Raw genomic sequence first — 57671 nt, forward strand, 5'->3', positions numbered from 1 at the left:
TTCTGCGCATCCTCGGCATTGCGCATGGCCGTGCTCACGGTGTTGTTCATGTTCTGCCGCGTCTGCATCAGCGAGGTACCGATCTCCAGCAGGCTGCGCCCAGTGGAAATCAGGCTGGCGGTCGCGTCGGGCGTGCAAGGCGAATTGGCGCCGGCCAGTTGCGTCGTGGCGTTGCCCTGCAAGCCCTGGGTCTGGGTGTTCTGCGGCAGGCAGCCCGCAGTGGCGGCGAGCAGCGTGATAAGGGCAGACGTGGAGAAAACTCCTTTGGCGTTCATCGTGGGATCCTTTGCTGTTCGTTGCACGCTTCCCGCTGTTCGGAAAGGGCTTGTAAGGGGCACTGGGGGGAGCACCTGGGCAGGGAGTGTAGGAAGCGCAAACCGCCTTCGAAATAGTACGGCTGTACTAGCCAGGGCCCGAATCCGGCCAAACACGAGAACTGCTTCGCAGAACGCGACGATGCCCGGCCAGGCATTCGACCGGACATGAAAAAGCCGCGCAGTGCGCGGCTTTGAAGGTGGTGGGCCCACACGGACTCGAACCGTGGAGCAAAGGATTATGGGGTGCCGTTGCCAAGAACAGATTTATTTTCTACACGGAAGTTCTGTGATCGTGTCATTGCCGTGCCTTTCAAAGGCTCTGCATGGTTCTGCATTTGGGAAACGTCGAACAGCCCCAGAATTGCTGCCCTGTCTTGGCACCTGACTTTATCGTACGAATCACCAAGGCGTTGCCGCATTTCGGGCACTGCCGTTCGGCTGTCGGATCGCTACGGCGTTTAAGGTTTTGCACATGCTCGCGGTGAGTGGCGAGGGTCGGCGCGCGGCGGCCGGTTTGCAGAGCTTGCAGCATGGCGTCGACTTCAGCCTCGCTGAATACCGGCTGCTGGAATGACTTGATATAGCGGATAAAGCCGATGCCCTGGGTCACGTTGGCTGGCACCTCAGTTTTGAAGCTACTGCCGCCGACAAAGGTGATGACTGAGTGCAGGCGTTCGGGGTTAACGCCAAGGGTGGCTTCCAGTGCTTTGAGGTGCTTGTAGTTCTGGCGTAGTGGGTTCTGGAATTTGAAGGTGCGTTTGTAGAGCTTCTGCGTCCACTGCGCCTGCTTCTCGCTGCCGAATATCCAGCCGCTCATGTTCTTCGTTTCCAGCACGAAGATGCCGTAAGGTGAGAGGAATACGTGGTCGATCTGCGTGGTGCCGTCCGGCGTGTTCAGCGTGACATTGTGCAGGCGGCGGTAGGTCTGTTTATCCAGCTGCCAATGGGCGAATAGCCGCACCAGGAGTTCGCCGATATGGCCCTTGCCCCAAGGTGACTTGAGCAGGCCGACCAGCAGCATCAGAGGGATAAGCCAGACCAGCATGCCCCAGACCTGCGCGATGATGGGTGTGAAGTCCATTTCCTGACCTTCGGTAATCCTGAGTTACCCGAATATTACCGAAACTTGGCGTAATGGCACGATAGTATTGCAGTGATTGGGCATACGCCGATGCCGGCCATGGTTTTCAGATTGCGGCGTTGCCAGGACTATTAACTTGATAACGGGTGCTACGCCCACCACCAGGCAGTCGAACGATGCAGCCTTTTTCCAGAAGGTCGCCCAGGTGACGGGTTGCGGTAGCTTTGGATACCTTGGCCACGGCCTGATATTGGGCGGCGCTGATACCGTTCTCGAAGCCGTGTTCGCCGCCATCGAGCAAGCGGTTGAGCACTTTGATTTGTTCGGCTGACAGGGCATGCCCACGGTGCGCCTGCCAGAAGCGCGCCTTGGCCAGCACCCGGTCGATGCGGGCGAGGGCCTGCTCCAAGCTCTTGAGTAGTGTGCCGAGAAACCACTGCAGCCAGGCAGTGATATCCACTGTGCCTTTCTGGCTGGCTTCGAGGATGCGGTAATAGCCGGCGCGGTCGTCGAGGATGCTCGCCGACATGGCGTAAAAGCGGATGGCCTGCTGATCACCCTGAGCCAATGCCAGGTCGGTGATAGCGCGAGTCAAGCGACCGTTACCGTCATCGAAGGGGTGCAGAGTGACGAACCAGAAATGGGCGATGCCGGCGCGCAGCAACGGATCGAGACTGGTATCGCTGCGGCTATTCTCGAACCAGGCGAGGAAGTCGGCCAGTTGTTCTTCCAGTCCGGTTCGTGGCGGGGCTTCGAAGTGCACGGTAGGGCGTTCGAGGCGGCCGGAAACGACCTGCATCGGCTCGTCGCCACGCAGTGTGCCAATGCGTAGTGGGCGGGCCAGCAGGTTGTCGCCGCTGGGGAACAGCCAGCCGTGCCAGCCATATAGTCGCTGTAGATCAAGTGGTTGCTGGTGTGTGCTGGTGGCATCGAGCAGCAATTCTGCCAGGCCTTCGGAGCGGGCCGTGGTTCGGCCTTCCTCACCAAGCCCCAAACGCCGCGCTAAGGATGAGCGCACCGAGCTGACATCCAACTGCTCGCCCTCGATGGCTGATGAGGTGATGATGTTCTGCAGCAGGGCATCCAGGCTGCTCTGCGCTTCGTTATCGCTACCGACGGCACTTAGCATGCCGAGCAAGCGCCCCTGAGACTGAGTACAGGCGCGTAGCAGCGGGGCAAGTGGTTCGGCTTGCCAGTTGAAGTGCGGCCAATTGGGCTGCTGCCAGATCCAGAGGGGTTCGCTCATGGGTTTTGCTCATTTGTGAGCCGATTAGCGAGTCTATTCGGCTCATTGCGTGAGCTGATTGTGCGGGCTATTTGGCTCACTGTCTAATCAGTCATGAGAAATCTTATCCATCCTGCTTTAGGCGTGAAGCTTGCCAGGTAGGTAGGAGGCTATTGGTTCTGGCTGTAGTTGTGCTTGCTTCAGGGGCCTTCCAGATACCGGCTTCCGCTTTGACGGTGATGGTCATCTCCAGTGCACCTAGAGGCGTACCGACACTGTGCCGATTGTGTCCGGCTGGTTTAGCGGTTTTTCGGCAGGCATGAAAAAGCCGCGCAGTGCGCGGCTTTGAAGGTGGTGGGCCCACACGGACTCGAACCGTGGACCAAAGGATTATGAGTCCTCTGCTCTAACCAACTGAGCTATAGGCCCCCAGAAGGCCGGCGGATTATACCGATGCGGTTGGTTCTGCGCCAACGCAATGCACGGCAGGTTCCATGCCGGCGTCCGGCGCAGGGAAAAAGCGCCGCGGTTTCTCTTCTGTGGGGCTGGTGGACGTTCTATCGCAGGCAAAAAGAAGCCCGGCTTTTGCCTAATGCCAGTCAGTTAAGCGTTTGGCCCGCAAAACGGCGGCTTGCCCTGGTCCTGTAGGAGCCGTGACCCCGCGGCGATTGCTGGCCATGACACGCTTTGTGCAATGGCCACCATCGCATCGCGCCGAGGTCGACGCTCCTACACGGGCGGCGGTTCGCCGCTCTTCTGTAGACGCCCCCTGCTCCTACAAAACCTTATCTGATCGGCATTGGGCTTTTGCCGGGCTTCTCGCTTGCAGCGCTGCGCTTACTGGCCGTAAACCGGCAGTTTGGCGCAGATGGCCTTGACCTTTTCACGTACGGCGGCGATGACCGCTTCGTTGTTCAGGTCGGCGAGGATGTCGCAGATCCAGCCGGCCAGTTCCTTGCACTCGGCTTCCTTGAAGCCGCGGGTGGTCACCGCCGGGGTGCCGAAGCGCAGGCCGGAGGTGACGAACGGGGAGCGTGGGTCGTTCGGTACCGAGTTCTTGTTCACGGTGATATAGGCCTTGCCCAGGGCGGCGTCGGCGTCTTTGCCGGAGATGTCCTGTTTGATCAGCGAGAGCAGGAACAGGTGGTTTTCGGTACCGCCGGATACCACGTCGAAGCCGCGCTCGATGAACACGCTGGCCATGGCCTGGGCGTTCTTCACCACTTGCTGCTGGTAGGTCTTGAACTCGGGTTGCAGGGCTTCCTTGAAGCACACCGCCTTGGCGGCGATGACGTGCTCCAGCGGACCGCCCTGGGCGCCCGGGAACACCGCCGAGTTGAGCTTCTTCTCGATGTCGGCGTTGGCCCTGGCCAGGATCAGGCCGCCACGCGGGCCGCGCAGGGTCTTGTGGGTGGTGGTGGTGACCACGTCGGCGAACGGTACCGGGTTGGGGTACACGCCCGCGGCGACCAGGCCGGCGACGTGGGCCATGTCGACGAACAGGTAGGCGCCGACCTTGTCGGCGATGGCGCGGAAGCGGGCGAAGTCCAGCACTTGCGAGTAGGCGGAGAAGCCGGCGACGACCATCTTCGGCTTGTGCTCCACGGCCAGGCGCTCGACTTCGTCGTAGTCGATCAGGCCATTGGCATCGATACCGTACTGCACGGCGTTGTACAGCTTGCCGGAGGAGGACACGCTGGCGCCGTGGGTCAGGTGACCGCCGTGGGCCAGGCTCATGCCGAGGATGGTGTCGCCGGCCGACAGCAGGGCCAGGTAGACCGCCGCGTTGGCCTGGGAGCCGGCGTGTGGCTGGACGTTGGCGTAGTCGGCGCCGAACAGCTGCTTGGCGCGGTCGATGGCCAGTTGCTCGACCACGTCGACGTACTCGCAACCACCGTAGTAACGCTTGCCCGGATAGCCTTCGGCATACTTGTTGGTCAGTACCGAACCCTGGGCTTCCATCACCGCCGGGCTGGTGTAGTTTTCCGAAGCGATCAGCTCGATGTGCTCTTCCTGGCGCTGGGCTTCTTGCTGCATCGCCGCGAACAGGTCGGCATCGTAGGTGGCGAGAGTCAAATCACGGCTGAACATGGCAATCCCCTGAGAGAAATCAGTTGGGCGGTTGAAAGAGGGGGCGAATTCTAACGCATCCGGTGTGGCCAGGCATATGAAGCGTGATCATGCGCAGGATAAGCGGCGCTCACGAGCCTGGCCGGCGCCGTGGTCGGCCCGGGAGAGGCAGGGCAAACGGGAGGCGCGGCTAGTCGAGCATGAACAGGCTCAGGCCGCAGAACTGCGCTTCGAACTGGTGGGCGGGCATCGGCCGGCCGAGCAGGTAGCCCTGCACTTCATCGCAGTCGTGGCCGCGCAGGAAGTCGAGTTGAGCCTGGGTTTCCACGCCCTCGGCGATCACCGTCAGGTTGAGGCTGTGCGCCATGGCGATGATCGCCCGGGCGATCTGGCCGTCCTGTTCGCCCTGGGGCAGGCCGTCGACGAAGCTGCGGTCGATTTTCAGCACGTCGATGGGGAACTGCTTGAGGTAGTTGAGCGAGGAATAGCCGGTGCCGAAGTCGTCGATGGCGATGCACAGGCCCAGGTTCTTCAGGTCGTTGAGCGTCTGCATGGCGCTGGCCACGTCCTGCATCAGGATGCTCTCGGTCAGTTCCAGCTCCAGGCAGGCCGGGTGGATGCCACTGTCGTTGAGGATGCGTGCGATGCGCCGATTCAGGTCGCCCTCGGCGAACTGGCGGGCCGACAGGTTCACCGAGACCTTCGGCACGCGTACCTTGTTGCCGTGCCAGCGGCTCAACTGGCGGCAGGCTTCGGCGAGCACCCATTCGCCGACCTGTACCACCAGGCCGAGTTCTTCGAGCACCGGGATGAAGGCGTCCGGCGCCACCAGGCCGCGCTTGGGGTGCTGCCAGCGCAACAGGGCCTCGACCCCGGTGAGGCGCTTGCCGTTGCCGGAGAACTGCGGCTGGTAATAGAGCACGAATTCGCCCTGTTCCAGGGCGTGGCGCAGGTCGCTTTCCAGCTCCAGGCGCTCCAGGGCGCTGGCGTTCATGTCCGCCTGGTAGAACTGGAAGTTGTTCTTGCCACGCTCCTTGGCGTGGTACATGGCGGTATCGGCGTTCTTCATCAGCTGGCTCAGCTCCTTGCCATCCTGCGGGCTCAGGGCGATGCCGATGCTGGCGGTGACGAAGAATTCACGCCCCTCGAGGACGAACGGCCGGGCCAGGCTGGCGAGGATCTGCTCGGCGACATGGATCGCCCGGTGCAGGGCGCCGTCACGCTGGGCGTTGGACTGCAGCAGCAGGGTGAATTCGTCGCCACCCATGCGCGCCACGGTGTCGTCATCGGCGACACAGGCGGCCAGGCGCACCGCCACGTCCTTGAGCATGCGGTCGCCGGCGGCGTGGCCGAGGGAGTCGTTGATCGGCTTGAAACGGTCGAGGTCGAGGAACATCAGTACCACCCACCCCTGATGCCGTTCGGCATGCTGCAGGGCGGTGTGCAGGCGATCCTGGAACAGGGTGCGGTTGGGCAACTGGGTCAGGGCGTCGTAGTAGGCCAGGCGGTGGATGCGCTGTTCGCTGGCCTTGCGTTCGCTGATGTCGCTGAAGAAGCACACATAGCTGACCAGGTCGCCTTCCTCGTCATGCACGGCAGTGATGCCGACCCAGGACGGGAAGTGCTCGCCGGTGCGGCGCTTGAGCCAGATCTCGCCTTCCCAGCTACCGCGCTGGTTGAGCTGCGTGAGTACGTAGTTGAAGTGGCTGCTTTGCTGGCTGTCGGCGGTGAGCATGCCCGGCAACTGGTCGAGCACCTGCTCCGAGCTGTAGCCGGTGACGCGGCTGAAGGCCTTGTTGACCTGGACGATGTAGCCGGCCGGGTCGGTCACCAGAATCGCCGCCGTGGAGTGTTCGAAAACGGTCGCGGCCATGCGCAGGTCCTTTTCCGCGCGGCGCTGCTGGGAAATGTCGCGGCCGACGCCGAGCAGGCCTTCGAAGCGGCCGTTCTCGTCCCACATTGGCACCAGGCGCAGTTCCACCGGGATCTTGCGCCCGTCGGCGCGCAGGCAGTCGAACACGAACAGCTTGGGCTTGAGCTGGCCGCGCAGTTCGGTCAGTTGCTGCGGGCTACCCAGGGCGGCGCCGATGCGATCGAGCAGGCCATAAAGACCGGCCAACTGCTGCGGATTGGTCGCCATGCCCTGGAAGCCGTTGTCCTGTACCCATTGTGCGCTGTAACCGAGTACCGGCTCCACCGAGGGGCTGACGTAGTTGAGTGCCAGGGCGCTGTCGGTGGAGAAGATCACGTCGCTGATGCTTTCGGCCAGCAGGCGGTAACGTCGCTCGCTGTCTCTCAGCGATTCGCTGCGCTCGATCTGTTCGGTGATGTCCTTGGCCACGCCGATCATGCGGCCGACACGTCCGTTGGCTTCGCGGGAGAGGGCCTGTTCACGGATGCTGAACCAGCGCCAGGTGCCGTCCCGGTGGCGTCCGCGGAACTGGGATTCGAGCTGTATGCCGTTGCCGATCACCGTCTGCAGGTTACGGATACGCCAGTAAAAGTCGCTGTCATCGGGGTGGATGATGCGCTCCCAGAAGTGCTCGCCCATGGCTTTTATCTGGGCGTTGTCGTAGCCCAGTTTGGAACCGATGTCGTGGTTGCTGAAGAGCAGCCTCCGGCTGGGGATATCGTTCACGTAAAGCGTGTCCGGCACCGCGCGCACCACGTCCGCCCAGAAGCGTTCGCGCTCGACCAGGGACAGCTCGATGCGTTTGCGGCTGGTGATGTCGCTGATGCTCAGGGTGACCGCATGCAGGTCCTGTGCGCTTTCCGGCAGGCGCATGACCAGCCACAGGTGGCGGTCGAGACCGTTGGGCGCGCTGATCTGGCTTTCCAGTTCGAGCTGGCCGCCACCGTCGAGCAGGGCGGCGATCAGTTGCACGCGGAAGCCCTCGGGGTTCAGCGCGCCGCGGTCGATCAGCAGTTGCCAGGCCTGTTTGGCGGAGTTCACCCCGAGCAGGCGCAGGGCGACCTGGTTGGTCTCGGTGAAACGCATGCGCTTGAGCAGTTCGCCATGTTGCTGCGGGTGCTCCTGCAGCCAGGGCAGCAGTTGGGCGCCGCAGTTGAGGCCCTCGGCCTTGAGGTAATGGTAGAGCTCGGCGAGGTCGAGCACGCAGAGCGCGGTGCCGGTGCCGTCGAAGATGTCCTGGTAGCGGCGCCGGGTTTCCTGCAGCACCTGGGTGGCGTGCTGCTCTTCGGTGACGTCGCGCAGTACCCAGACGAAGCCCAGGTGGCGGGCTTCGTCGCCTAGGTCGCTGCGGGTGATGTTGAACAGCCGGGTTTCGCCATTCTGCCTGACCTTGACCAGATCGGGCCCCAGGCCGCTGTGGAAGGCGGTGGCATGCAGCAGGAGCGGGTCGAGGCGCGGCAGCAGTTCGAGCAGGTGCCAGTCACGGGCGTGCTGATTGGCCAGGCCGAACAAGGCTTCGGCCTGGGGGTTGAGGTAGGTCAGGCGGCCGTCGCTGTCGGTGACCAGGACGCGTTCTTCGATCGCCCCCAGCGCGCTGGCGGCCTGGCGCAGGGAGCGTTTGGAGGCGATGTTGAGGGCATGCAGATGGCTTTGCTCGCGTAGCAGGCGGTACAGGGCGAACAGCGTGAGCAGGGTGCACAGGGTGAACAGCAGGAACTTGCCCGCCATCTCGGGCAGGATCTGGGCCCGTAGCTTGCGGGCGTCCATGGTGGCGCGCAGTTGCCAGTCGGAGCCTGGCAGCGGCTGCAGCAGGATGGTCTGCGCCTGGTTGGCCGCCGTCACCAGTGGATAGCTGGGGCCATGCGGCGCCGAATGATCGCGAAAGTCGGCGATCACCCGTTCGCTGATGCTGTCCTCCAGCAACCAGGGATATTCGCTCTGGCGGTTGTCCAGCAACCAGGCGTGCAGGGCGGTGGTGGGCAGGCGCAGCAGCCAGTAGTCGTTCTGTGCGGGGGTATGCAGCAGCAGGTAGATACGGCCACTGCCCATGGCGCTGAAGGCATAGTGATAGGGCTGATCGCTGCTGCGCTGCAGCAGTTGGGCGAGGGCGTTCCGGTCGTTGGCCAGCGGGTCGCTGTCATCCAGCAGCATGCCCGCTGCGTTCAGGCGCGCCAGGCTCTGCAGAGAAGGGAACACTGCCCGCAGGTTGTCGAGATGGTCGGCGTAGGGGGGAGTGGAGGTTGTCTGGTCGGGAGCCGCATTCAGTACCGCCAGCCCCGCTTTGGCGGCGGATTCCAGGCTCAGCCCCAGGTGGTTGGCCAACTGCGCGCTGACGGCCTGGTTGAGCTGGCGCTGATTGTCCTGCAGCTGCCGCGACTCGAGCTGCAATTGCCACAGCAGCAGCACCAGCATGCCGAGAACCAGTGTCACCAGCGCACCCTTGACCGAGCGGCGCATGGGAGGTGGCGAATTATCGCGTAAGGGACGCATGGGTTTTGCTGCTGACACGTGTTGAAAATCCTGCTGCGGCGAGGGAGGGCAGGTGATGCTGCTGAGATTCCGGACCGGGCTGGCGAAGTTCCGGGGCGGCTAGCATGCCACAACCGTGGCGAAGTGCCAGCGCAGGCGACGAGTGCCGTTTGCCCTGTGCAGCGCATTCCGGTAGCTTTACCGGCTCGCGCGCGAGGGTTTGCGCGCCTTGCGGCGGCGTGCCGTTGCAGCCGCCTGCCCAGCGCCTTCGACCGCGCCTCGCACCCCATGTGCGACTGCCTGCGGCGACTTTTTCCGTTACCTGTCCAGAACCAAGGTTATCCATGGCTCAATACGTCTACACCATGCATCGGCTGAGCAAAGTCGTGCCGCCGAAGCGGGAAATCCTCAAGAACATCTCCCTGTCGTTCTTCCCGGGCGCCAAGATCGGCGTGCTCGGTCTCAACGGTTCGGGCAAGTCCACCCTGCTGAAGATCATGGCCGGGGTCGACACCGAGTTCGACGGCGAAGCCCGCCCGATGCCCGAGCTCAACGTCGGTTACCTGCCGCAGGAGCCGCAGCTCGATCCGAGCAAGACCGTGCGCGAAGTGGTGGAAGAAGCGGTCAGCGCGATCAAGGACGCCCAGGCCCGCCTGGACGAGGTCTACGCCGCCTACGCCGAGCCCGACGCCGATTTCGACAAGCTGGCCGCCGAGCAGGCCAAGCTCGAAGCCATCCTCCAGGCCAGCGATGGCCACAACCTGGAGCGCCAACTGGAAGTCGCCGCCGATGCCCTGCGCCTGCCGGCCTGGGACGCCAGGGTCGAGCACCTGTCCGGCGGCGAGAAGCGCCGTGTGGCCCTGTGCCGCCTGCTGCTGTCGGCTCCCGACATGCTGCTGCTGGACGAACCGACCAACCACCTGGATGCCGATTCGGTGGCCTGGCTGGAGCACTTCCTCCACGATTTCCCGGGCACCGTGGTGGCGATCACCCACGATCGCTACTTCCTGGACAATGTCGCCGGCTGGATCCTCGAACTCGACCGTGGCGCGGGCATTCCGTACGAGGGCAACTACTCCGGCTGGCTGGAGGCCAAGTCGGCGCGCCTGGCCCAGGAGTCGAAGCAGCAGTCGGCCCACGAGAAGGCCATGAAGGAAGAGCTGGAATGGGTGCGCAAAGGCGCCAAGGCCCGCCAGTCCAAGTCCAAGGCGCGCCTGCAGCGCTTCGAGGAGATGCAGTCCCAGGAATTCCAGAAGCGCAGCGAAACCAACGAGATCTACATCCCGGCCGGCCCGCGCCTGGGCGACAAGGTCATCGAGTTCAAGAACGTCAGCAAGGGCTATGGCGATCGCCTGCTGATCGACAACCTGTCGTTCGCCATGCCCAAGGGCGCCATCGTCGGGGTCATCGGCGGCAACGGTGCCGGTAAATCCACGCTGTTCCGCATGATCATGGGCAAGGAGCAGCCGGACTCGGGCAGCATCGAGATCGGCGAAACCGTGCAGCTGGCCTGCGTGGATCAGAGCCGCGACGACCTGGACGGCAGCAAGTCGGTGTTCCAGGCCATCTCCGACGGTTCCGACCAGATCCGGATCGGCAACTACGAAATCCCTTCGCGCACCTACGTGGGCCGTTTCAACTTCAAGGGCGGCGACCAGCAGAAGTTCGTCAAGGATCTCTCCGGCGGTGAGCGTGGCCGTCTGCACCTGGCCCTGACCCTGAAGGAAGGCGCCAACGTCCTGCTGCTCGACGAACCGTCCAACGACCTCGACGTGGAAACCCTGCGCTCCCTGGAGGAAGCCCTGCTCGACTTCCCCGGCGCCGCCATCGTGATTTCTCACGATCGCTGGTTCCTGGACCGCGTGGCGACCCACATCCTGGCCTACGAGGACGACTCGCAGGCGGTGTTCTTCGAAGGCAACTACACCGAGTACGAAGCCGACCGCAAGAAGCGCCTCGGCGAGGCCGCCGCCCAGCCGCACCGGGTCCGGCACAAGAAACTGGCGCAGTAAGCGCGGCAATGAAAGAACGGGGCCACTGGCTGGTGCCTGTCAGATGAGGTTTTCGCAGGAGCAGGAAGGCCTGTGTAAGTGCGGAAAACCGCAGTCCGGGTAGGAGCGTCGCCCTCGGCGCGATGCCAGGGTGGCCATCTCACGAGCGTGTGATGGCCACCATTCGCCGCGGGGGCGCGGCTCCTACAGGACTAGCGCCGTTTGCGGACCAAGCGCTTCACTGACTTGCATTCGCCCCTGGCTCCGTTTTCTATTCCTCGGTTCTGCTGCTGACTTCGACCCGCAGCGCCTTGCCCCGTGGTGTGCAGCGTATCGTCGTCGGGCCGAACGCTTCGATCACCTGAATGTTGCTCCGCAGGTGTTCGCTCAGGTGCGTGGTGGTGAAGCTGCCCGCACCCGCCAACGCCATGGGCAACAGAAGCTGATCGGCCAGGTGCTCGGCTACCGCGGCCTCGCTGGCAAGCCACTGACGCAGCGGTTCGATAGCCCGGTCGGCGACCGTTTCGGCCCGCACACCGGACTGCCCGAAGGCGCAGAACTGTTCCGTCAGATGCTCGCAGGCCACCGTCAGCATGAGGATGTTGCCGGGGCCATGACTCTGATCCAGCCAGGTGCAGTGCAGGTCCTCATCCGGCCACTTCAGGCGCTTGCCGACACGCTCCAGTTCGCGCTCGCCGACATGGCCGGCAATTCCTGCCAGCAGCACCTGCGCGTGCTGGCCCGTTATCGCGCCGCGCTCGGGCAGATCCATCGGCAGCAGCCGTGAAGGCTGGATGAACGCCTCCAGTGCGCCACCGCCGGCCGGCATGAAACCATGGCGGTGCAGTTGCAGTTCGACCCGCGCGCCCATGCGCCGCAACAGCGGCAGCCACGCCAGTTCGAGAAAGTCGAAAGGCGGTGCCGCCGGGTTGTGGGTGCCACCGCTGATGCGTACCCGGCTCGGCTCGGCGGCATGCAGCAGGGCGGGCAGAATGCTCTGCAGCACCAGGGTGCAGCTGCCGGCCGAGCCGATGGCGAAGCGGTAGTCGCCACCCCGGAGTACCTGCGGGCGGAAGGTCAGGGTGGTGGCGTGCATCTCGGCGCCCTCCAGCTCCGCGCCGCTGACCTGCGCGGCAGCCAGCACGGCGGTCAGGTGCTGACGCAGCAGGCCCGGCCGGCTGCGTTTGGCGCGGATATTGTGGATACGCAAGGGTCTGCCGGTGATCATCGACAGGCTCAGCGCCGTGCGCAGCACCTGTCCGCCACCGATGGCGCCATCCAGTTCGAGAATGTCCTTGTCCATCTGTGAATCCTTGTCGTTTCGCCGAGCGTTCCCACGCTCGCTGGTACGCTCAGTACGTAGCCCGGGTTGAGCTTGCGATACCCGGGTGTCACTTCGCTCGACCCGGGCTACGTCGGTTCAGGCGTAGCGCTTCACCATCTCGCGCAGGTAGTCGTCGAGTACGGCGCTGTCCGCCCGGGTGCGTGGCAGGACCGGCACCGGGCGTTCCAGTTGTGCCTCGATAAAGGTGTGCAGCGCCGGGCGGCGCGGGCCGTAGGCCGACTCATCGGCGTTGCGCTTGAGCGCCAGCAACTCGTCCACTTCGGCCAGCAGCGCGTTATCGTTCACCGTCTGCAGCAACTCGGCGAAGGTCATCGGCGGCCGCCCGCGACCCTGGTCGATCCAACGCACGGCCAGTAGCGGGCGCAGGACGTAGAAGTACTTCTTGAAGCGCACCGAGTCGCCCTGCAAATAGCCGCGGAAGTTCTTCCTGGCCATAGACAGGTAGTGATTGCGTGCCGCCGGTGGGCTGTAGAAGGTTTCCGCCAGTTCGCGCAGGCGTGCCGTTGCTTCGTCCTCCTGGCGATACACCAGTGGCGAGTCGAGCCACTCCAGCAGGGTGGGGTTGGATTTGCGCAGCAGACCGAGGGTCTTGCGCAGCTCCCAGCCGCTGACGTCCAGTTCGTCGTCCAGCGGGCGCTCGATCACATCGCGCGGCGTGTCCACCTGGACGAACCAGTCCGGCTTCTCCACGTAGACGAAGCGTACGTCGTAGTCACTGTCGGGCGAAGCGAAGCCCCAGGCGCGGCTGCCCGATTCGCAGGCGTAGAGCACCTTGACGTTGCGCTCGTGCTCGACGCGTTGCAGTTCTTCCAGCACCCGTGCGCGCATGCTGTCGCTGAGTGGGTGGTGTTGTTGCATGTCCATGTTCCCGATCCTTGTTCTTGATCAGTCCGCCGCGCTGGCGGCCAGCGCGGACAATGTTCGTCGTCGCGGGTTGTACAGCGTGAGGCACCAGATGCCCCACCATTCCTTACCGTCGTCGAAGTAGCTGCTCCAGGTGCTGCGCTGCGGTTCGGCGTGTCCATCTCCGACCCAGTCGAACACCTGCAGCCCTTCGTCGGGATACAGCTTCAGCACCTGCAACCATTCGCGGAAGTCCGTCACCTGCAGACCGGTGCCGTAGGGCGGATCGCGGAAGCTCCGGCACAACAGGCCGTCCTCGCTGATCAGTTCACGCACTGCGTCGACTGTGAGTGCCTGCGGGCGGGCTTGAGCCAAGCCCGGTTTCAGGTCGGGCCAGCACTGCTTGGCATAGCGGGGGTCGCGTGCAATCAGCTCCAGCCGCCAAATCCGTGCGCGTTCCTGTATGGTCTCGAACAGCATCTGCAACGCCAGGCGATGTTCCGCTTCGCCTGGCGTGGCGGTCGGATCGAGCGTTGCCACCGTGAAGTCAAAGACGCAGCCCGCCTGTTCCAGGCGAGTGCGCAGTCCGTCGAGTCGCTGGTTTTGTACGGGTTGCAGCATGTCCTCACCTTATCCTTTCACGCACACCACCTGACGCAGGGTGTGCACGACTTCCACCAGTTCGCGCTGGGCATCCATGACCTGGTCGATGTCCTTGTAGGCCATCGGGATTTCGTCGATCACGTCGGCGTCCTTGCGGCATTCGACGTGGGCCGTGGCCTTGATCTGGTCGGCCACGCTGAACAGTTTCTTGGCCTTGGTTCGGCTCATGGTGCGGCCGGCGCCGTGGCTGCAGGAGCAGAACGCTTCTTCGTTACCCAGGCCGCGGACGATGAAGCTCTTCGCCCCCATCGAGCCGGGGATGATCCCCAGTTCGCCTTTCTTCGCCGACACCGCGCCTTTGCGCGTGACCAGTACCTCTTCGCCGAAGTGACGTTCCTTCTGCACGTAGTTGTGGTGGCAGTTCACCGCTTCCAGCGCGACCTCGAACGGCTTGGCGATAACGCCACGCGCCGCCGCGATCACCGCGTGCATCATCAAGGCACGGTTCTGCCTGGCGAAGTCCTGGGCCCAGCCCACCGCTTCCACGTAGTCGGCGAAGTGCTGGCTGCCTTCCTCGAAGTAGGCCAGGTCGCGGTCCGGCAGGTTGGCGATGTGCTGGCGCATATCGGCCTGGGCCAGTTCGATGAACAGGTTGCCGATGGCGTTACCCACACCGCGCGATCCGCTGTGCAGCATGAACCAGACACGGTTGGCTTCGTCCAGGCAGACCTCGACGAAGTGGTTGCCGGTTCCCAGCGTGCCCAGGTGCTTGCGGTTGTTGGTCTTCTCCAGTTTCGGGTACTTGTCGGTGATCGCCTTGAAACGGTCGCTCAGGGCCGACCAGGCATGGTCGGCCAGTTCCGGCACGTTTTCCCAGGCACCCCGGTCTCGACCGGCGCGGGTGTTGCTGCGGCCATGGGGAACGGCTTTCTCGATGGCGGCGCGCAGCCCGGCCAGGTTGTCCGGCAGGTCGCAGGCCATCAGCGAGGTACGTGCGGCGATCATCCCGCAACCGATATCCACCCCGACCGCGGCCGGGATGATGGCGCCGATGGTGGGAATCACGCTGCCGATGGTCGAGCCCTTGCCCAGGTGCACGTCCGGCATCACGGCCAGGTGCCTGAAGATGAAGGGCATCTTCGCGGTGTTCATCAACTGCTGGCGGGCCTCTTCCTCGACCGGGACGCCTTGCGTCCACAGTTTGATCGGCTTGCCGTTGGCGACTTCCAGCAGGTTGTAGGTCTTGGTTTGCATCGTTATTCACTCGTATTCGGGCTGGCTGTGCCAGCGTGTTCTCGGTGCGGCGACAAAAGTTGGTGAAACATGCACGATGCTCTATCCGTTGGCTGAGCTACAGCCTTGCGGCTGGCGGGATTCGAACCCGCGACCCTCGTGTCCCTGTAGTTCCACCGGCATTCGCCGGGCCAAAAATGGTGGAGGCTCCAGCCTCCTTGCAGCGACAAGATGACGGGCACATTTGCTCTACCGACTGAGCTACCCGTTACCGGGGCGGGGTTCGAACCCGCGACACAATGTAGTACCCATGGCATTCGCTGCCGACCCACCGTGGCGGGCCTTGAAAAGATGCGACGACAAAAGTGGTGAAACGTATTTTCGTGTTCTGCCATTGAACTACGGCCCCCCAGTGATGGAGCCGACGGGACTCGAACCCGCATCTCGACCGTGGAAGGGTGTAGTTCCACCGGCATTCGTCGCAAAACTCTGAATCAGGTGGCACGACAAGAGAAGTGACTGTTCCGTGTTGCCACGGGCCGGTATCGAAACCGGCATAACCCTGTACAGCCACTGGCATTCGTGCCTTCGCGCGTAGTCGACAAGGGGACGATGAGACATTCTGGAGGTAGTCCCGTCGGCATTCGAATACGTTCGAATCGTCAATCTTGTGCGCCCAGCCCCCATTGGCCGGACGCGTTCTCATATCTCCATCTGCTCGATGGCATCGACCCAGTGGCCGGCGCCAAACTTACCGCTGGCGAACTGTGCCAGCACGTCGAACACCGCGTCGCTGAAACCGCCGACATTCAGGATGTCCGCTCGGTCCGCCGCCTGCGTGGTGCCGTAGGGCTGCAGGTCGATGCAGATCAGCCGCGCCTGCGGGTTGAACTGCTTGATTCGCTCCCACTGGCGCAGGGTTTCCGTGGCGCCATGGCGGCGGGCGTCGATCCAGGATTCGTTGTCGGAAACCAGGATCAGCGTATCCACCTTGGCCTTGGCGTCCGCCAACTGCTTCAGCGGTGCGGAGCAGCTGGTTCCGCCGCCACCGATTGCCGCCAGCTTCTGGGCGTTGCTCATCACGCTGTCGCGAGGGTTGAGCGTCACCTTCACCACCTTGTTCTCGAACGGCAGTACCTGAGCGCGAGGTTGCTTGCGCAGGATCGCCGCCGCCACCAGTGCCGCCACGTCGATGCAGCGCACCGCCGTCGTCGCACCCTGGCGATAGCCGGTGACCGGGCTCGCCATCGAGCCGGATACGTCCGGGCACACCACCACGTTGCCACTCAGCGCCGGCACGTTGGCCAGCGACAGCTCCAGGGCGTCCTGCAGCGCTTCGCGCACCACCAGCGGCACATCGTTGCCGGTCATGCGGTAGGCCGCCAGCAACTGGTACGGGTAGACCCGCGCCTTGGCCACCACCTCGGCATCGGCCAGGCGCTGCGCCAACGCGGTGGCGCAGCCCTCGACCGCGAATGCGCCGTGGCGCAGCAGCGTGTTGAGGTTCATGCGCAGCGCCTGCCAGCCCATGCGGCCAGCCAGTTCGGCCCATTGCGTCGCGCTCAACGTTTCGTTGCCGAGCAACTGGAACGGTACGTCAGGCAGTTCGCTGCTGGTCCCGCTGCGAAACGCCAGCAGCGAGCGGGTCAGCACTGGCAGGGCCTCGGCATCCGCCGGCTTGCCGATCAGCCAGGCGAAGAACGCTTCGCGCCAGGCTTCGGCCGGCTTGGGGTGAACCATCTTCACCACGTCCGCCAGCGATGGCTGGTTGCCGATCGCCGCCTGCAGCAACTGGCGTTCGCTGGCGCTGTTCAACCAGGCCTGCACCAGGCGCTTGGGCTGCGAACCGAGGGATTTGCGTCCGGTCACGCCGCTGCGCAGGATCTGCACGAAGGTGCGCAGCATCTTGCCGTTATCCACTACCTGTTCGAACAGTGCGGGCACCAGGCTCGACCGTTGCGCGGCCAGGGCCGCCAGCAACAGGGCCGGCATGTCCTTCATATGGCCTTTCTTGCGGGCATACAGGGCGGCCTTGGCCACGTAGCGGGCGTCCAGTTCGGCGACCAGTTTCAGTACCTCGGCCAATTGGGTCTCGGCATCGGCGTAGAAGGTCTGGTTCAAGCAGCCGGTTACCGCCAGTTGCGCCAGTTTGTGCTTGGGCTGGTAGGCATAGGCCGGCGCCTGCTGGTGGTTCAGCGCATCGCTGGCAGGCAACTGGGCTTCGCGGCTGTTGAACAATTTGAAGTTGGCCATCATGGCGTCTCACTCTGTGTTTCCGTGTTGTCAGAGCTATTGCAGCGGATGTGCCAGGTTTTCTATTTTTCTATTAAAAAATAATTAACTATATGATTTTAAAGGTTTAAAAATATTTATTAGGAGTCTTTTGGGCATGAGGGTATTGAAGGGGTTTTTAGTTTTATTAGACTGTTGGATAGCTATTTATATTTTTAGATAATATTCACTCATCTTCTCGTTTCCCAAGACCAAGGGGCTACTGACATGGCACGCAAGCGAACCGTCGCCATCGGCTTTATCGGCGCCACCCTGGATCGGGTAGGCAAGGGCGCCAATCGCTGGAACAGGTGGCGGCCCAGCATCGGCCTGTGTCAGCAGCCGGACCTGCTGATCGACCGCCTGGAGTTGATCCACGGAACCGATGCCCGCGATATCGGCCTGGCCGAACGCATCCGGGTGGATATTCAGCAGATCTCCCCGGAAACCGAAGTGCGGCTGCAGCCGATGCACCTGCGCAACCCCTGGGATTTCGAGGAGGTCTACGGCGCGCTGCACGACTTCACCAGTGCCTATGCCTTCGATACCGAGCACGAGGATTACCTGGTGCACATCACCACCGGCACTCACGTGGCGCAAATCTGCTGGTTCCTCCTGACCGAGGCACGCTATCTGCCGGCGCGCCTGGTGCAGACCTCGCCGGCGCGCAAGCGCGACGAAACGGCGCAGGTCACCGGCACCTACGCGCTGATCGATCTCGACCTGTCGCGTTACGACCGCATCGCCACGCGTTTTCGGCACGAGCGCCTGGAGGGGCTGGCTTTTCTCAAGTCCGGCATCGCCACGCGCAATGCCGCCTTCAACCGCTCCATCGAGCAGATCGAGCGAGTGGCGGTGCGTTCCAGGGCACCGATGCTGCTGATCGGCCCGACCGGCGCCGGCAAGTCCTTTCTCGCCCGGCGCATCTATGAGCTCAAGCGCAGCCGGCATCAGGTCGAGGGGCGCTTCGTCGAGGTCAACTGTGCGACCTTGCGTGGCGACGGTGCCATGTCGGCCTTGTTCGGCCATATCAAGGGGGCCTTCACCGGGGCGCAGAATGCCCGCGACGGCCTGTTGCGGGCCGCTGACGGCGGCATGCTGTTCCTCGACGAGATTGGCGAACTGGGCCTGGACGAACAGGCCATGTTGCTCAAGGCCATCGAGGAGAAGCGCTTCTTCCCGCTCGGCTCGGACAAGGAGGTGGCCAGCGATTTCCTGTTGATCGCCGGTACCCACCGCGACCTGCGAGCGCGTGTCGGCGAAGGCCTGTTCCGCGAGGACCTGTTCGCGCGTATCAACCTGTGGACCTTCGAGTTGCCGGGTCTGGCCGGGCGCCGCGAGGACATCGAGCCGAACATCGATTTCGAGCTGCAGCGTCATGCCCGCGAGCAGGGGCGCCTGGTGCGTTTCAATCTGGAAGCGCGGCGCCACTATCTGGCTTTCGCCAGCTCCAGCGAAGCGGCCTGGCAAGGCAACTTTCGCGAACTGTCCGCCTCCATCACGCGAATGGCGACCCTGGCCGACAGTGGGCGGATCGACGAAGCCCAGGTGCAGGAGGAAATCGATCGGCTGCGCCGCGCCTGGGGCGTGGCCGATCCGCATGACGGGCTGGATGCGCTACTGGGTGACGCGGCCGATGGTCTCGATCTGTTCGACCGCCTGCAGCTGTGCGCGGTGATCGCGGTCTGTCGTCAAGCCGACAGCCTGTCCGATGCTGGGCGCCGCTTGTTCGACGTGTCGCGTCAGGCCAAGGCTCAGCCCAACGATGCCGATCGCCTGCGCAAATACCTGACGCGCTTCGGCCTCGACTGGAAAGCCGTCCGCCAATCTGGCTGACGGGGGAGACCCGTCAGTCGAGCGTCCGTTCCCGGGATATCGCTCCTTGCTGGCGCGGCGTGGCGCCTGGGAGCGCTGCAACGGGGCTCCTGCAAAAGCGTGCCGCAATGTGCGTGGGTAGGCGGCCGCCTCAAGCGTTTTTGATCGAAGGCCGAAGGCCGCTATCGCTTTCTTGCCGCCATTTTTTCTGCTGGATGTGGGTCGCAAGATCATCTGCGGCTTTTGATGCGCAGCTGCTCGGGGCGGCGTACAGCGGGTCGCTCACCTGACCGTTTGTACCGCTCGACGTGGGTGCCTTGCCAGGCGGGAGCGGGGGGCGCCAGAATGCAGGCAATTCTCCGCGGTATTTAAGGACTCCCGATGCCCGATCCCGTTGCAGCCGGCTTGCGGCTGGCGCCCGATGCACTGACCCGTCCCTTCGCCCCCGAACAGTTCGCCTTCACCACCACCGATGATCTGGAACCCTTCCGCGGCGTGCTCGGTCAGGAGCGGGCGGTGGAAGCCCTGCAATTCGGCGTGGCCATGCCGCGTCCCGGCTACAACGTGTTCGTCATGGGCGAGCCGGGTACCGGTCGTTTCTCCTTCGTCAAACGTTACCTGCAGGCCGAAGGCAAGCGCCTGGAAACGCCCTCCGACCAGGTCTACGTCAATCACTTCGACGAGCCGCGCGAGCCGCGCGCCATCGAGCTGCCGGCCGGCACGGCGAGTGCGTTCATCGCCGATATCAACGTGCTGATCGACAACCTGCTGGCGACCTTCCCGGCGGTGTTCGAGCATCCCTCGTTCCAGCAGAAGAAGAGCGCCATCGACCGCGCCTTCAACAAACGCTACGACCAGGCCCTGGACGTGATCGAGCGCCTGGCGCTGGAGCGCGGCATCGCCCTGTATCGCGACAGCAGCAACATCGCCTTCACCCCCATGCTCGAGGGCAAGGCGCTGGACGAGGCCGAGTTCGCCCAGTTGCCGGAAGCCGACCGTGAGCGCTTTCATGCCGATATCGCCGCCCTGGAGGAGCGTCTCAACGAGGAGCTTGCCAGCTTGCCGCAATGGAAGCGCGAGTCGAGCAACCAGTTGCGTCAGTTGAACGAGGAAACCATCACCGTCGCCCTGCAGCCGCTGCTGGCGCCGCTGTCGGAGAAGTATGCCGAGAACGCCGGGGTCTGCGCCTACCTGCAGGCCGTGCAGGTGAACCTGCTGAAGACCGTGGTCGATCAACTGGTCGAGGTGGAGAAGGCCGACGCCCAGACGCGCAAGATGCTCGAGGAACAGTACAGCCCGAGCCTGGTGGTGGGGCATCACATCGACGGCGGTGCGCCGGTGGTGTTCGAACCGCACCCGACCTACGACAATCTGTTCGGCCGTATCGAGTACAACACCGATCAGGGCGCGCTCTACACCAGCTATCGGCAGCTGCGCCCCGGCGCCCTGCACCGCGCCAACGGCGGCTTCCTGATCCTCGAAGCGGAGAAGATGCTCGGCGAGCCGTTCGTCTGGGACGCGCTCAAGCGTGCCCTGCATTCGCGCCAGCTGAAAATGGAGTCGCCCCTGGGCGACCTCGGCCGTATCGCCACCGTGACCCTCAATCCGCAGGTGATCGCCCTGCAGGTCAAGGTGATCATCATTGGCGCCCGCCAGCTCTATTACGCCCTGCAGGATCACGATCCGGACTTCCAGGAGATGTTCCGGGTGCTGGTCGACTTCGACGAGGACATCCCCCTGGCCGACGAAAGCCTGGAGCAGTTCGCCCAGTTGCTGAAGACCCGCACCTCGGAGGAGGGCATGGCGCCGCTGAGCGCCGCCGCCGTGGCCCGCCTGGCGACCTACAGCGCGCGCCTGGCCGAGCACCAGGGGCGCCTGTCGGCGCGTATCGGCGACCTGTTCCAGTTGCTCAGCGAGGCGGATTTCATCCGTAATCTGGCCAGCGAGAGCGTCACCGATGCCGATCACATCGAGCGCGCCCTCAAGGCCAAGGCCACGCGCACCGGACGCGTCTCGGCGCGGATCATCGACGACATGCTCGCCGGCATCATCCTGATCGATACCGCCGGCGCCGCCGTGGGCAAGTGCAATGGCCTGACCGTGCTGGAAGTCGGCGATTCGGCCTTCGGCGTGCCGGCGCGGATTTCCGCCACGGTCTACCCCGGCGGTTCCGGCATCGTCGACATCGAGCGCGAGGTCAACCTCGGCCAGCCGATCCACTCCAAGGGCGTGATGATCCTCACCGGCTTCCTCGGCAGCCGCTACGCCCAGGAATTCCCGCTGGAGATCTCGGCGAGCATCGCCCTGGAGCAGTCCTATGGCTATGTGGACGGTGACAGCGCCTCCCTGGGCGAGGTCTGCACGCTGATTTCGGCCTTGTCGCGGATTGCGCTCAAGCAGTGTTTCGCCATCACCGGTTCGATCAACCAGTTCGGCGAGGTGCAGGCGGTCGGTGGCGTCAACGAGAAGATCGAAGGCTTCTTCCGCCTCTGCGAGGCCCGCGGCCTGACCGGCGAGCAGGGGGCGATCATTCCCCATTCCAACGTCGCCACCCTGATGCTCGACGAACGCGTGCTGCAGGCCGTGCGTGCCGGTCAGTTCCACGTCTACGCGGTGCGCCATGTCGACGAAGCGCTGAGCCTGCTGGTCGGCGAAGATGCCGGCACGCCGGACGACAAGGGGCGCTTCCCGGATGGCAGCGTGAATGCGCGGGTGGTCGAACGGCTGCGCGAAATCGCCGAGATCGGTATGGGCGAGGAGGACAAGCCGGAAGCGGCGAAGGAGGCCTTGGCCGCTGCGCTGCCCGCCGGCGAGAAGAAACCGCGGACGAAGAGGCCGGCAGCCGACTGAGGGGCGCGCGGACGAGCTGAAACGGGAGCAGCTCCTGGCATGCCGCCTGGACCTGCTTGCCCACGCTTCGTCCACACGGTTATCCACAGGTCGCGTGGATAACTGCAGGCTTTTCCGATCCGGCCATGCGGGTGTAGGCTGAACGCCTGTTCCCGTGAGGGCCGCCGCCATGCCGCGTAGCCTCTGCCTGACTCGCCAATGCCTGGGCGTGACCACCCGTATCGAATGCGTGCTGCTGCCGCTGGCGGGCGGTCAGGGGCTCTGGACATTGATCTGTACCGCCGGCATGTCCGGCGCCCAGCCTTCGGCAATCAAGGCGCAAGGCCCGTTCTGCGGCCCTTTCGTGGCTGAAGAGGTGCTCGATGACATCGCCGAAAGCCTGGCTGTGCAGGGCTATGGCGAATGCCAGGAGCTGCCGATCTGGCGCCTGCACGCCCAGGCCGAACTGCGCCGCCTGAATGGTGAGCGCTACCACTCTGCCGGGGATTGTGCGCGCCGTCCGGAAACCTGATTCGTACCGCTGGGTCCTGGCCGCCCGTGCTGCGCCGTCATCCGCTCCGGAAGTGCGGGGCGGCAGGGTTATCCACAGTGCGGCATTTGGCCGCGCATGGCTCGTGTAGGCGGCGTTTGCCTGTCACTTGGCGCTGGGTATACTCGCCCGCTGTTCAATCGCCCGTGAGAGTCCATGGAACGCTTTATCGAAAACGCGATGTACGCATCGCGCTGGTTGCTGGCGCCGATCTACTTCGGCTTGTCGCTTGGCCTATTGGCGCTGGCGCTGAAGTTTTTCCAGGAAGTTTTCCATATCCTGCCGAATGTATTCGCCCTCGCCGAGGCTGACCTGATCCTGGTGCTGCTGTCGTTGATCGACATGGCCCTGGTCGGCGGCCTGCTGGTGATGGTGATGATTTCCGGCTACGAGAACTTCGTTTCGCAGCTCGACATCGATGACAGCAAGGAAAAGCTCACCTGGCTGGGCAAGATGGATTCCAGCTCGCTGAAGATGAAGGTGGCGGCGTCGATCGTGGCGATCTCCTCGATCCACTTGCTGCGGGTGTTCATGGATGCGCGCAGTTACGACACCAGCCACCTGATGTGGTACGTGATCATTCACATGACCTTCGTCGCTTCGGCCTTCGCCATGGGCTATCTGGACAGGCTCACCAAGCACGACTGATCGGCGGGAGCCTGCAGTTTTCCGGGATGGCACGATTAAATGGTATGCCGGGGCCCGGGACGCCCTGCAGGAGCCCGCGACCCCGCGGCGATTGATGGCCCATGACACGCTTTGTGGGGATGGCCACCGGCGCATCGCGCCGAGGCCGACGCTCCTGTACCGGCGGCGGTTTGCCGCTTTTCTGTAGGCGCCGCAGAATCGCCGACGGCCCTCAACGACTGTGCTAGTCTGGCCGGCCTTTTTTCCAGCCTGCGGAGCCGCGCCATGTCCGAACTCAATCTCTCCACTGACGAAACCCGCGTCAGCTACGGTATCGGCCGCCAGCTCGGCAGCCAACTGCGTGACAATCCACCGCCCGGCGTCAGCCTGGATGCGGTGCTGGCCGGCCTGGCCGATGCCTTCACCGGCCTGGAAAGTCGTGTCAGCGAGGCCGAGCTGTCGGCCAGCTTCAAGGTGATCCGCGATGTCATGCAGGCCGAAGCCAAGGCCAAGGCCGAAGCGGCCGCGGGCGCCGGTCTGGCCTTCCTGGCCGAGAACGCCAAGCGCGAAGGCATCACCGTGCTGGCGTCCGGGCTGCAGTACGAAGTGCTGACTGCTGGCGCGGGCGCCAAGCCATCGCGTGAAGACAGCGTGCGCACCCATTACCACGGCACCCTGATCGACGGCAGTGTGTTCGACAGCTCCTACGAGCGTGGTCAGCCGGCCGAGTTTCCGGTCGGTGGGGTGATCGCCGGTTGGACCGAAGCCCTGCAGCTCATGGGTACCGGCAGCAAATGGCGCCTGTATGTGCCGAGCGAACTGGCCTACGGCGCCCAGGGCGTGGGCAGCATCCCGCCGCACAGCGTGCTGGTGTTCGACGTCGAGTTGCTGGATATCCTCTAAGCGCTCTCGGCGTGGCGTCTTTGTTGGGGCGCTGCGCCACCTCGCTCCCGGGAGCGAGGCAGTGGCCAGGTGTCACGGGCGCAAGGCCCGGGCATAGCAGTAGAGGAACAGGCTGCGTACCAGTTCCTTGAGCACCAGTGGCTCGCTCGAGCTGAGTTCGTGCAGATCCAGGTCGCCCTGGTTGCGCAGTTCGTCCAGTGCTTCTTCCTCCAGCACCGCGCAGACTTCTCCGGTTTCGCGGTGCAGGATGCGCAGATAGGGGTGCGGTCGATCCAGCCAGGCGTCTATTAGGTAAGTCATGCTCATCATCTCCCTGTTGGTGATGTGATGAGAATAATTCTTATTACGTTAATAGCAAGGCTTAATCGTGCCCTTTCGTCGATCCATGAAAAATCGCCGGTAGCAATTTTCGGCGTCGCTGGCGACGGTTCGTGGGCTGGCGGGCTATAAACAGGCTATGCCCCGCCCTGCAGGATTCAGCAACAAGCGCGCAGAACTGCCGCATTTGCGTAGGAGCCGCGACCTCGCGGCGAATCGTGGCCATAGCGCAATTTATGCAGCATGGCCGCCATCGCATCGCGCCGGGGGCGACGCTCCTACTGTGCGAACGGGCCAAGGAGCAAGACGGTATCTACGCTTCCTGCAACATATCGCCATAAAAAAGCCCGTCACTGGGACGGGCTCTCTGGCGCGGCTGTTGCTCAGTGGGTGCGGGCCACGGCGAAGCGGCTCAGTTCCACCAGAGCATCCCGGTATTCACCGGCAGGCAGCTTCTCCAGGCAGACAATGGCGCGTTCGGCGTAATCGCGGGCCAGTTGCGCGGTGTAGTCCAGGGCGCCAGCGGCTTCCACGGCGTTGCGGATGCTTTCCAGATCCTCCAGGCCGCCTTTCTGGATGGCCTGGCGCACCAGGGCGGCCTGTTCGGGCTGGCCTTCGCGCATGGTGTAGATCAGCGGCAGGGTCGGTTTGCCTTCGGCCAGGTCGTCGCCGACGTTCTTGCCCAGTGTGGTGGCATCGCCGCGGTAGTCGAGCAGGTCGTCGACCAGTTGAAAGGCCACGCCGAGATGGTCGCCGAAGGTGCGCAACGCTTCGGTCTGCTCGGGCGTCGCCCCGGCCAGGGCCGCGGCGCTGTGGGTCGAGGCCTCGAAGAGCATGGCGGTCTTGCCGCGGATGACTTCCATGTAGGTTTCTTCGCTGGTGCTGGCGTCGCGGATCTTCGACAGCTGCAGCACTTCGCCCTCGGCGATCACCCGGGTGGCCTTGGAGAGGATCTTCATGACCGGCATGGAGCCCAGCTCGACCATCATTTCGAAGGAGCGCGAATAGAGGAAGTCGCCGACCAGCACGCTCGGGGCGTTGCCCCATTGGGCGTTGGCGGTGCTGCGGCCACGGCGCATGTCGGACATGTCGACCACGTCGTCGTGCAGCAGGGTGGCGGTGTGCAGGAACTCGATGGTGGCAGCCAGCAGGCGCAGTTTGTCGTCGTGCAGGCCCAGCGCTTTGCCGCTGAGCAGGACGAGCAGGGGGCGCAGGCGTTTGCCGCCCGCGGAAATGATGTAGTCGCCGATCTTCTCGACCAGCGGGACGCGGGATACCAGCTGCTGACGGATAATGCCGTCGACAGCGGTAAAGTCATCCGCCACCACACTGTAGAAAGCCTGGGGTTGCATCGGCTGCAGGTGCTCCTTCTGGGTTGCGCGGCATGTTAGGTGCTGTTGATGTTTCAGCGCAAGCCGAAGGGCGGCGCGCGGGGCCTGAAAAGGCAGCGACCCTATTGGGCAGGGGTGGGCTATCAAGGCGAGTGCCTGCGGCGCTTGCGCCGGGCCAATGGCTTGCGTACAATCGCGCACCCTGAACTTCCCCCTGGGTATTTCCCTGCCTTACGCAATTGCACGGGTGTCCATCCGGCCCCGAGCAGCCATGCCAGTCGACACTTATTCCTATAAAGCGCTGGGTGAGCAGGATTAACGGAGATTTACCATGTACGCAGTAATTGTTACTGGTGGCAAGCAATACAAGGTCACCGAAGGCGAATACCTCAAGGTCGAGAAACTGGAAATCGCCACTGGCGAAGCCGTGACTTTCGACCGCGTGTTGCTGATCGGCAACGGTGATGACGTGACCATCGGCGCTCCGGTCGTCGAAGGCGCCAAGGTGTCGGCTGAAGTCGTTGCGCAAGGTCGCCACGATAAAGTCACCATCATCAAGTTCCGTCGCCGTAAGCACCACATGAAGCGTCAGGGCCACCGTCAGTGGTTCACCGAGATCAAAATCACCGGTATTCAGGCCTGATTCGTTTCGCCTGAACCCTTTATAGGAGTATTGAACTCATGGCACACAAAAAAGCTGGCGGTAGTACCCGCAACGGTCGCGACTCAGAAGCCAAACGCCTTGGCGTGAAGATGTATGGCGGCCAGAAAATCGTTCCTGGCAACATCATCGTGCGTCAGCGCGGCACCCAGTTCCACGCCGGTTACGGCGTCGGCATGGGTAAGGATCACACCCTCTTCGCGAAAATCGAAGGCGTGATCAAGTTCGAAGTGAAAGGCGCCTTCGGTCGTCGTTACGTGAGCGTCGTCGCGGCCTGATCGCGCGGTTGCTGGAAAAGCCCCGTCTGCGACGGGGCTTTTTTGTTTCTGTATCCTATGGCGTGGTGATCGAGTCTCCCGGTGTGTGGGGAGGTGACGAGTCGCGCAGTGCGTGGGTTCTTGCCAAACTGTCCTGGGTTCAAGCGGGCGGTTTCAGGACAATTTTGCAAGCACCCGGTGTTCCTTGTTTCAGTGACCCGCGTTTATGGCGGGAGGCGTACCCATGAAATTCGTCGATGAAGTATCGATTTTTGTAAAGGCCGGTGACGGCGGCAACGGTTGCATGAGCTTCCGCCGGGAGAAGTTCATCGAGAACGGTGGGCCGAACGGTGGTGATGGCGGTGATGGTGGCTCCGTTTACATGGAGGCCGACGAAAACCTCAATACCCTGGTCGACTACCGTTACACCCGCCGCTTCGATGCCGAGCGTGGCTCCAATGGCGGCAGCACCGATTGCACCGGGCGCAAGGGCGAGGATCTGATCCTGCGCGTGCCGGTCGGCACCACGGTGATCGACGCCGGCACCCAGGAAGTCATCGGCGACCTGACCAAGGCCGGCCAGCGCCTGCTCGTCGCCCAGGGCGGCTGGCACGGTCTGGGTAACACGCGCTTCAAGTCCAGCACCAACCGGGCGCCACGCCAGACCACGCCGGGCAAGCCGGGCGATGCCCGGGATCTCAAGCTGGAGCTCAAGGTATTGGCGGATATCGGCCTGCTCGGCCTGCCCAATGCCGGCAAGAGCACCTTCATTCGTTCGGTGTCCGCGGCCAAGCCGAAAGTGGCGGATTACCCCTTCACCACCCTGGTGCCGAACCTGGGGGTGGTCAGCGTCGACCGCTACAAGAGCTTCGTCATCGCCGATATTCCCGGGCTGATCGAGGGCGCCTCGGAGGGCGCGGGTCTCGGCATTCGCTTCCTCAAGCACTTGGCGCGCACCCGTCTGTTGCTGCACCTGGTGGACATGGCGCCGCTGGATCTGACCGACCCGGCCGAGTCGGCGGCAACCATCGTCGACGAGCTGACCAAGTTCAGCCCGGCATTGGCCGAGCGTGATCGCTGGCTGGTGCTGAACAAGGCTGATCAACTGCTCGAGGAAGAGCATGAGGCGCGCGTGGCCGAGGTGGTGGCGCGGCTCGACTGGAAAGGTCCGGTCTACGTGATTTCCGCGTTGGCGCGCGAAGGCACCGATCAGCTGTGCTACGACATCATGAATTACCTGGAGGCGCGCGCCGAGCGTATCCAGGAAAACCCGGATTTCGCCGCCGAGGTGGCCGAGCTCGATCAGCGCATCGAGGACGAGGCTCGTGCCCAGCTGCAGGCGCTGGACGACCAGCGCGCGCTGCGCCGCTCGGGCGTCAAGGCCGTGGGCTCGGTCGAGGATGACGATGGCTTCTGGGATGAAGAGGATGATGAGGATGGCCCGGAGATCATTTACGTCCGGGATTGAATGGACGACCGACGCCGCTTGATTGCGGCGTTTTTGTCAGTGTCCGGGGTGGTCTGTCGTAACGCATTCTGTTTGAGGTTGGAATCATGCGTGACAAGGTGAGCGGCGCGCGGCGCTGGGTGGTGAAGATCGGCAGTGCGTTGTTGACGGCCGATGGGCGTGGCCTGGATCGTGCGGCAATGGCGGTCTGGGTCGAGCAGATGGTGGCGCTGCGCGCGCAGGGCGTGGAGCTGGTGCTGGTGTCCTCGGGGGCGGTGGCGGCCGGTATGAGTCGCCTCGGCTGGACGGCGCGACCCAGTGCCATCCATGAGCTGCAGGCGGCGGCGGCCATTGGCCAGATGGGGCTGGTGCAGGCCTGGGAGTCGAGTTTCGGCGAGCACGGCCGGCGCACCGCGCAGATCCTGCTGACCCATGACGACCTGTCGGATCGCAAGCGCTACCTGAATGCGCGCAGCACCCTGCGCACCCTGGTCGAGCTGGATGTGGTGCCGGTCATCAACGAGAACGACACGGTGGTCACCGACGGTATCCGTTTCGGCGACAACGACACCCTGGCGGCGCTGGTGGCCAACCTGGTGGAGGCGGATCTGCTGGTGATCCTCACCGATCGCGATGGCATGTACGATGCCGACCCGCGCCATAACCCCGATGCCCAGCTGATCCACGAGGCGCGTGCCGACGACCCGGCGCTCGATGCGGTGGCGGGGGCGGTCGGCGGTGCGCTGGGGCGTGGCGGCATGCAGACCAAGCTGCGCGCGGCGCGCCTGGCGGCGCGCTCGGGGGCGCACACGGTGATCGTCGGCGGCGGTATCGAGCAGGTATTGGCGCGCCTCAAGGCCGGCGAGTTGCTCGGTACCCTGCTGGTGCCGGAGCGCGGCATGCTGGCGGCGCGCAAGCAGTGGCTGGCCGGGCATCTGCAGACCCGCGGCACCCTGGTGCTGGATGCCGGCGCGGTGAAGGCGCTGGTGTCCGATCGCAAGAGCCTGCTGCCGGTCGGGGTCAAGGCGGTGCAGGGCAGTTTCCGCCGCGGCGAGATGGTGGTGTGCGTGGCGCCGGACGGCCGTGAAGTCGCCCGGGGCCTGGCCAACTACAGTGCGCTCGAGGCGCAGAAGATCATTGGCCGGCCCTCGGATGATATCGAGCAACTGCTCGGCTATGTCGATGAGCCCGAGCTGGTGCATCGCGATAACCTGATTCTGGTCTAAAGGCAGCTTCAAGCTTCAAGCTTCAAGCGAAGAGGGGCGGCTTGGCTGTGTCCATCGAGGAGGTCGTATGAAGGCAGGATGGCTTGGCGTGTTGTGTGCGTTGCCGCTGTGGGTGTCCGCCGAGCAGATCGGCGAGGTGTCCACGGTGTTCAAGTGGATGGGGCCCAACGACAAGATCGTGGTCGAGGCGTTCGACGATCCCAGGGTGGCGGGCGTGACCTGCTACCTGTCGCGGGCCAAGACCGGTGGCGTGAAGGGCGGCCTGGGGCTTGCCGAGGATCGCGCCGAAGCGTCCATCGCCTGCCGTCAGGTCGGGCCGATTCGTTTCGAGGGCGAATTGAAGGCGGGGGAGGAGGTCTTCCGCGAGCGCACCTCGCTGATCTTCAAGACCATGCAGGTGGTGCGCTTCTTCGACGAGAAGCGCAACGCCCTGGTGTACCTGGTCTATAGCGACCGCGTCATCGAGGGCAGTCCGCAGAATGCGGTCACGGCGATCCCGATCATGCCTTGGCCTGACGCTCGTTAGAGTCGGGTTTCACGTCCTGTGGTTCGACAAGAGGCGCTTGAGGCTGGAGGCTGAACGATTCGTACGGCGTTCAGCCTCTAGCGCTTTTTCCGGCTTATCTGTATTCGAAGGCAATAAAAAACCGACCCTGGGGTCGGTTTTTCAAGAAACGTGCAGCTTAGGCAGCGGCGGCTTCGCCGAGTGCCTTGATGTGCCCGTTCAGGCGGCTCTTGTGGCGAGCGGCCTTGTTCTTGTGGATGATGCCCTTGTCGGCCATGCGGTCGATTACAGGCACCGCCAGAACGTAAGCGGCTTGTGCTTTCTCGTGGTCTTTGGCGTCGATGGCCTTGACCACGTTCTTGATGTAGGTACGAACCATGGAGCGCAGGCTGGCGTTATGGCTACGACGCTTCTCAGCCTGTTTTGCGCGTTTTTTGGCAGAAGGTGTATTGGCCACCGTCAAGCTCCTCGAAAACTAAGGGGTTACAGACAAATAAGGCCGCGAATCATGCCGGTGAGCGCTGCGCTTGTCAAGGCGGATCGCTGGTCGGTCGTCAGCCGGGTGGGAAATGCCTGTCAGTTGAGCATCGGGCCCGCAAAACGGCGGTTTGCCCTGGCCCTGTGGGAGCCGCGCCTCCGCGGCGATTGGTGGCCGTGACACGCTTTTGTGCGATGGCCACCCTCGCATCGCGCCGAGGTCGATGCGCCTCACGGGCGGTGGTTTGCCGCTCTCCTGTAGGCGCCCCTGCTTCTACAAAAACCTTATCCGATCGGCATTACCCGGGAGGGTGCTTTCTCGGCGCGGGGATTCTACACTCGCCGCCCGTGCAGGTGAATGCCGCACGCATGCGCCGTTTTGTGGTCTGTGTCTGGCGCGATGCGGTGATTGCCGCTGAACGAAGCTCACTCCCTGAACCAGAGCACCTCTGCTGAATGAACCTACTCAAGTCGCTGGCCGCCGTCAGCTCGATCACCATGCTCTCGCGGGTTCTCGGTTTTGTCCGCGATACCATCATGGCGCGTATCTTCGGCGCGGGCATCGCCTCGGACGCCTTCGTGGTGGCCTTCAAGCTGCCCAACCTGTTGCGGCGCATTTTCGCCGAGGGGGCGTTTTCCCAGGCCTTCGTGCCGATCCTGGCCGAATACAAGGCGCAGAAGGGCGAGGAGGCGACCCGAACCTTCGTCGCCTATGTCGCCGGGCAACTGACCCTGGTGCTGGCGCTGGTGACGCTGCTCGGCGTGCTGGCCGCACCGTGGATCGTCTGGGCCTCGGCGCCGGGTTTCAGTGACAACCCGGAGCGCTTCGAGCTGACCAGCGACCTGCTGCGGGTGACCTTTCCTTATATTCTGCTGATCTCGCTCTCGTCCTTCGTCGGAGCGCTGCTCAATACCTGGAACCGGTTCGCCGTGCCGGCTTTCGTGCCGACCCTGCTGAACGTCAGCATGATCGTCTTCGCCCTGTTCCTGACCCCGTATTTCGATCCGCCGATCATGGCCATGGGCTGGGCCGTGCTGGTCGGCGGCCTGCTGCAGTTGCTCTATCAGTTGCCCCATCTGCGCAAGATCGGCCTGTTGGTGCTGCCGCGCATCAATATGCGCGACAGCGGCGTCTGGCGTGTGTTGCGGCAGATGGGGCCGGCGATTCTCGGGGTCTCGGTGGCGCAGATATCGCTGATCATCAATACCGTGTTCGCCTCCTTTCTGGTCGCCGGTTCGGTGTCGTGGATGTACTACGCCGACCGTCTGATGGAGCTTCCGGCGGGGGTGCTGGGCGTGGCGCTGGGGACGATCCTGTTGCCGTCGCTGTCGAAGAGCCATGCCTCTGCCGATCCTGCGGCCTATTCGAAGCTGCTCGACTGGGGGCTGCGCCTGTGCCTGCTGCTGGCGCTACCCTGCGCCCTGGCGCTGGCGGTACTGGCCGAGCCGCTGGTGGTGGCGCTGTTCCAGTACGGCAAGTTCACCGCGGCCGACGCCGACATGACCCAGCGTGCCCTGCTCGCCTACTCGGTAGGGTTGCTGGGGATGCTGCTGGTCAAGGTGCTCGCCCCGGGCTTCTATGCCCGCCAGGACATCCGCACGCCGGTGCGCATCGCCATGTTCACCCTGCTGATGACCCAGGTGATGAACCTGCTGTTCATCTTCGTCATCCCGCTGGCCCATGCCGGCCTGGCCTTGTCCATCGGTCTGGCGGCCTGCCTGAATGCCGGCCTGCTCTACTGGAAGCTGCGCGCGCGTAACTTCTATCAGCCGCAACCGGGATGGTTGCCCTTCATCGTCAAGCTGGTGATCGCGGTGCTGGTCATGGTCGCGGTCTTGCTGGGGGCGCTATGGCTGATGCCGGCCTGGGATCAGGGTGTGATGCTGGAGCGCTTGCTGCGCCTCGGCGTGCTGGTGATCGTGGGGGCGCTCAGCTATTTCGCCGTGCTGGCGATACTGGGTTTTCGTCTGCGTGATTTCGCCCGGCGCTCGGTCAACTGAGCCCTGACAGCCATCATTGCGCCGGCAGCGAGCTATTGTGGTGCGCGCGGCGCCTCTCATGAACAATTGTAGTCAATTGATTTATATATGAATGAATACCCGTAGGATGGGGCGGGCCGCGTAGGTGCAACCCATCGACAATTGATGGGGTGCACCCATCCTGCCGCCTGCATCCTCCTGTTTGCTGCGCGATAACGCAGCGGCGAAGGCGGCCAGCCTACCCGGCGCCTGCCGCTGTGCGTATAATTGGCCACTTTGTGAGCAAGAAGCGCGTTATGCAGCTGGTTCGAGGCCTTCATAATCTGCGGCCCCAGCATCGGGGCTGTGTCGCCACCATCGGTAACTTCGACGGCGTGCATCGTGGTCATCAGGCCATCCTGGCGCGTTTGCGCGAGCGTGCTCGGGAATTGTCGGTGCCCAGCTGCGTGGTGATCTTCGAGCCGCAGCCGCGCGAGTTCTTCGTCCCGCACGATGCACCCGCCCGGCTGAGCCGCTTGCGCGACAAGCTCGCCTTGCTGGCTGCCGAGGGCGTCGACCTCGTCCTGTGCCTGGCTTTCAATCCGCGTCTGCGCGAATTGAGCGCCGCCGAGTTCGTCCAGCGGGTATTGCTCGACGGCCTGGGTGTCGAGCACCTGGAGGTCGGCGACGATTTCCGCTTCGGCTGCGACCGGGCCGGCGATTTCGCCTTTCTCGCCGAGGCGGCCAGCCGCGAAGGCTTTACCGTCGAGGCGGCGAAGACCGTCGAGATAGATGGCATGCGTGTCAGCAGTACGCGCATACGCGAAGCGCTGGGCACGGGTGATTTCGGCCTGGCCGAACGCATGCTCGGGCGGCCGTTCCAGATCGCCGGGCGGGTGTTGCACGGGCAGAAGCTGGGCCGTCAGCTGAATGCGCCGACCGCCAATGTGCAGCTCAAGCGCAAGCGCGTACCGCTGAGCGGGGTCTACCTGGTCAGCGCCGAGATAGACGGCCGATCGTGGCCCGGGGTGGCCAATATCGGCGTGCGCCCCAGTGTCGACGGTGATGGCAGCGCCCACCTCGAGGTGCACCTGCTGGACTTTGCCGGCGACCTGTATGGCCGGCGTTTGACGGTGGCATTCCACCACAAGCTGCGCGATGAGCAGCGTTTCGCCTCACTCGAGGCACTGAAGACGGCAATTGCTGCCGATATTGCCGCCGCCCGCGCCCATTGGCAGGGCCAACCGCTTAAGTGAAGAGCCGAGATGACCGACTATAAAGCCACGCTGAATCTTCCCGATACCCCGTTCCCGATGAAGGCCGGCCTGCCGCAGCGCGAGCCGCAGATGCTGCAGCGCTGGGACGAGATTGGTCTGTATCGGAAGCTGCGTGAGATTGGCGAAGGACGGCCGAAGTTCGTCCTGCACGATGGCCCGCCCTATGCCAACGGCAGCATTCACATCGGTCATGCGCTGAACAAGATCCTCAAGGACATCATCACCCGTTCCAAGACCCTGGCCGGCTATGACGCGCCCTACGTACCAGGCTGGGACTGCCATGGCCTGCCGATCGAGCACAAGGTGGAAACCACCTTCGGCAAGAACCAGCCCGCCGACCTCACCCGCGAGCGCTGCCGCGCCTATGCCGCCGAGCAGGTGCAAGAGCAGAAGGCCGGCTTCATCCGCCTGGGTGTGCTCGGCGAGTGGGACAACCCTTACCTGACCATGAATTTCGTCAACGAGGCCGGCGAGATCCGCGCCCTGGCGGAAATGGTCAAGAACGGCTTCGTGTTCAAGGGCCTCAAGCCGGTCAACTTCTGCTTCGATTGCGGCTCGGCGCTGGCCGAGGCCGAAGTCGAATACCAGGACAAGAAGTCCGATGCCATCGACGTGGCCTTTCCCGTCGAGGACGCTGACAAGCTGGCCGCCGCCTTCGGTCTGGCCAGCCTGGGCAAGCCCACCGGCATCGTGATCTGGACCACCACGCCCTGGACCATCCCGGCCAACCAGGCGCTGAACGTGCACCCCGAGTTCAACTACGCCCTGGTGGATGTCGGCGACCGCCTGCTGCTGCTCGCCGAGGAACTGGTCGAGAGCAGCCTGCAGCGCTACGGCCTGCAGGGCGAGGTGATCGCCACCGCGCCGGGCAGCGCCCTGGAGCTGATCCGCTTCCGTCATCCGTTCTACGAGCGCTTCTCGCCGGTCTACCTGGCCGAGTACGTCGAGCTGGGCGCCGGCACCGGCGTCGTCCACTCCGCGCCGGCCTATGGCGAGGACGACTTCCGTATCTGCAAGCAGTACGGCATGAGCAACGACGACATCCTCAACCCGGTGCAGAGCAATGGCGTCTACGCCGAGTCCCTGCCGTTCTTCGGCGGCCAGTTCATCTGGAAGGCCAACCCCAATATCGTCGCCAAGCTCGACGAAGTGGGCGCGCTGCTCAGGCACGAGGTGATCAACCACAGCTACATGCACTGCTGGCGGCACAAGACCCCGCTGATCTACCGCGCCACCGCGCAGTGGTTCGTGGGCATGGATACCGAGCCCAATGAAGGCGCGACCCTGCGCGAGCGTTCGCTGGCCGCCATCGAGCAGACCCGGTTCGTACCGGCCTGGGGCCAGGCGCGCCTGCACAGCATGATCGCCGGTCGTCCCGACTGGTGCATCTCGCGCCAGCGCAACTGGGGCGTGCCGATTCCGTTCTTCACCCACAAGGAAAGCGGCGAACTGCATCCGCGCACCGTCGAGTTGATGGAAGAGGTCGCCCAGCGCGTCGAGCGGGAAGGCATCGAGGCCTGGTTCAAGCTCGACGCCGCCGAGCTGCTCGGCGACGAGGCCAGCCAGTACGACAAGAGCCGAGACACCCTGGACGTCTGGTTCGACTCGGGCACCACCCACTGGCACGTGCTGCGCGGTTCGCACGCCGAGTTGGCCCATGCCAGTGGCCCGGCAGCCGACCTGTATCTGGAAGGTTCCGACCAGCACCGCGGCTGGTTCCATTCCTCGCTGCTCACCGGCTGCGCCATCGACGGCCACGCGCCGTACAAGGAGCTGCTGACCCACGGCTTCACCGTCGACGAGCAGGGCCGCAAGCAGTCCAAGTCCCTGGGCAACGTGGTCGCGCCGCAGAAGGTCATCGACAGCCTCGGCGCCGACATCCTGCGCCTGTGGGTCGCCTCCACCGATTACTCGGGGGAGATGGCCGTCTCCGAGCAGATCCTGCAGCGCAGCGCCGACGCTTACCGGCGTATCCGTAACACCGCGCGCTTCCTGCTTTCCAATCTCAGCGGTTTCGACCCGGCGCAGCACCTGCTGGCGGCCGACGACATGCTCGCCCTGGACCGCTGGGCGGTGGACCGTGCCCTGCTGCTGCAGCGCGAGATCGAAGAGGCCTACGGCAGCTACCGCTTCTGGAACGTGTACCAGAAGGTGCACAACTTCTGCGTGCAGGAACTGGGCGGCTTCTACCTCGACATCATCAAGGATCGCCAGTACACCACCGCGCCCGACAGCGTGGCGCGCCGCTCCTGCCAGACCGCCATGTACCACATCGTCGAGGCCCTGGTGCGCTGGATCGCCCCGGTGCTCTCGTTCACCGCCGACGAGATCTGGCAGTACCTGCCGGGCGAGCGCAACGAGTCGGTGATGCTCAATACCTGGTACCAGGGCCTGAGCGAGCTGCCAGCAGGCTTCGAGCTGGATCGCGCCTTCTGGGAACGGCTCATGGCGGTCAAGACCGCCGTCAACAAGGAGCTGGAGAACCAGCGCAGCGCCAAGCTGATCGGCGGCAACCTGCAGGCCGAGGTGACCCTCTTCGCCGAAGAGGCGCTGGTCGCCGACCTGACCCGCCTGGGCGACGAACTGCGCTTCGTGCTGATCACCTCCGGGGCCAGTCTGGCGCCTCTGGCGGCTGCGCCGACCGATGCGGTGCAGACCGAAGTCGGCGGGTTGAAGCTGAAAATCGTCAAATCCGGGCTGACCAAGTGCGCCCGCTGCTGGCACTTCTGCGCCGATGTCGGTAGCCATGCGGCCCACCCGGATATCTGCGGCCGTTGCGTGGCCAATATCGATGGCCAGGGCGAGGTGCGTCACTATGCGTGATGCCCAGGGCGCCGTTGTGTCTTGTCAGGCCGTAGGATGGGTGCCAACCCATCAATTGCCGATGGGTTGGCACCCATCCTACGGTTATTTCAACGCCTATGAATCAACGGCTTATTCGATATCTTACGAGAGCCGGCCTGCTGGCGATCCGCATTTGCTACCGACCGCGAGCACACTCGCTTCTACGCAAAGGCCGGGAGGGTATTCATGACCTCTCGCTTCGGCAAACTGTCCTGGGTATGGCTGAGCGCCCTGGTATTCGTGATCGATCAGGTCACCAAGTTCTGGTTCGACAACAACCTGTCGATGTACGAGCGGATCGAGGTCATCCCCGACTACTTCAGCTGGACGCTGGCCTACAACACCGGTGCGGCCTTCAGCTTCCTGGCCGGCGCCTCGGGCTGGCAGCGCTGGTTGTTCGCCCTGATCGCCATCGTCGTCAGCGCGGTGCTGGTGGTCTGGCTCAAACGCCTGAAGGCCGACGAGACCTGGCTGGCCGTCGGCCTGGCCCTGGTGCTCGGCGGCGCGCTGGGCAACCTGGTGGATCGCGTGGTGTTCGGCCATGTGGTCGACTTCATCCTGGTGCACTGGCAGAACCGCTGGTATTTCCCGGCCTTCAACATTGCCGACAGCGCCATCACCGTCGGTGCCGTGCTGCTGGCGCTGGACATGTTCAAGAGCAAGAAGCCTGGAGACGCGGGCAATGACTGATGTGCGTATCGGCCCCGACAAGCAGGTGACCCTGCACTTTGCCCTCAAGCTGGACAACGGCGATGTGGTCGACAGCACCTTCGACAAGCAGCCGGCTACCTTCACGGTGGGCGACGGCAACCTGCTGCCCGGTTTCGAATCGGCGTTGTTCGGCTTCAAGGCCGGCGACAAGCGCACCCTGCAGGTGCTGCCCGAGCAGGGGTTCGGCCAGCCCAACCCGCAGAACGTGCAGGTCATGCCGCGTTCGCAGTTCCAGGACATGGACCTGTCGGAGGGGCTGCTGGTGATCTTCAACGATGCGGCCAATGCCGAGCTGCCGGGCGTGGTCAAGGCCTTCGACGACAACCAGGTGACCATCGATTTCAACCACCCGCTGGCCGGCAAGACGCTGAGCTTCGAGGTGGAGATCATCGACGTTCGAGCCCTCTGAGCCCAGGCCGGGTCGTTATGGCCCGGCTCTCGAGGGCGAGACGAGGAGCGATAGATACTCGGCGCAGGGAGATTCCCGGCGCTATCGGGGTCTACAGGAGTTGCCGCTCGCGAGCGGCTTGCGCGTTACACTTTCCATCACCCAGCTTTTGCGTGCCGAGAGTCCCATGCATATCAAACTCGCCAATCCCCGCGGCTTCTGCGCCGGTGTCGATCGCGCCATCGAGATCGTCAACCGCGCCCTGGAAGTCTTCGGACCACCGATCTACGTGCGTCACGAAGTGGTGCACAACAAGTTCGTGGTCGAGGATCTGCGCGCGCGTGGCGCGGTGTTCGTCGAGGAACTGGATCAGGTGCCCGATGACGTCATCGTCATCTTCAGCGCCCACGGCGTTTCCCAGTCGGTGCGCAACGAGGCCGGCAATCGTGGCCTCAAGGTGTTCGACGCCACCTGCCCCTTGGTGACCAAGGTGCACCTGGAAGTGGTGCGCTACAGCCGTGACGGCCGCGAGTGCATCCTGATCGGCCATGCCGGACACCCGGAGGTGGAGGGCACCATGGGCCAGTACGACGCCAGCAATGGCGGCGCCATCTACCTGGTCGAAGACGAAGCGGATGTCGCCACGCTGCAGGTGCGCAATCCCGAGGCCCTGGCCTTCGTCACCCAGACCACCTTGTCGATGGACGACACCAGCAAGGTCATCGATGCCCTGCGCGCGCGCTTCCCCAGCATTGGCGGGCCGCGCAAGGACGATATCTGCTACGCCACGCAGAACCGCCAGGACGCGGTCAAGCAACTGGCCGCCGAGTGCGATGTATTGCTGGTGGTCGGCAGCCCCAACAGCTCCAACTCCAACCGCCTGCGCGAACTGGCCGAACGCATGGGCACCCCGGCCTACCTGATCGACGGTGCCGAAGACCTCAAGCGCGAGTGGTTCGACGGCGTCGCCGGCATCGGCATCACCGCCGGCGCCTCGGCCCCGGAAGTGCTGGTGCGCGGTGTGATCGAGCAGCTCCGCGAATGGGGCGCCAGCGACGCCCGGGAGCTCGATGGACGGCCGGAGAACGTGACGTTTTCCATGCCGAAGGAGTTGCGCTTGAAGGTGGTGTAGAGGGTTTGTTCAGGCAATAAAAAACCGGCTGGAAGGCCGGTTTTTTATGTTAGCGCCAGCACTCGCTGGCAGAAGCGCCTGTGACGCTTACACCCTGTTCGCCTTTGGCATTGAGCGTCAGATTCCCACACTTGCTGTCGTTGAACTGCTGAGTGGCAGTAAGCGTATAGCCACCATCGCCATTGACGCTGCTGACCCCCAGACTGTATTTGTCCGTTTGGGACTGCGACGTGGTGCTGGCATCTTCGCCTTCCCCACTGCTTTGGGTCGTCAGGCCAAGGGCGCCAATTTTTTTCTGATCGGTGATGTAGCTATTGTTCTGTGCGAAATAGCGCTCTTGGCGTGCGGCGACATCGTTGAGGAAGGCCTGGCCTTCCGCGCGGTAGCCACGTTTCACGTAAGCGTCGTAGCTTGGGTAGGCGATAGCGGCCAGAATGCCGATGATCGCTACCACCACCATCATTTCGATCAGCGTAAAGCCCACCTGTAGCCGGTACTTGTTGTCGCACACGAAATCATTCCTCTTCGGTAGTGATCTGCCGCCAGGTCTGTCGGCCTTCGGAAATGCCGGGGTTGAGTGGGGTCTCTTCGGTGCCGCCATCGTTGGCGTTGACATAGATTTTACCGCTGGAAATGCTGAAGTCGCCGCCGTCAATGACGAAGCCGGCGTACCCAGCATCGTATGTCCCATCACCGTTCAGGTCGAAGGTCGCGTAGCGTGTAGCGCCACCGCTGCGTGGATTGAGGCCATAAACGGTGCCGGTCATACCCGCAGAGCAGGCATTGGCCGTAGGGGTGATGCTGCTCAGAATCAGCGTATTGCCATACAGGTTCATATTGTAGATGAGCCGTTCGCCACTCTGGGTGAAGTCGAGGTACCAGCCCCATTTGTTGACGTTATTGTCGGCGGTGCCTTCGGCATCATACCAAGTGATGTCATTGTTGCTCAGCGTGAAGACAGTGGCGTTATTGAAGGTCGTCTGAGTCAATGTCTGCTGGGTGAGATCACGGCGAACCTTACTGGCGCTCAGGGAGCTGTTGGTGGCCTCTCCGGCTGTCTTGCGATCCCAGATGCCGTAGAGGCTCTGCCGATCGGTCGAAGTCTTGTCAGTGGTAGTCAGGTAGCGTCCGGTACCGACTATTGCCAGGTAACCGACACCGCTCGGGTGTTTGACCAGTGTCGGCGCGGCAGTGATGGGCTGCCGTTTGCCACTGGCGTCGCGTGCGACATATAGCGGGTTGCCACCGAAGGATACGGCGAACTGCGCGTCTGTGGCGTCCGCGGTAAGGGGCATCTCCGCGCTGGTGTCGAGCAGGTCGAAGCGCCACAGGTTGCCCAGCAGATCGCCGGCATAGGCGTAGTCGGCGATACCGTCACCATTGAAGTCGGAGTCGGTGATACGTGACAGGCCGTTGCCGAGGGTGCCGGCCGTTTCTCCGTCGCTTAGCGTGGGGGTGGCTGTGAGTTTCTTGAGCAGCTCCCCCGTCTCGATGTCCAGTACGAACAGCACCGCCTTTGTAGCATTGCCACTTTCATAGCCGTTGGGGACGAGCGCCACCCACTTACCGTTGTGCAGGCGGGCGATATTGGGTTTGGGGACGCTGTAACCCATATCGCCATCGTCGTCATTGGTGAATTCCCAGAGCAACTGTGGTTCTGCAGGGTTAGTGATATCCAGTGCGAATACCTCCCGCCCCCCAGCCCCCAGGCTGCCAAGCAGAACCTTGTGCCATTCACCGTTGAAATACACATCGCGAGCGATCGGAGTGCCGTCGACGAAATACTGGTGTTCGGTACCGCCTTCCTGGCCATAGTCACTGGCCGTCAATACCGGCAGGTTGGGGAGTACGGCCTTGGGCACGAAGGAGAAGAGCTCGGTACCGTCCGCCGCATTGAACGCATGCAGCATGCCGTCATTGGCACCGACGTAGATCACGTTCGGGTGGGCGCTCTGCTGACTCTTGAACGTGGCGTAACTGCTGCTTTCTTCCAGGCTATTGGCCCTGGCGGTGTCGTAGTCCGCACCGGTTACCAGAAGCGGGGAGGAGTTGATGATGTCGCCCAGTAATGTGTCTCGGCTGCGGAAAGAGGCGTTGCTGTTGCCGCGGATGAAATCCACTCGTGCCTGGCCCTTGCTATCGACCGTTCCCGTTGCGTCACGGTTGAGCAGGGTCTTCTGGTCAGTTGTCAGGTTCTCCCAAGTAAAGGAGGTCAGGGTGTTGTTCGTACCGGCGAAGTAGATATTCCTACCGCTTGCTCTTAGATTGGAGGCGGCATTCCACACTACTTCGGATGTGGAAGTATTGATCTTCTTCAGGTCGCCGCTCCATCCATCCACGCTGAAGCTGGTCGTGTAGGTATAGATGCTGTCTGAAGTACTGCTATCCTGCGCCGCTTCCGAGCTGATGCTGGGAGCCGTGACGCTGCTGTTCAATTGCAGAATACCGTCGAAGGCCGACTTCAACTGGGCCTGCAGTTTCGTCGGGTTACTGACCAGGAAGTAGTTGTCCGGCACTCCATCGTTGTTGGTATCCCAAGTGGTCAGGTCGCTCTTGCCATATTTGGCTGCGTACCACATAGGGTCTTTCAGAGTGGTCACGCCGGTCGTACTGGAGGGCGTGAAGGTGCGGGTGTTTGAAGTTCCTGCCGACAAGGCTGCGTTGCTGCCGGCCCTGCCGGGCAGACGGGCACAACTGGTACTGGCAGAACCGTTGTTGTTGCATTCGCCCGACCATTTGCCGCTGGGCGTATCGAATTTGTAGCGGGTCACGGTGGACGAGTCTTTACCACTGGTTCCACCTACTCCACCAGCGACTTCCAAGTAGATGCCGTCCTTGGTTGTACCGGAAATCGTGTAGCCCATGTGGGATTCGGCCCCGGACACGGAGTACTCGGTATCCGTCGTGATCGAGACGGTGCCGTCGGCATTCAGCTTGACCTCGTACAAGACGATGGCGTCCATGTCGTAGTCGCCTGTCGCCCCTGCATCATCGTAGACCACGCGGAACTTATAGTAGGGACGCCCACCGTTGAGGCTGCTGTTTTGATTGCCACTTGAAGTGTTGGCCATGGTGTCCATGTAGAAGCCGGTGATGGCCTCGACCAGGCTGTTGGAGACCACCATCCCGTAGGGTTTGAAGGTGACGGTGTTATTGCCGGAGGTGATCTGGATGTTTGGCAGAGTAGAGGACAGGGCTACCGAGAATGATTGAACCGGATGGCTGCCGGAAGCCGAAATCTCGTTCTGGCTACCAAAGTAGGTGACCGCTGCAGTGCTGTAGCTGCCCTGCTGGGTCGGCTCCTCGGGCAGGCCACGGATGTTGGCGAAGCTGTTGGCTGTCTTGGCCGTTGGAGCGTTGTCGCTGGTGCTGCCAGATTGGCCGATATTGATCGAAGCACTGCCACCCACTTCCTTCGACCATAGGGTATCGCCCAGGGTGGCAAAGCTGAAACCAAGGTCATCGGTTGGCTTCTCGTCGGTGCCCAGGCTGCTGCCCGGTACATCGGAGTCATGGCTGGGGTTGACGTCGCTGACCAGAGTCATGAAAGGGGCGGCGCAAGTGGCGATCGTATCTGCGGAGTAGGGGTTGCTCCAGTTCGGCGCACTCGGTAGGGAGAGCGGCGAATTGGTGTCGTTGTTGCCCGAGGCGTAGTGCGAGTTGGCGCTCGTGCCGGCGAAGTAGCGCAGGGTCTCGTAGGCCATTTCGCCCAGCGGATTGCCCCAGTTACGGCAGGTGCCGTTGGAGAAACTGGTACTCCAGGTGTCGCGGCAATCGGCGAGGTAGACCAAGCGGTCGAGGTTGGCGACGATGCCGCTGGCATCCACATAGTTGCGGTCTGCATTGACATTGGTACCTGAGTTGTTGGTCAGGAAGCGGCCTGTACTACTGTTGAACTCATTGCTGAAACTGGTAGTCGGCGCTTTGCGCAGGGCGCCGCCACGTAGGTTGTTGGTGAACGTACCGGTCATCAGGCCGAAGTACATTTTGTCTGAAGCGCCGTAGTCATGGAGCAAGCCTGTGGGCTTGTTGAGCTTGCAGTTATCCTCCAACAGGCCGCTAACGCAGGCCTTCACCCGAACGGTGAGATCGTAGGTTGGAGTGATGGTGGTGCCGGTACGGGCGCTGTCGTCGGCGTTGATGGCGTTAGTGCCTTGATTCACCTCACGTGATACCCAACCCCAGATGCGGTAAGTCTTGTTGCCTTGCTGGGTGCTGGTGATGATCCGTAACTTGGGGACTGCACCATTGCCACTATAGGTATATAGGGAATTGGTGCCACTGGTGGTGGGACGCGAGGTATTGGCGAACAGGATGTACTTGCCATTGGTTGGCTTGCTGATAGGCGTGTAGTCGGCAATATCGTAACCGTCGCGGTCGATGCTCAGATATTCCTTGCCCCAGGTGTGGGCATCGTTGGGAATGAATACACGCTCTAGCACGGTCTCGGTCGTAGTGTCGGTGTAGCGATAGCCACCGTAGAGAACCTTACGCAGCACATCGATCCGCGACATGGTCAGGTAGTTGAGATAGTCACCACTCCAGCGGGCATCCGCCTGGTTTGTACAGGTCTTGGTTTGTGTGGTTGCCACAGGGGTAAAGACGTTATTGGCATAGCTGTAGCATTTGTAAGAATCGAAGTAACCGGTGTAGTCGATATCCGGTTTGTAATAGATATCGAGCACACCATCTTCGTCGAGATCCGAAGCATCGTTATAGGCGGGCGCGAAAAGCTTGTGGTCTTTCGCGACCACGAGCATGTTCATTGGTGGCGCGGCCTCACTGACGAACAGCGGGGTCTGCGACAGAACCGTGTTGGCGGCCGCCGAGGCACTTGGCACGCTTATGGAAAGCCCCAGGGCGATGCCGAGGGCGAAGGAGGGGATTCGTTGTAGCATGGTGCTCTCCTTGCGCTATTCGACAAGCAGGGTGACGGTGGATGTCAGGCACAGGGTGGCTGACGTACAGGTATCGCTGTCATTGCCGTCCTGGTAGGACTGCGAATTGACTTCGTAATAGAAGGTACTGCCTGATTGCGCCGTTTCTGGTGAGGCAAGTGCATTGCTCGCGCCATTGGCGCTTGCGCCTGTGCTACCTGCTGTATAGGGGCCACCGATCAGCCGAAGATACCAGCGGGCTTCGCGTTCAAGGTCGGTGTCGCCATCGAGCCCGCTGTACGCCAGTGCTTTGTCAAACGAATAGTCCAGGTCCGTGGCTTCGCTGATATAGCAAGGTGCAGTCGTGGTCTTGGTGTTGCACTGAGTGATATTGGTGCCGGTGGTAATGCGCCTTTCCCCTTCGCGCAGCGCCGACTCGGCAGCGTTCTGCAGGCGTTTCTGCTCGAGCAGGTTGCCGGTGATGCGGGTTTCCAGCACCACTTCGCGCATGCTGCCGATACCCAGCAGGGTGATGATTAACAGCATGATGAGGGCAACGAAGAGAACGGCGCCTGACTGTCGATGGGGAAGTGGGCTGATCATGGCATCAGGTTCCTCAGGGTCGAACTACCGCTGACCATCTGGTAGAGCTTTCCATCCGTGCAGTCGAAGGTCTGGCCGGTGAGTTTCTGCCAGTCTCCTATGCTGTCGGTGTTCTCGTCGTTCTCGCAAAGTCGACTGGTAACGCCCTGGGACAGGTTGCTGGGCGTTGCGGCCAGTAGCAGGGAGTAACGCAGGCTGCGGACGAACTCGCTGGAGGCTGGGGCGGCGGTGTACTTGGTGATCTGGCGCTCATCGAGATCGCTGTTGACACCGTAATCGAAGTAAATGGCCTGCAGGCCTTCGATCAGTTCGATAGCGCTTTTCGATGAGGCGCTCTGGCAGGTCAGGCTGCCGTTGTTGAGCGTAATCTTTTGGATGATGTTTTCATCACTGCTGAATGTTTCCGCATAGGGCTCGTCGAGCCCAGTATGGCTCGAGAACGGCAGGTTACCTTCACAGTCGGTTTCGTTGACGTCACGGGGCTGGTAACGCGTGCAGAGGGTACTGGCGTCGACCCTGACGATGCTTTGCCCTGCCAGGAAGCCGCAACTCAACTGGTTGTTGGCCGGGAAGGCATCGCCTATATCCCCGCGTGGATCGCGCCGGTAACCGGCTCTGGCCAGCTCTTTTTCCAGAAACAGCAGGGCAAAGCGACCATTTTCCTGGTTCTCGCTCTGGCCTTGTTGAAAGAGGTAGCTGCGCTTGTTGTCGATGTAGATCTGGGTCACGCCCAAGATCAGGAACGAACTGAGCAGCAGAGCGACCATCAATTCGACAAGTGAAAGCCCTCGCTGGCCTTTGAGTAAGTTCATGGCTATTTCCTAGAGCTCTACGCGAACCGTATAGGTACAGAATTCGTTATTGGGGGCGTCCGGACATTCGCCCCCTTTCACGGCCCAGGCCACGCGTATTTCGATCGTCGAGCCGCTGCTGCTGCAGCCGTCGTCATTGGTAGGGCCTGATGGGGTGGCAGAGCGACAGATGTGAAACTGCTGCTTCATGAGCGACGCCGCTCCCGGCAGGGCAGCCTTGGTGTTTTCCGCCCAGCAACCGAGCCGCTGGCTGGCATTGAGCGTGGCTAGCGAGCTGCAGTTCGACGGGGCGGTAGGGAAATCACTGCCAGCGGCCTTATAGTAGGAAGAAGAGCTTTTTGGCAAACCGCCACTCAGCACGTTGTCGAGGTCGGCACGCATCAGTTCCACCAGGTTGTCGGCCAGCATGGCAGCGCTGTTGCGCTGGATGGCGTCCTGCGTGTAGCTGATGGTGCGTCCCTGCAACGCGACCATGCCGAGTACTCCAATGGTGATCAGAACTATGGTCACTAACACTTCGATCATGCTGAAACCGCGGGATGGATGTGCTGTGTTCATACTCAGCCCTGCGTTTTCTGGACAAGACCGGGCAACTTCGTCTTGATGGTGTACGTTGTGCCGGTATTGCTGCTGGTGAATGTCGTTGAGGATTCTGTGGCGGTGCCATTGGGGTTGAAGGTTATGGTCGTCTTGTCGGCGGTGACGCTGATGCTGTCGGGGATGTCCAGTTGGCGTTCCCCGGTGCTCCAGGTGTTGTTCTCCTGGCTTACGCTGATGGGGGTTCGGCGTGTTACCGCATCGCTGCGTGCGGATATCAGGAGAGTCTGAAATTCATTGGCGGTACTGGCGAGCCGGTTGCCTTCGATCAGGTTGTTGAATGCGGGCAGGGCGATACTGACGAAGATAGCGAGCACGCTGACGACGATCATCAGCTCGATCAGTGTGAACCCTGTATTACGTTGGTTGTGCATTCTGGATACTCCATTGCCCGCGCATCTATATGCCCGAATATTCGGGCAATTGCGTCCAGTGCAGGACGAGTGGGAGATCGGGCGGGATGGCCGGTCAGCGGGTTTCGCAGGCATTGGCGCGGAGCTGGTTGGCCTTGGCCGTACGTGCTCTGCCTTGGCGATTCAGCACGATCTGCCAGAGTGGTTGCCCATCCTGACTACAGAAAGTGAATGTACCGTTGCTGGCATTGGAGTGCCCTGTCGGACGGAACCGGATTGGTTTCGAGAGGCCTTTCCAGGCCAAGTGTTCGTGCTGGGACAGGCGAACGTTGTGAATAGCTTGGGCGCTGCTCTGTTCTCGGATCAACCAGCCTCCTTGCCAGGCATGATCGCAACTGTGACCCCCACTCGAACCACAGAGCTCTACAGTCCGGCCCTGGCTGATGCTGTGTGTCCGAGCTAAGTGCAGGCTTGCCTTGAGCTGGTCGTGAATGGTCTGGCTGCGATTGGCTTGGGCCAGTTGTTCAAAAGCCGGTAGGCCCAGCGCCAATGCGATGGCGAGTAAGCCGGTGGTGACCAGCAACTCAAAAAGGCTGAGCGCCTTCTGTTGATCTCGATTCATGGTGCGCTTCCCTTTGCACGTATGATTGGCAGCCTTCCTGGCCGACCTTTTCTATTTAGACCCTGGGGTGTCGCTGTCAAGGTCGTCCGTTTGTGGCAAAGGGGTGAGACGTTGAGTGCTGATGTGATCGTGGTAGGGGGCGGCGTTATCGGGCTGCTGTCGGCATACCGCTTGGCGGATGCGGGCGCGCAGGTGGTGCTGATCGACAGGAGCCGGGTCGGCAGTGAGGCGTCATGGGCCGGTGGCGGCATCGTTTCGCCGCTGTATCCGTGGCGCTATAGCCAGGCGGTGACGGCTCTGGCGCATTGGTCGCAGGATTATTACCCGGGGCTCGGGCAGCGTTTGCTCGAGGCGACGGGGCTCGATCCCGAGGTGCACGTCACCGGCCTTTACTGGCTGGATATGGACGACCAGGTCGAGGCGCTGGCCTGGGCGCAGCGAGAGGGGCGGCCCCTGGTCGAGGTGCCGATCGGGGAAGCCTATGCCGCTGTGGCGCCTCTGGGGCCGGGTTTCGAGCGGGCCATCCATATGCCGGGTGTGGCCAATGTGCGCAACCCGCGTCTGGTCAAGTCACTGCGTGCCGCTTTGCTGCAGATGCCGAACGTCACCCTGCATGAGCACGCAGGGGTGACCGGTTTCGTGCGTGAGGGTGAGCGCATCCGTGGGGTGCGCACGGTCGACGGCGAGTGGCTGGCCGATCAGGTGGTCGTGGCGGCGGGAGCCTGGAGTGCCGAGGTGTTGAGCGTTCTGGGGCTGGCGTTGCCGGTGGAGCCGGTCAAGGGGCAGATGATTCTGTTCAAGTGCGCGGCGGATTTTCTCTCGACCATGGTGCTGGCCGGCGGGCGTTATGCGATTCCCCGGCGCGATGGCCATATCCTGGTGGGCAGCACCCTCGAGCATGCCGGTTTCGACAAGACCCCGACCCGGGATGCGCTGGCCAGCCTCCGTGCTTCTGCCGCGCAACTGCTGCCGAAGCTGGCCGAGGCCGAGGTGGTCGGGCACTGGGCAGGCCTGCGGCCCGGCTCTCCCGAAGGGATTCCCTTTATCGGCCCGGTGCCCGGCCAGCAGGGCCTGTGGTTGAACTGCGGGCACTACCGCAATGGTCTGGTGCTGGCGCCGGCGTCCTGTCAGTTGCTGGCCGATCTGATGCTGGGCCGTGAGCCGATCATCGATCCTGCGCCTTATGCACCAGCGGGGCGCTTGTAGGTCGTCTAGCGCGGAGGATGGCTAAGCTTGCGTAGGAGCCGCGCCCTCGCGGCGAATCGTGGCCATACCGCGACTCTTGCAGCATGGCCACCCTCGCATCGCGCCGAGGGCGACGCTCCTACTGGAGAACCCTGACTGAGAACGGGCTCTTGCAGGGCAAGGATCGAGACGGTCTCTACGCTACTTCGCACGCCGTGAGCGGGCGGCTCAGTCGATGCCCAGCTTTTTCAGGCGATAACGCATGGAGCGAAAGCTCAGGCCAAGGCGCTGGGCGGCGGCGGTGCGGTTCCAGCGGGTTTCTTCCAGGGCCTGCATGATCAGTTTGCGCTCGACGTCCTCGAGGTAGTCCTCGATGTTGTCGATCTGCGCCAGACTGGCGTCACCGTTGTCGCCAGGTGTCGAGGCGTCGGCCAGGCGCAGGTCGCCGGCCGTGATCCGATCGTTCTCGCACAGGGTGTAGGCCCGTTCGAGCATGTTCTCCAGTTCGCGGACGTTGCCGGGGAAGCGGTAGTTCTTGAGCTTTTCCAGGGCCTGTTGTTCGAGTTTGACCGGTGGCAGGCCGCTGCCTTCGCCCAGCCGCTTGAGCATGACCTCGGCCAGCAGGGCGATGTCTTCACGGCGTTCGCGCAGTGGCGGTACGCGCAGTTCGATGACGTTGAGGCGGTAGTAGAGATCCTGGCGGAAGCGCCCGGCCGCCACTTCCGCGGCGAGATCCTTGTGCGTGGCGCAGAGAATGCGTACATCGACCACCACTTCCTGGTGGCCGCCCACCGGGCGTATGGCTTTCTCCTGAATCGCCCGCAGCAGCTTGACTTGCATGCCCAGCGGCAGGTCGGCGACTTCGTCGAGGAACAGGCTGCCGCCATTGGCGGCCTGGAACAGGCCCTGCTTGTCCTCGATGGCGCCGGTGAAGCTGCCTTTCTTGTGGCCGAAGAATTCGCTTTCCATCAGTTCGGAGGGAATGGCGCCGCAGTTGACCGGCACGAAGGGGCGTTCGCTGCGCGGGCCCTGTTCGTGAATCAGGCAGGCGACCAGTTCCTTGCCGCTGCCCGATTCGCCGCTGATATAGACCGGTGCCTGGCTGCGGGCCAGTTTCTGGATCTGCGTACGCAGGGCGCGCATCGGTGGCGAGTCGCCAAGCAGGCGGCTGGCGCCCGGCGCTTCTTCAGCGTCACTCGAACGCAGGCGCAGGGCGGTGGCCACCAGTTCACGCAGGCGCGTGAGGTCGACCGGTTTGGTCAGGAAGTCGAAGGCGCCGGCTTTCAGGGCATTGATCGCGGTATCCAGGTTGCCATAGGCGGTGATCATGGCCACCGGTGTCTGCGGATGGCGTTGCTGGATGTGCTGCACCAGATCCAGGCCGGTGCCGTCGGGCAGGCGCATGTCGGTCAGGCACAGGTCGAAGGGTTCCCTGGCCAGCCAGTCGCGGGCTTCCTTGACGTTGCGAGCGCAGCGGGTGTCGAGTTTCATGCGCCCGAGGGTGATCTCCAATAGCTCGCGGATATCGGGTTCGTCGTCGACGATCAGGGCTCTCTGGCGGTTCATGGTCGGATCAGCTCAGCTTGCGCGGATGGGCAAAGGTGATGCGAAAGCAACTGCCGCCACCCTCGCGCGGTTTGTAGTGAAGATGGGCCTGGTTGCTTTCGCACAGTTCCCGGGAAATATACAGGCCCAGACCGGTGCCTTTGTTTTCCGTGGTGTAGAAAGGCTCGAAAATGTGATGCAGTTGATCCGGCGCAATGCCTTTGCCGTCGTCCAGCACCTCGAGCACCGGCAGGTCGCTGTCCTTGTCGCGGAACAGGTGCAGCCAGACCTGGCCGCGCTGGTGGCGCTGAGTGCTGTAGCGCAGGCCGTTCTGTACCAGGTTGGTCAGTACCTGGCTCAGTTGCTGGGGGTCCATGCGGGTCTGAATCGAGCTGCCCTGGATGTCCAGGTGCAGGGTGTGCAAGGGCGACGCGGAGCTGCGGAACTCGGCGGCGAAACGGTGCAGCCAGTATTTCAGGTCCAGCAACTGGGGCTCGGCCTGGCGTCGGCGGGACAGTTGCAGGACGTTTTCGATGACCAGGTTCATCCGCCGCGAGTGGTCCTGGATGATCTGCGCCAGGCGCTGATCCGGCCCCTGCAGGTCCTCGGACTCCTGCAGCAACTGGGCGGCATGGCTGATGGCGCCCAGCGGGTTGCGGATCTCATGGGCGATGCCCGCGGTGAGCCGACCCAGCGCGGCCAGCTTGAGCTGCTGGGCTTGTTGGGCGATCTGCGAGATGTCGTCGAGCAATATCAGGGTGTGGCGCTGACCGCCGCGCTGCAGGGCGATGAAGCTGGGTTGCAGGGTGGGGCCATCCCCATGGGCTTGCAGGCTGGCGGGGCGCAGGCTGGTGTTGGCCTGCCAGTACTGCAGGCGTTTGACCAGTTCGGTGCAGTGCGGGTCGAGGATCTTCCCGGCCAGGTCGTCCTGCCCGAGCAGGCCCAGCGCGGCCTGGTTGGCCAGCAGCACGCGGTGTTGATCGTCGAGCACCAGAATGCCGGTGCGCATGCGTTGCAGAATCAGGTCGTTCAGGGCCTCGAGATCGGCGACGTCGGCGGCACGCTGTTCGGCGAGGCTCTCGCTGGCCTGCAGGCGGCGTGTCAGGCCCTGCACGAACAGGGCGGCGGCGAAGCACAGGGCGCCCAGGGCGCCGGCCTGGACGTATTGGGCACTGGCCTGGGGGTTGCTGAGGCTGAGGTAGAAGGTCAGGTAGATCAGGCCGATCGCAGCGATGGCGGCGATCAGCAGGCCCACGCGCCCGCGCAGGAGGATATTGGCGATCGCCACCGCGACGATCAGCAGGTTGCCGATCCCGCTGGGCGTGCCGCCAGCGGCATAGAACAGCGCCGACAGCAGCACCACGTCGACCAGCGCGAGGCTGAGCACCTGGATCAGGTTGCGTGGGCTCTGCACGCCGAGCGCGGTGAGGATGTTGAGGATCAGGTACAGCCAGCTACCGGCTCGGAACAGCGGCGGGTGGGCCAGTTCCAGCAGTTGCTCGTCCAGGTCGCTGGAGATCAATAGCACCAGCAGGACGCCGATGGTCAGGCGGTAGAGGTGGTAGAGCTTGAGAATGCGGCGGCCTTGCGGGCCGCGCAGGGCGAGGCCTTCAGCGATCACCGGCTTTGGGGCCCTGCTCGAGGTGTGCCTGGCTGCAGTACCAGCGCTCGCCGTGGTTCAAGGCGTGCTGGCGAGGCGTATGCACGCCGCACTGCGCGCAGCGCACCATGGGTGCCGGGGCATCCGACGGATCGGCTGGGCGGCGGCGCGGCTTGCCGAAAAAACGCCGCCAGACCCAGATGGCGGCAAGGATGATGGCAATCCAGAACAGCAGGCGTAGCAGGCCCATAACGCTCTCTTCGATTGGATAAAGGCAGTCAGTTTAGCCAAGGATGCAAGGGCCGCACAGTTGCCCCGGCGCCAACACGCCTCGCGGCACGGGAAACGACAATGCCAGTCAGCAGGGCTGACTGGCATTGCGGGAGGGGCATCGATGGCGCGAGTGGCTCAGTCGAACAGGCCGAAGGTCATGTAGCTGAACCAGGAGCGGTCGTTGTTGTTGCCTTGCGCTTCGCTGCGCTGATCCTGGTTTTCCGGTTTCAGCTCCGAGGGGATCTGGTCGGCGGCTTCTTCGTATTGGCGGATCACGTCCTGGCTGGCGCGGGTCTGGCCCGGCGGCAGCGGGGTTTCGCTCTCGATCAGGCCCAGGGTGGCCTTGGCCAGCCAGGAACGGTTGTCGGCTTCTTTTTCGCGCGGCACGAACTGGCCATCGACCAGGCTCGGGTGGTCGGGGTAGTTGAGCTTGAGGGTCTCCAGGCTGGTGGCCGCCAGGTCGTCCAGGGTCAGGCGCTGGTAAGCCTCGGTCATCACCGCCAGGCCGTCGCCGACGGATGGCGTCTCCTGGAAGTTCTCCACCACGTAACGGCCGCGGTTGGCGGCGGCGACGTAGGCCTGACGGGTCAGGTAGTAGTGGGCCACGTGGATTTCGTAGGACGCCAGCAGGTTGCGCAGGTAGATCATGCGCTGCTTGGCATCGGGGGCGTAGCGGCTGTTCGGATAGCGGCTGGTCAGCTGCGCGAACTCGTTGTAGGAGTCGCGGGCGGCGCCGGGATCGCGCTTGGTCATGTCCAGCGGCAGGAAGCGCGCCAGCAGGCCGCGATCCTGGTCGAACGAGGCCAGGCCCTTGAGGTAGTAGGCATAGTCGACGTTCGGGTGCTGCGGGTGCAGGCGGATGAAACGCTCGGCCGCCGAGCGCGCGGCTTCCGGCTCGGCGTTCTTGTAGTTGGCGTAGATCAGCTCGAGTTGCGACTGCTCGGCATAGCGTCCGAACGGATAGCGCGATTCCAGGGCCTTGAGCTTGGTGATGGCGCTGGTGTAGCTGCTGTTGTCCAGATCTGTCTGGGCCTGCTGGTAGAGCTCGGCCTCGCTGAGGTTTTCATCCAGGACTTCCTTGGACGAACAGGCGGCGGTGAGTGCGAGGATGGCGATCAGCAGCAGGTGTTTCACTTGCATGGCGGCTTGCGTCCCTGGGACGGCGGCTGTCTTGAGCAAAGCCGTCCTGTTATGATGAGCGCCCCCGAGTACCCCTGGGGCAAAGACGCCGTATTTAACCACAAGCGTGTAGCTGAAACCAAAGGCTACGCCCCCGCCGTTGCCGAGCATGTCATCTATAAATAAGCAGGCCATCCAGTTAAGTGCCGAGGTGCCGTCCGATCTGGGCGGCCAACGCCTCGATCAAGTCGCCGCCCAGCTGTTCGCCGAGCACTCGCGCTCGCGCCTGTCCGCCTGGATCAAGGAGGGGCTGCTGACCGTCGATGGCCAGGCCGTGCGCCCGCGCGACATCGTCCATGGCGGTGCCGTGCTGGCGTTGTCCGCCGAGCAGGAAGCCCAGGGCGAGTGGATAGCCCAGGACATCGAGCTGAACATCGTCTACGAGGACGAGCAGATCCTGGTGATCGACAAGCCGGCCGGCCTGGTGGTGCACCCGGCCGCCGGACACGCCGATGGCACGCTGCTCAATGCCTTGCTGCACCACGTGCCCGACATCGTCAACGTGCCGCGCGCCGGCATCGTGCACCGGCTGGACAAGGACACCACCGGCCTGATGGTGGTGGCCAAGACCATCGAGGCGCAGACCCGCCTGGTCGATCAGTTGCAGAAGCGTACGGTCAGCCGTATCTACGAATGCATCGTGATTGGCGTGATCACCGCCGGCGGCAAGATCGACGCGCCCATCGGCCGCAGTTCCTCGCAACGCCAGCGCATGGCCGTCACCGACGGCGGCAAGCCGGCGGTCAGCCATTACCGTGTGCTCGAGCGCTTCCGCTCGCACACCCACACTCGGGTCAAGCTGGAGACCGGACGCACGCACCAGATCCGTGTGCACATGAGCCACGTCGGCTATCCGCTGGTCGGCGATCCGGTGTATGGCGGGCGCTTCCGCATTCCGCCGGCCGCCAGCCCGACCCTGGTGCAGAGCCTCAAGGCGTTTCCGCGCCAGGCGTTGCACGCCCGCTTCCTCGAACTGGATCATCCCATCAGCGGCCAGCGCATGAAGTGGGAGTCGCCGTTGCCGGACGACCTGGTCTGGTTGCTGAGCCTGTTGCGTCAGGACCGCGAGGCGTTCATCGGGTGAGCAGCCGTGCCCATGACTGGTTGACGCCGCAATGGCCCGCGCCCGCCTGGGTGCGCGCCTGCATCACCACCCGCGCAGGCGGTGTCAGCGTCGCCCCCTATGACAGTTTCAACCTCGCCGAGCATGTCGAGGACGATCCCGTGGCGGTGGCCAAGAACCGTGAGCGGCTGTTGAGTCAGCTGGGCTGTCGGCCCGCCTGGCTGCAGCAGGTGCACGGTGTCGCTGTCGCCCAGGCCGATTCGGACGCGCTGGCGGAGGCCGACGCCAGTTGGACGGCCACGCCGGGCATCGCCTGTACGGTGTTGACCGCCGACTGCCTGCCGGTGCTGTTCTGCGACCGCGCCGGCAGCCGTGTCGCGGCCGCCCATGCCGGTTGGCGCGGGCTGGCCGGCGGTGTGCTGGAAAGCACGCTCGATGCCCTGGACATCGCCGCGGACGACACCCTGGTATGGCTCGGCCCGGCGATCGGGCCGCAGGCCTTCGAGGTCGGCTTCGAAGTGCGCGAGGCCTTCGTGGCCAACGATCCGCAGGCGGCCAGTGCCTTCGTGCCGAGTGTCAATGACGGGCGCTGCATGGCGGATATCTACCAGCTGGCGCGTCTGCGCCTGGCGGCACGGGGTATCACCGCGGTGTACGGCGGGGGCTTCTGCACGGTCAACGACCCGCGTTTCTATTCCTACCGTCGCGCGGCGCAGACCGGACGCTTCGCCTCGCTGATCTGGCTGGCGGATCGCTGACTTCTGGTAGGAGCTGCGCCCCCGCAGCGAATGGCGTGAGCGGCGCCTGTGTCGTGGGATGGCCGCCATCGCTTCGCCCCGAGGTCGGGGCTCCTACAGGGCGGTGGTGCAGACGCTTGGCTCATAGCCCGGGTCGAGAACGTAGGGTGGACAACGCTCTTTTTGCCCACCATTGCGATCGTAAAGCGGTGGACGGATCGGGCCGCGCAGGCAAGCGTCGTCCACCCTACGACTTGGCCTCGCCCGCAAGCGGGCTCCTGGCAGCCTGAGGCTTCGGCATCGTAGCCCGGGTCGAGCGAAGCGATACCCGGGCGCCGGGCGCGCTCATCCTGGCTACCCTGACCTCCATCAAAACCTTGCCGCTTGAAACCCGCACAATCGGCCTCATCTATTCTCCATCTCGGCAGGTTATGGTTTCAGGCGCACGCACCGCGCCGGCCTGCTCTTTACAGGAAGGATGACGCCATGCGAATCGACCGTTTGACCAGCAAGCTGCAACTTGCGCTTTCCGACGCCCAGTCCCTGGCCGTCGGCCACGACCACGCCGCCATCGAGCCGCTGCACCTGATGCAGGCGCTGCTCGATCAGCAGGGTGGCTCGATCAGGCCGCTGCTGATGCAGGTGGGCTTCGATGTGAACAGCTTGCGCCAGGCCTTGAGCAAGGAGCTCGATCACCTGGCCAAGATCCAGAATCCGACCGGTGACGTGAACCTGTCCCAGGATCTGGCGCGCCTGCTCAATCAGGCCGACCGTCTGTCGCAACAGAAGGGCGATCAGTTCATCTCCAGCGAACTGGTTCTGCTCGCCGCCATGGACGAGAACACCAAGCTGGGCAAGTTGCTGCTCGGCCAGGGCGTGAGCCGCAAGGCGCTGGAAAACGCGGTCAATAACCTGCGTGGCGGCGATGCGGTCAACGACCCCAACGTCGAGGAGTCGCGCCAGGCCCTGGACAAGTACACCGTCGACCTGACCAAGCGCGCCGAAGAGGGCAAGCTGGATCCGGTGATCGGCCGTGACGACGAGATTCGCCGCACCATTCAGGTTCTGCAGCGGCGCACCAAGAACAACCCGGTGCTGATCGGCGAACCCGGCGTGGGCAAGACCGCCATCGCCGAAGGCCTGGCTCAGCGCATCGTCAACGGCGAGGTGCCCGACGGCCTTAAAGACAAGCGGCTGCTGTCCCTGGACATGGGCTCGCTGATCGCCGGGGCCAAGTTCCGCGGCGAGTTCGAGGAGCGCCTCAAGGCGGTACTCAACGAGCTGTCCAAGCAGGAAGGCCGCATCATCCTGTTCATCGACGAACTGCACACCATGGTCGGCGCCGGCAAGGCCGAGGGCGCCATGGACGCCGGCAACATGCTCAAGCCGTCGCTGGCGCGTGGCGAGCTGCATTGCGTGGGCGCCACCACCCTGGACGAGTACCGTCAGTTCATCGAGAAGGACGCCGCCCTGGAGCGGCGCTTCCAGAAGGTGCTGGTCGACGAGCCCAGCGAGGAAGACACCATCGCCATCCTGCGCGGCCTCAAGGAGCGCTACGAGGTGCATCACAAGGTGGCGATCACCGATGGCGCGATCATCGCCGCGGCCAAGCTCAGCCATCGCTATATCACCGACCGCCAGTTGCCGGACAAGGCCATCGACCTGATCGACGAGGCGGCCAGCCGCATCCGCATGGAGATCGACTCCAAGCCGGAAGTGCTCGACCGCCTCGACCGGCGGCTGATCCAGCTCAAGGTCGAGGCCCAGGCGCTGAAGAAGGAAGAGGACGAAGCGGCGAAGAAGCGTCTGGCCAAGCTGAACGACGACATCGCCAAGCTGGAGAAGGAGTACGCCGACCTCGAGGAAATCTGGAAATCGGAAAAGGCCGAAGTGCAGGGCTCGGCGCAGATTCAGCAGAAGATCGAACAGTCCCGCACCGAACTGGAAGCGGCGCGGCGCAAGGGCGACCTGAACCGCATGGCCGAGCTGCAGTACGGCGTGATTCCGGATCTGGAGCGCAGCCTGCAGATGGTCGACCAGCACGGCAAGACCGAGAACCAGTTGCTGCGCAGCAAGGTGACCGAGGAGGAGATTGCCGAGGTCGTCTCCAAATGGACCGGTATTCCGGTGTCGAAGATGCTCGAGGGCGAGCGCGACAAGCTGCTGAAGATGGAAACGTTGCTGCATCAGCGCGTCATCGGTCAGGACGAAGCCGTGGTCGCCGTGGCCAACGCCGTGCGCCGCTCGCGCGCCGGCCTGTCGGACCCCAATCGGCCCAGCGGCTCGTTCCTGTTCCTCGGCCCGACCGGCGTCGGCAAGACCGAGCTGTGCAAGGCGTTGGCGGAATTCCTCTTCGACACCGAAGAGGCGCTGGTGCGCATCGACATGTCCGAGTTCATGGAGAAGCACTCGGTGGCGCGTCTGATCGGTGCGCCGCCCGGCTACGTGGGCTATGAGGAGGGCGGTTACCTGACCGAGGCGGTACGCCGCAAACCCTACTCGGTGGTGCTGATGGACGAGGTGGAGAAGGCCCATCCGGATGTGTTCAACGTGCTGTTGCAGGTGCTCGAGGATGGCCGCCTGACCGACAGCCACGGGCGTACCGTGGACTTCAAGAACACGGTGATCGTCATGACCTCCAACCTCGGCTCGGCGCAGATCCAGGAACTGGTCGGCGACCGTGAGGCGCAGCGCGCTGCGGTGATGGATGCGGTGGGAAGCCACTTCCGTCCGGAGTTCGTCAACCGTATCGACGAGGTGGTGGTGTTCGAGCCCCTGGCTCGCGAGCAGATCGCCGGTATCGCGCGTATCCAGCTGTCGCGTCTGTTGCAGCGTCTGGCCGAGCGCGAGTTGAGCCTGCAGCTATCCGACGAGGCCATGGACAAGCTGATCGCCGTGGGCTACGACCCGGTCTATGGCGCGCGGCCGCTGAAACGGGCGATCCAGCGCTGGATCGAGAACCCCTTGGCGCAGATGATCCTCGCCGGCAAGTTCGCCCCGGGCAGCACCGTGTCCGGTACCGTCGAGGGCGACGAGATCGTCTTCGCCTGACGTTTGCGGCAACGGCAAGACAAACGGCCGGTGTGAGCGATCACACCGGCCGTTTCGTTACCGGAGTTGCGGTGAGCCATCGTTCGGGTAGGAGCGCCGACCTCGGCGCGATGCGAATGCGGCCATCGCGCAGAATCCGCATCGTGGCCGCTATTCGCCGCGGGGTCGCGGCTCCTACGGGTCCGCGGTAAATCATCGTTCGGGTAGGAGCGTCGACCTCGGCGCGATACGATCGTGGCCATCCCGCAACGTCGCGTCACGGCCACCGTTCGCCGAGGGGGCGCGGCTCCTACAGCGTCGCGGCAAACCACCAACCGGGTAGGAGCGCCGACCTCGGCGCGATGCGGTCGTGGCCATCCCGCAACGCCGCGTCGCGGCCACCAATCGCCGCGGGGGCGCGGCTCCTACAGCGTCGCGGCAAACCACCAACCGGGTAGGAGCGTCGACCTCGGCGCGATGCGGTCGTGGCCATCCCGCAAAACCGTGTCACGGCCACCAACCGACCGCGGGTTCTCGGCAAACCCTCGTCCCGTCCTGCAGCCCGTAGCCTGGGTCGA

45 protein-coding genes and 1 tRNA gene (1 of these 46 only partly in view) are annotated in these 57671 nt (G+C 63.4%); 21 read left to right on the forward strand and 25 right to left on the reverse strand.

What is annotated here, in order from left to right:
* The 6 genes from DNK34_RS14095 to DNK34_RS14120 all read right to left on the reverse strand — a co-directional run.
* Nucleotides 1–275, reverse strand: the 5' portion of a protein-coding gene (locus DNK34_RS14095; RefSeq protein WP_131175669.1) for a hypothetical protein. The gene continues 97 nt to the left of window position 1, outside the view; the window shows 275 of its 372 coding nt (coding positions 1–275); the start codon lies at nucleotides 273–275; its stop codon lies off the left edge, out of view.
* Between the two features lie 352 nt (nucleotides 276–627).
* Complete coding sequence (locus DNK34_RS14100; RefSeq protein WP_131175668.1) at nucleotides 628–1398, reverse strand: nuclease-related domain-containing protein; 771 nt, start codon at nucleotides 1396–1398, stop codon at nucleotides 628–630.
* Nucleotides 1399–1504: 106 nt separating this feature from the next.
* The gene (locus DNK34_RS14105; protein ID WP_131175667.1) at nucleotides 1505–2644 is read right to left on the reverse strand and encodes a Fic family protein; all 1140 of its coding nucleotides are present in this window, start codon (nucleotides 2642–2644) and stop codon (nucleotides 1505–1507) included.
* Nucleotides 2645–2975: 331 nt separating this feature from the next.
* Nucleotides 2976–3052 (reverse strand) — tRNA-Ile (locus tag DNK34_RS14110).
* 408 nt (nucleotides 3053–3460) lie between these two features.
* Nucleotides 3461–4714 carry a serine hydroxymethyltransferase gene (gene glyA, locus DNK34_RS14115; RefSeq protein WP_131175666.1) on the reverse strand — a complete coding sequence of 418 codons (1254 nt, stop codon included), beginning with the start codon at nucleotides 4712–4714 and terminating at the stop codon, nucleotides 3461–3463.
* Nucleotides 4715–4883: 169 nt separating this feature from the next.
* A complete protein-coding gene (locus tag DNK34_RS14120) occupies nucleotides 4884–9095 on the reverse strand; it encodes a sensor domain-containing protein (protein WP_242675329.1) in 4212 nt (1403 codons plus the stop codon).
* Between the two features lie 323 nt (nucleotides 9096–9418).
* On the opposite strand from DNK34_RS14120, the gene ettA reads away from it, so the two are divergent.
* Nucleotides 9419–11086, forward strand: coding sequence for an energy-dependent translational throttle protein EttA (gene ettA / locus DNK34_RS14125; RefSeq protein WP_131175665.1), 1668 nt, complete (start codon nucleotides 9419–9421; stop codon nucleotides 11084–11086).
* A 250-nt stretch (nucleotides 11087–11336) separates the two neighbouring features.
* Here the strand turns inward: ettA and rtcA are convergent, their stop codons facing one another.
* From rtcA to DNK34_RS14150, 5 genes are all read right to left on the reverse strand, one after another.
* Nucleotides 11337–12368, reverse strand: coding sequence for an RNA 3'-terminal phosphate cyclase (gene rtcA, locus DNK34_RS14130; protein ID WP_131175664.1), 1032 nt, complete (start codon nucleotides 12366–12368; stop codon nucleotides 11337–11339).
* A gap of 117 nt (nucleotides 12369–12485) precedes the next feature.
* Nucleotides 12486–13274, reverse strand: a complete 789-nt coding sequence (locus DNK34_RS14135; protein WP_131175663.1) for a nucleotidyltransferase domain-containing protein — start codon at nucleotides 13272–13274, stop codon at nucleotides 12486–12488.
* A 21-nt stretch (nucleotides 13275–13295) separates the two neighbouring features.
* Entirely contained in the window at nucleotides 13296–13874 is a 579-nt protein-coding gene (locus DNK34_RS14140) for a hypothetical protein (protein ID WP_131175662.1), read from the reverse strand.
* A 9-nt stretch (nucleotides 13875–13883) separates the two neighbouring features.
* Nucleotides 13884–15110, reverse strand: coding sequence for an RtcB family protein (locus DNK34_RS14145; protein WP_131175661.1), 1227 nt, complete (start codon nucleotides 15108–15110; stop codon nucleotides 13884–13886).
* A gap of 681 nt (nucleotides 15111–15791) precedes the next feature.
* Complete coding sequence (locus tag DNK34_RS14150; RefSeq protein WP_131175660.1) at nucleotides 15792–17342, reverse strand: vWA domain-containing protein; 1551 nt, start codon at nucleotides 17340–17342, stop codon at nucleotides 15792–15794.
* A 246-nt stretch (nucleotides 17343–17588) separates the two neighbouring features.
* On the opposite strand from DNK34_RS14150, the gene rtcR reads away from it, so the two are divergent.
* The 5 genes from rtcR (at nucleotide 17589) to bamJ (ending at nucleotide 24084) form a co-directional block, all read left to right on the forward strand.
* A complete protein-coding gene (rtcR, locus tag DNK34_RS14155) occupies nucleotides 17589–19196 on the forward strand; it encodes an RNA repair transcriptional activator RtcR (RefSeq protein ID WP_131175659.1) in 1608 nt (535 codons plus the stop codon).
* A gap of 360 nt (nucleotides 19197–19556) precedes the next feature.
* Nucleotides 19557–22025 (forward strand): Lon protease family protein, encoded by a 2469-nt coding sequence (locus tag DNK34_RS14160; RefSeq protein ID WP_131175658.1) that lies wholly within the window; start codon nucleotides 19557–19559, stop codon nucleotides 22023–22025.
* A 169-nt stretch (nucleotides 22026–22194) separates the two neighbouring features.
* Complete coding sequence (locus DNK34_RS14165) at nucleotides 22195–22536, forward strand: PA4575 family protein (RefSeq protein WP_131175657.1); 342 nt, start codon at nucleotides 22195–22197, stop codon at nucleotides 22534–22536.
* Nucleotides 22537–22710: 174 nt separating this feature from the next.
* The gene (locus tag DNK34_RS14170; protein WP_131175656.1) at nucleotides 22711–23202 is read left to right on the forward strand and encodes a TIGR00645 family protein; all 492 of its coding nucleotides are present in this window, start codon (nucleotides 22711–22713) and stop codon (nucleotides 23200–23202) included.
* A gap of 264 nt (nucleotides 23203–23466) precedes the next feature.
* On the forward strand, nucleotides 23467–24084 hold the full coding sequence (gene bamJ / locus DNK34_RS14175) for a BamJ family beta-barrel-assembly machinery protein (RefSeq protein WP_131175655.1): 618 nt from the start codon (nucleotides 23467–23469) through the stop codon (nucleotides 24082–24084).
* Between the two features lie 72 nt (nucleotides 24085–24156).
* Here the strand turns inward: bamJ and DNK34_RS14180 are convergent, their stop codons facing one another.
* Nucleotides 24157–24384 (reverse strand): PA4570 family protein, encoded by a 228-nt coding sequence (locus DNK34_RS14180; RefSeq protein WP_131175654.1) that lies wholly within the window; start codon nucleotides 24382–24384, stop codon nucleotides 24157–24159.
* 401 nt (nucleotides 24385–24785) lie between these two features.
* Nucleotides 24786–25754: a polyprenyl synthetase family protein gene (locus DNK34_RS14185; RefSeq protein ID WP_131175653.1), complete on the reverse strand. Its 969-nt coding sequence runs from the start codon at nucleotides 25752–25754 to the stop codon at nucleotides 24786–24788.
* Between the two features lie 310 nt (nucleotides 25755–26064).
* Here DNK34_RS14185 and rplU point away from each other — a divergent pair, with 310 nt between their 5' ends.
* The 5 genes from rplU (at nucleotide 26065) to DNK34_RS14215 (ending at nucleotide 29850) form a co-directional block, all read left to right on the forward strand.
* Nucleotides 26065–26376, forward strand: coding sequence for a 50S ribosomal protein L21 (gene rplU, locus DNK34_RS14195; protein WP_131175651.1), 312 nt, complete (start codon nucleotides 26065–26067; stop codon nucleotides 26374–26376).
* A 38-nt stretch (nucleotides 26377–26414) separates the two neighbouring features.
* A complete protein-coding gene (rpmA, locus tag DNK34_RS14200; RefSeq protein ID WP_013789841.1) occupies nucleotides 26415–26672 on the forward strand; it encodes a 50S ribosomal protein L27 in 258 nt (85 codons plus the stop codon).
* A 223-nt stretch (nucleotides 26673–26895) separates the two neighbouring features.
* Nucleotides 26896–28119, forward strand: a complete 1224-nt coding sequence (gene cgtA, locus DNK34_RS14205; protein ID WP_131175650.1) for an Obg family GTPase CgtA — start codon at nucleotides 26896–26898, stop codon at nucleotides 28117–28119.
* 86 nt (nucleotides 28120–28205) lie between these two features.
* Nucleotides 28206–29324: a glutamate 5-kinase gene (gene proB / locus DNK34_RS14210; protein WP_131175649.1), complete on the forward strand. Its 1119-nt coding sequence runs from the start codon at nucleotides 28206–28208 to the stop codon at nucleotides 29322–29324.
* Between the two features lie 67 nt (nucleotides 29325–29391).
* Nucleotides 29392–29850: a CreA family protein gene (locus DNK34_RS14215; RefSeq protein WP_131175648.1), complete on the forward strand. Its 459-nt coding sequence runs from the start codon at nucleotides 29392–29394 to the stop codon at nucleotides 29848–29850.
* Between the two features lie 157 nt (nucleotides 29851–30007).
* Here the strand turns inward: DNK34_RS14215 and rpsT are convergent, their stop codons facing one another.
* A complete protein-coding gene (rpsT, locus tag DNK34_RS14220; protein ID WP_131175647.1) occupies nucleotides 30008–30286 on the reverse strand; it encodes a 30S ribosomal protein S20 in 279 nt (92 codons plus the stop codon).
* A 476-nt stretch (nucleotides 30287–30762) separates the two neighbouring features.
* Between rpsT and murJ the strand changes: the two genes are divergently transcribed.
* The 6 genes from murJ to ispH all read left to right on the forward strand — a co-directional run bounded on the left by murJ (nucleotide 30763) and on the right by ispH (nucleotide 38617).
* Nucleotides 30763–32307, forward strand: coding sequence for a murein biosynthesis integral membrane protein MurJ (gene murJ / locus DNK34_RS14225; RefSeq protein ID WP_131175646.1), 1545 nt, complete (start codon nucleotides 30763–30765; stop codon nucleotides 32305–32307).
* Between the two features lie 275 nt (nucleotides 32308–32582).
* Entirely contained in the window at nucleotides 32583–33521 is a 939-nt protein-coding gene (ribF, locus tag DNK34_RS14230) for a bifunctional riboflavin kinase/FAD synthetase (RefSeq protein WP_131175645.1), read from the forward strand.
* Between the two features lie 9 nt (nucleotides 33522–33530).
* On the forward strand, nucleotides 33531–36365 hold the full coding sequence (ileS, locus tag DNK34_RS14235; protein WP_131175644.1) for an isoleucine--tRNA ligase: 2835 nt from the start codon (nucleotides 33531–33533) through the stop codon (nucleotides 36363–36365).
* A 207-nt stretch (nucleotides 36366–36572) separates the two neighbouring features.
* A complete protein-coding gene (gene lspA, locus DNK34_RS14240; RefSeq protein ID WP_131175643.1) occupies nucleotides 36573–37076 on the forward strand; it encodes a signal peptidase II in 504 nt (167 codons plus the stop codon).
* Complete coding sequence (locus tag DNK34_RS14245; protein ID WP_131175642.1) at nucleotides 37069–37506, forward strand: FKBP-type peptidyl-prolyl cis-trans isomerase; 438 nt, start codon at nucleotides 37069–37071, stop codon at nucleotides 37504–37506. Before lspA ends, DNK34_RS14245 begins: the two co-directional genes overlap by 8 nt.
* 166 nt (nucleotides 37507–37672) lie before the next feature.
* A complete protein-coding gene (ispH, locus tag DNK34_RS14250) occupies nucleotides 37673–38617 on the forward strand; it encodes a 4-hydroxy-3-methylbut-2-enyl diphosphate reductase (RefSeq protein ID WP_131175641.1) in 945 nt (314 codons plus the stop codon).
* A 49-nt stretch (nucleotides 38618–38666) separates the two neighbouring features.
* Here ispH and DNK34_RS14255 read toward each other — a convergent pair whose 3' ends face one another.
* From DNK34_RS14255 to DNK34_RS14285, 7 genes are all read right to left on the reverse strand, one after another.
* Complete coding sequence (locus tag DNK34_RS14255; protein ID WP_278248876.1) at nucleotides 38667–39128, reverse strand: type IV pilin protein; 462 nt, start codon at nucleotides 39126–39128, stop codon at nucleotides 38667–38669.
* Between the two features lie 4 nt (nucleotides 39129–39132).
* Entirely contained in the window at nucleotides 39133–43515 is a 4383-nt protein-coding gene (locus tag DNK34_RS14260; RefSeq protein WP_131175640.1) for a pilus assembly protein, read from the reverse strand.
* 15 nt (nucleotides 43516–43530) lie between these two features.
* A complete protein-coding gene (locus DNK34_RS25865; protein WP_278248875.1) occupies nucleotides 43531–44097 on the reverse strand; it encodes a pilus assembly PilX family protein in 567 nt (188 codons plus the stop codon).
* Complete coding sequence (locus tag DNK34_RS14270; RefSeq protein WP_131175639.1) at nucleotides 44094–44909, reverse strand: prepilin-type N-terminal cleavage/methylation domain-containing protein; 816 nt, start codon at nucleotides 44907–44909, stop codon at nucleotides 44094–44096. The genes DNK34_RS25865 and DNK34_RS14270 overlap by 4 nt, the downstream gene beginning before the upstream one ends.
* Before the next feature lie 9 nt (nucleotides 44910–44918).
* Complete coding sequence (gene pilV, locus DNK34_RS14275) at nucleotides 44919–45467, reverse strand: type IV pilus modification protein PilV (protein ID WP_242675328.1); 549 nt, start codon at nucleotides 45465–45467, stop codon at nucleotides 44919–44921.
* 2 nt (nucleotides 45468–45469) lie between these two features.
* Nucleotides 45470–45880 (reverse strand): GspH/FimT family pseudopilin, encoded by a 411-nt coding sequence (locus tag DNK34_RS14280; RefSeq protein ID WP_165497315.1) that lies wholly within the window; start codon nucleotides 45878–45880, stop codon nucleotides 45470–45472.
* A 94-nt stretch (nucleotides 45881–45974) separates the two neighbouring features.
* On the reverse strand, nucleotides 45975–46481 hold the full coding sequence (locus tag DNK34_RS14285; protein WP_131175636.1) for a GspH/FimT family protein: 507 nt from the start codon (nucleotides 46479–46481) through the stop codon (nucleotides 45975–45977).
* A gap of 111 nt (nucleotides 46482–46592) precedes the next feature.
* Here DNK34_RS14285 and thiO point away from each other — a divergent pair, with 111 nt between their 5' ends.
* Nucleotides 46593–47687 (forward strand): glycine oxidase ThiO, encoded by a 1095-nt coding sequence (gene thiO, locus DNK34_RS14290; protein WP_242675167.1) that lies wholly within the window; start codon nucleotides 46593–46595, stop codon nucleotides 47685–47687.
* A 207-nt stretch (nucleotides 47688–47894) separates the two neighbouring features.
* Here the strand turns inward: thiO and DNK34_RS14295 are convergent, their stop codons facing one another.
* From DNK34_RS14295 to DNK34_RS14310, 4 genes are all read right to left on the reverse strand, one after another.
* Nucleotides 47895–49232, reverse strand: coding sequence for a sigma-54-dependent transcriptional regulator (locus DNK34_RS14295; protein ID WP_131175635.1), 1338 nt, complete (start codon nucleotides 49230–49232; stop codon nucleotides 47895–47897).
* A gap of 7 nt (nucleotides 49233–49239) precedes the next feature.
* Nucleotides 49240–50832: a sensor histidine kinase gene (locus tag DNK34_RS14300; RefSeq protein WP_131175634.1), complete on the reverse strand. Its 1593-nt coding sequence runs from the start codon at nucleotides 50830–50832 to the stop codon at nucleotides 49240–49242.
* Entirely contained in the window at nucleotides 50822–51061 is a 240-nt protein-coding gene (locus DNK34_RS14305) for a PP0621 family protein (protein WP_131175633.1), read from the reverse strand. The genes DNK34_RS14300 and DNK34_RS14305 overlap by 11 nt, the downstream gene beginning before the upstream one ends.
* Nucleotides 51062–51219: 158 nt before the next feature.
* Nucleotides 51220–52224 carry an outer membrane protein assembly factor BamD gene (locus DNK34_RS14310; RefSeq protein WP_131175632.1) on the reverse strand — a complete coding sequence of 335 codons (1005 nt, stop codon included), beginning with the start codon at nucleotides 52222–52224 and terminating at the stop codon, nucleotides 51220–51222.
* A gap of 148 nt (nucleotides 52225–52372) precedes the next feature.
* Here DNK34_RS14310 and rluD point away from each other — a divergent pair, with 148 nt between their 5' ends.
* From rluD to clpB, 3 genes are all read left to right on the forward strand, one after another.
* On the forward strand, nucleotides 52373–53347 hold the full coding sequence (gene rluD, locus DNK34_RS14315; RefSeq protein ID WP_131175631.1) for a 23S rRNA pseudouridine(1911/1915/1917) synthase RluD: 975 nt from the start codon (nucleotides 52373–52375) through the stop codon (nucleotides 53345–53347).
* On the forward strand, nucleotides 53344–54084 hold the full coding sequence (gene pgeF, locus DNK34_RS14320; protein ID WP_131175630.1) for a peptidoglycan editing factor PgeF: 741 nt from the start codon (nucleotides 53344–53346) through the stop codon (nucleotides 54082–54084). Before rluD ends, pgeF begins: the two co-directional genes overlap by 4 nt.
* 465 nt (nucleotides 54085–54549) lie before the next feature.
* Nucleotides 54550–57114, forward strand: a complete 2565-nt coding sequence (gene clpB, locus DNK34_RS14325) for an ATP-dependent chaperone ClpB (RefSeq protein WP_131175629.1) — start codon at nucleotides 54550–54552, stop codon at nucleotides 57112–57114.
* Nucleotides 57115–57671: the final 557 nt, after the last annotated feature.

The organism is Phytopseudomonas dryadis, from assembly GCF_004327355.1.
Taxonomy (GTDB): Bacteria; Pseudomonadota; Gammaproteobacteria; order Pseudomonadales; family Pseudomonadaceae; genus Aquipseudomonas; species Aquipseudomonas dryadis.

Bases quoted from the DNA above. Each gene is read 5' to 3' on its own strand.
- DNK34_RS14100 (WP_131175668.1), bottom strand. From the start codon at position 1,398: ATGGACTTCACACCCATCATCGCGCAGGTCTGGGGCATGCTGGTCTGG.
- DNK34_RS14105 (WP_131175667.1), bottom strand. From the start codon at position 2,644: ATGAGCGAACCCCTCTGGATCTGGCAGCAGCCCAATTGGCCGCACTTC.
- glyA (WP_131175666.1), bottom strand. From the start codon at position 4,714: ATGTTCAGCCGTGATTTGACTCTCGCCACCTACGATGCCGACCTGTTC.
- DNK34_RS14120 (WP_242675329.1), bottom strand. From the start codon at position 9,095: ATGCGTCCCTTACGCGATAATTCGCCACCTCCCATGCGCCGCTCGGTC.
- ettA (WP_131175665.1), top strand. From the start codon at position 9,419: ATGGCTCAATACGTCTACACCATGCATCGGCTGAGCAAAGTCGTGCCG.
- rtcA (WP_131175664.1), bottom strand. From the start codon at position 12,368: ATGGACAAGGACATTCTCGAACTGGATGGCGCCATCGGTGGCGGACAG.
- DNK34_RS14135 (WP_131175663.1), bottom strand. From the start codon at position 13,274: ATGGACATGCAACAACACCACCCACTCAGCGACAGCATGCGCGCACGG.
- DNK34_RS14140 (WP_131175662.1), bottom strand. From the start codon at position 13,874: ATGCTGCAACCCGTACAAAACCAGCGACTCGACGGACTGCGCACTCGC.
- DNK34_RS14145 (WP_131175661.1), bottom strand. From the start codon at position 15,110: ATGCAAACCAAGACCTACAACCTGCTGGAAGTCGCCAACGGCAAGCCG.
- DNK34_RS14150 (WP_131175660.1), bottom strand. From the start codon at position 17,342: ATGGCCAACTTCAAATTGTTCAACAGCCGCGAAGCCCAGTTGCCTGCC.
- rtcR (WP_131175659.1), top strand. From the start codon at position 17,589: ATGGCACGCAAGCGAACCGTCGCCATCGGCTTTATCGGCGCCACCCTG.
- DNK34_RS14160 (WP_131175658.1), top strand. From the start codon at position 19,557: ATGCCCGATCCCGTTGCAGCCGGCTTGCGGCTGGCGCCCGATGCACTG.
- DNK34_RS14165 (WP_131175657.1), top strand. From the start codon at position 22,195: ATGCCGCGTAGCCTCTGCCTGACTCGCCAATGCCTGGGCGTGACCACC.
- DNK34_RS14170 (WP_131175656.1), top strand. From the start codon at position 22,711: ATGGAACGCTTTATCGAAAACGCGATGTACGCATCGCGCTGGTTGCTG.
- bamJ (WP_131175655.1), top strand. From the start codon at position 23,467: ATGTCCGAACTCAATCTCTCCACTGACGAAACCCGCGTCAGCTACGGT.
- DNK34_RS14180 (WP_131175654.1), bottom strand. From the start codon at position 24,384: ATGACTTACCTAATAGACGCCTGGCTGGATCGACCGCACCCCTATCTG.
- DNK34_RS14185 (WP_131175653.1), bottom strand. From the start codon at position 25,754: ATGCAACCCCAGGCTTTCTACAGTGTGGTGGCGGATGACTTTACCGCT.
- rplU (WP_131175651.1), top strand. From the start codon at position 26,065: ATGTACGCAGTAATTGTTACTGGTGGCAAGCAATACAAGGTCACCGAA.
- rpmA (WP_013789841.1), top strand. From the start codon at position 26,415: ATGGCACACAAAAAAGCTGGCGGTAGTACCCGCAACGGTCGCGACTCA.
- cgtA (WP_131175650.1), top strand. From the start codon at position 26,896: ATGAAATTCGTCGATGAAGTATCGATTTTTGTAAAGGCCGGTGACGGC.
- proB (WP_131175649.1), top strand. From the start codon at position 28,206: ATGCGTGACAAGGTGAGCGGCGCGCGGCGCTGGGTGGTGAAGATCGGC.
- DNK34_RS14215 (WP_131175648.1), top strand. From the start codon at position 29,392: ATGAAGGCAGGATGGCTTGGCGTGTTGTGTGCGTTGCCGCTGTGGGTG.
- murJ (WP_131175646.1), top strand. From the start codon at position 30,763: ATGAACCTACTCAAGTCGCTGGCCGCCGTCAGCTCGATCACCATGCTC.
- ribF (WP_131175645.1), top strand. From the start codon at position 32,583: ATGCAGCTGGTTCGAGGCCTTCATAATCTGCGGCCCCAGCATCGGGGC.
- ileS (WP_131175644.1), top strand. From the start codon at position 33,531: ATGACCGACTATAAAGCCACGCTGAATCTTCCCGATACCCCGTTCCCG.
- lspA (WP_131175643.1), top strand. From the start codon at position 36,573: ATGACCTCTCGCTTCGGCAAACTGTCCTGGGTATGGCTGAGCGCCCTG.
- DNK34_RS14245 (WP_131175642.1), top strand. From the start codon at position 37,069: ATGACTGATGTGCGTATCGGCCCCGACAAGCAGGTGACCCTGCACTTT.
- ispH (WP_131175641.1), top strand. From the start codon at position 37,673: ATGCATATCAAACTCGCCAATCCCCGCGGCTTCTGCGCCGGTGTCGAT.
- DNK34_RS14260 (WP_131175640.1), bottom strand. From the start codon at position 43,515: ATGCTACAACGAATCCCCTCCTTCGCCCTCGGCATCGCCCTGGGGCTT.
- DNK34_RS25865 (WP_278248875.1), bottom strand. From the start codon at position 44,097: ATGATCAGCCCACTTCCCCATCGACAGTCAGGCGCCGTTCTCTTCGTT.
- DNK34_RS14270 (WP_131175639.1), bottom strand. From the start codon at position 44,909: ATGAACTTACTCAAAGGCCAGCGAGGGCTTTCACTTGTCGAATTGATG.
- pilV (WP_242675328.1), bottom strand. From the start codon at position 45,467: ATGAACACAGCACATCCATCCCGCGGTTTCAGCATGATCGAAGTGTTA.
- DNK34_RS14280 (WP_165497315.1), bottom strand. From the start codon at position 45,880: ATGCACAACCAACGTAATACAGGGTTCACACTGATCGAGCTGATGATC.
- DNK34_RS14285 (WP_131175636.1), bottom strand. From the start codon at position 46,481: ATGAATCGAGATCAACAGAAGGCGCTCAGCCTTTTTGAGTTGCTGGTC.
- DNK34_RS14295 (WP_131175635.1), bottom strand. From the start codon at position 49,232: ATGAACCGCCAGAGAGCCCTGATCGTCGACGACGAACCCGATATCCGC.
- DNK34_RS14305 (WP_131175633.1), bottom strand. From the start codon at position 51,061: ATGGGCCTGCTACGCCTGCTGTTCTGGATTGCCATCATCCTTGCCGCC.
- DNK34_RS14310 (WP_131175632.1), bottom strand. From the start codon at position 52,224: ATGCAAGTGAAACACCTGCTGCTGATCGCCATCCTCGCACTCACCGCC.
- rluD (WP_131175631.1), top strand. From the start codon at position 52,373: ATGTCATCTATAAATAAGCAGGCCATCCAGTTAAGTGCCGAGGTGCCG.
- clpB (WP_131175629.1), top strand. From the start codon at position 54,550: ATGCGAATCGACCGTTTGACCAGCAAGCTGCAACTTGCGCTTTCCGAC.